General features: G+C 68.8%; 56 protein-coding genes (1 of these 56 cut by a window edge). 19 read left to right on the forward strand and 37 right to left on the reverse strand.

Translation table 11 applies throughout. The features are described from left to right. Positions 1-44: 44 nt before the first annotated feature. On the reverse strand, positions 45-2,279 hold the full coding sequence (locus tag ACWGO0_RS23920; RefSeq protein WP_453538539.1) for a transglycosylase domain-containing protein: 2,235 nt from the start codon (positions 2,277-2,279) through the stop codon (positions 45-47). Between the two features lie 254 nt (positions 2,280-2,533). Between ACWGO0_RS23920 and ACWGO0_RS23925 the strand changes: the two genes are divergently transcribed. From ACWGO0_RS23925 to ACWGO0_RS23935, 3 genes are read left to right on the forward strand one after another with little or no spacing between them, the layout of a single operon-like run. Beyond that, positions 2,534-3,058: a PadR family transcriptional regulator gene (locus ACWGO0_RS23925; RefSeq protein ID WP_453538542.1), complete on the forward strand. Its 525-nt coding sequence runs from the start codon at positions 2,534-2,536 to the stop codon at positions 3,056-3,058. Then, on the forward strand, positions 3,055-3,741 hold the full coding sequence (locus tag ACWGO0_RS23930; RefSeq protein ID WP_453538545.1) for an ABC transporter ATP-binding protein: 687 nt from the start codon (positions 3,055-3,057) through the stop codon (positions 3,739-3,741). Before ACWGO0_RS23925 ends, ACWGO0_RS23930 begins: the two co-directional genes overlap by 4 nt. Further along, complete coding sequence (locus tag ACWGO0_RS23935) at positions 3,738-6,170, forward strand: FtsX-like permease family protein (protein ID WP_453538548.1); 2,433 nt, start codon at positions 3,738-3,740, stop codon at positions 6,168-6,170. The genes ACWGO0_RS23930 and ACWGO0_RS23935 overlap by 4 nt, the downstream gene beginning before the upstream one ends. A gap of 31 nt (positions 6,171-6,201) precedes the next feature. Here ACWGO0_RS23935 and ACWGO0_RS23940 read toward each other — a convergent pair whose 3' ends face one another. After that, the gene (locus ACWGO0_RS23940) at positions 6,202-7,161 is read right to left on the reverse strand and encodes a hydrogen peroxide-inducible genes activator (RefSeq protein WP_453538551.1); all 960 of its coding nucleotides are present in this window, start codon (positions 7,159-7,161) and stop codon (positions 6,202-6,204) included. A 132-nt stretch (positions 7,162-7,293) separates the two neighbouring features. On the opposite strand from ACWGO0_RS23940, the gene ACWGO0_RS23945 reads away from it, so the two are divergent. Both ACWGO0_RS23945 and ACWGO0_RS23950 read left to right on the forward strand, forming a co-directional pair. Then, positions 7,294-7,848, forward strand: coding sequence for a peroxiredoxin (locus ACWGO0_RS23945; RefSeq protein WP_453538554.1), 555 nt, complete (start codon positions 7,294-7,296; stop codon positions 7,846-7,848). A 12-nt stretch (positions 7,849-7,860) separates the two neighbouring features. Continuing rightward, positions 7,861-8,394 carry an alkyl hydroperoxide reductase gene (locus tag ACWGO0_RS23950; RefSeq protein WP_453538557.1) on the forward strand — a complete coding sequence of 178 codons (534 nt, stop codon included), beginning with the start codon at positions 7,861-7,863 and terminating at the stop codon, positions 8,392-8,394. A gap of 84 nt (positions 8,395-8,478) precedes the next feature. On the opposite strand, the gene ACWGO0_RS23955 is transcribed toward ACWGO0_RS23950, so the two are convergent. From ACWGO0_RS23955 to ACWGO0_RS23970, 4 genes are all read right to left on the reverse strand, one after another. Beyond that, a complete protein-coding gene (locus tag ACWGO0_RS23955) occupies positions 8,479-9,846 on the reverse strand; it encodes an AI-2E family transporter (protein WP_453538559.1) in 1,368 nt (455 codons plus the stop codon). A 150-nt stretch (positions 9,847-9,996) separates the two neighbouring features. Then, positions 9,997-10,710, reverse strand: a complete 714-nt coding sequence (locus tag ACWGO0_RS23960; RefSeq protein WP_453538562.1) for an aggregation-promoting factor C-terminal-like domain-containing protein — start codon at positions 10,708-10,710, stop codon at positions 9,997-9,999. A gap of 389 nt (positions 10,711-11,099) precedes the next feature. After that, positions 11,100-12,422: a PhoH family protein gene (locus ACWGO0_RS23965; RefSeq protein ID WP_453538565.1), complete on the reverse strand. Its 1,323-nt coding sequence runs from the start codon at positions 12,420-12,422 to the stop codon at positions 11,100-11,102. Positions 12,423-12,789: 367 nt separating this feature from the next. Next, entirely contained in the window at positions 12,790-13,551 is a 762-nt protein-coding gene (locus ACWGO0_RS23970; protein WP_453538568.1) for an isoprenyl transferase, read from the reverse strand. 218 nt (positions 13,552-13,769) lie between these two features. Here ACWGO0_RS23970 and mgrA point away from each other — a divergent pair, with 218 nt between their 5' ends. Both mgrA and ACWGO0_RS23980 read left to right on the forward strand, forming a co-directional pair. Further along, positions 13,770-14,807 carry an L-glyceraldehyde 3-phosphate reductase gene (gene mgrA, locus ACWGO0_RS23975; protein WP_453538571.1) on the forward strand — a complete coding sequence of 346 codons (1,038 nt, stop codon included), beginning with the start codon at positions 13,770-13,772 and terminating at the stop codon, positions 14,805-14,807. Positions 14,808-15,146: 339 nt separating this feature from the next. Next, positions 15,147-16,322 carry a winged helix DNA-binding domain-containing protein gene (locus ACWGO0_RS23980; protein WP_453538574.1) on the forward strand — a complete coding sequence of 392 codons (1,176 nt, stop codon included), beginning with the start codon at positions 15,147-15,149 and terminating at the stop codon, positions 16,320-16,322. A 15-nt stretch (positions 16,323-16,337) separates the two neighbouring features. Here the strand turns inward: ACWGO0_RS23980 and ACWGO0_RS23985 are convergent, their stop codons facing one another. The 3 genes from ACWGO0_RS23985 to ACWGO0_RS23995 all read right to left on the reverse strand — a co-directional run bounded on the left by ACWGO0_RS23985 (position 16,338) and on the right by ACWGO0_RS23995 (position 18,652). Beyond that, complete coding sequence (locus ACWGO0_RS23985; protein WP_453538577.1) at positions 16,338-16,793, reverse strand: hypothetical protein; 456 nt, start codon at positions 16,791-16,793, stop codon at positions 16,338-16,340. Between the two features lie 144 nt (positions 16,794-16,937). Beyond that, entirely contained in the window at positions 16,938-17,774 is an 837-nt protein-coding gene (locus ACWGO0_RS23990) for a class I SAM-dependent methyltransferase (RefSeq protein WP_453538579.1), read from the reverse strand. Between the two features lie 65 nt (positions 17,775-17,839). Further along, positions 17,840-18,652, reverse strand: a complete 813-nt coding sequence (locus tag ACWGO0_RS23995) for a prepilin peptidase (RefSeq protein WP_453538582.1) — start codon at positions 18,650-18,652, stop codon at positions 17,840-17,842. A gap of 105 nt (positions 18,653-18,757) precedes the next feature. Between ACWGO0_RS23995 and ACWGO0_RS24000 the strand changes: the two genes are divergently transcribed. Then, on the forward strand, positions 18,758-19,129 hold the full coding sequence (locus ACWGO0_RS24000; RefSeq protein WP_453538585.1) for a DUF192 domain-containing protein: 372 nt from the start codon (positions 18,758-18,760) through the stop codon (positions 19,127-19,129). Here the strand turns inward: ACWGO0_RS24000 and ACWGO0_RS24005 are convergent. The 3 genes from ACWGO0_RS24005 to ACWGO0_RS24015 form a co-directional block, all read right to left on the reverse strand. Further along, positions 19,119-19,787, reverse strand: a complete 669-nt coding sequence (locus ACWGO0_RS24005; protein ID WP_453538588.1) for a hypothetical protein — start codon at positions 19,785-19,787, stop codon at positions 19,119-19,121. The genes ACWGO0_RS24000 and ACWGO0_RS24005 overlap by 11 nt on opposite strands. An 80-nt stretch (positions 19,788-19,867) precedes the next feature. Next, positions 19,868-21,067: a hypothetical protein gene (locus ACWGO0_RS24010; RefSeq protein ID WP_453538591.1), complete on the reverse strand. Its 1,200-nt coding sequence runs from the start codon at positions 21,065-21,067 to the stop codon at positions 19,868-19,870. A gap of 189 nt (positions 21,068-21,256) precedes the next feature. Beyond that, the gene (locus ACWGO0_RS24015) at positions 21,257-22,102 is read right to left on the reverse strand and encodes an NAD(P)H-binding protein (RefSeq protein ID WP_453538594.1); all 846 of its coding nucleotides are present in this window, start codon (positions 22,100-22,102) and stop codon (positions 21,257-21,259) included. A gap of 249 nt (positions 22,103-22,351) precedes the next feature. Between ACWGO0_RS24015 and ACWGO0_RS24020 the strand changes: the two genes are divergently transcribed. From ACWGO0_RS24020 to ACWGO0_RS24035, 4 genes are all read left to right on the forward strand, one after another. Beyond that, positions 22,352-22,819 carry an SRPBCC family protein gene (locus tag ACWGO0_RS24020; protein ID WP_453538597.1) on the forward strand — a complete coding sequence of 156 codons (468 nt, stop codon included), beginning with the start codon at positions 22,352-22,354 and terminating at the stop codon, positions 22,817-22,819. A 44-nt stretch (positions 22,820-22,863) separates the two neighbouring features. Further along, on the forward strand, positions 22,864-23,193 hold the full coding sequence (locus ACWGO0_RS24025) for a hypothetical protein (protein WP_453538600.1): 330 nt from the start codon (positions 22,864-22,866) through the stop codon (positions 23,191-23,193). Beyond that, positions 23,169-23,585 carry a type II toxin-antitoxin system VapC family toxin gene (locus ACWGO0_RS24030; RefSeq protein ID WP_453538603.1) on the forward strand — a complete coding sequence of 139 codons (417 nt, stop codon included), beginning with the start codon at positions 23,169-23,171 and terminating at the stop codon, positions 23,583-23,585. Before ACWGO0_RS24025 ends, ACWGO0_RS24030 begins: the two co-directional genes overlap by 25 nt. Before the next feature lie 229 nt (positions 23,586-23,814). Further along, entirely contained in the window at positions 23,815-25,407 is a 1,593-nt protein-coding gene (locus tag ACWGO0_RS24035) for an ABC transporter substrate-binding protein (protein WP_453538606.1), read from the forward strand. An 88-nt stretch (positions 25,408-25,495) separates the two neighbouring features. Here the strand turns inward: ACWGO0_RS24035 and ACWGO0_RS24040 are convergent, their stop codons facing one another. The 3 genes from ACWGO0_RS24040 to ACWGO0_RS24050 all read right to left on the reverse strand — a co-directional run bounded on the left by ACWGO0_RS24040 (position 25,496) and on the right by ACWGO0_RS24050 (position 29,113). Next, a complete protein-coding gene (locus tag ACWGO0_RS24040; protein ID WP_453538609.1) occupies positions 25,496-25,996 on the reverse strand; it encodes a hypothetical protein in 501 nt (166 codons plus the stop codon). Continuing rightward, positions 25,990-26,718, reverse strand: coding sequence for an Imm52 family immunity protein (locus tag ACWGO0_RS24045; protein ID WP_453538612.1), 729 nt, complete (start codon positions 26,716-26,718; stop codon positions 25,990-25,992). Before ACWGO0_RS24045 ends, ACWGO0_RS24040 begins: the two co-directional genes overlap by 7 nt. An 82-nt stretch (positions 26,719-26,800) precedes the next feature. Beyond that, complete coding sequence (locus ACWGO0_RS24050; RefSeq protein WP_453538615.1) at positions 26,801-29,113, reverse strand: Tox-REase-5 domain-containing protein; 2,313 nt, start codon at positions 29,111-29,113, stop codon at positions 26,801-26,803. Between the two features lie 407 nt (positions 29,114-29,520). On the opposite strand from ACWGO0_RS24050, the gene ACWGO0_RS24055 reads away from it, so the two are divergent. After that, complete coding sequence (locus tag ACWGO0_RS24055; RefSeq protein ID WP_453538618.1) at positions 29,521-29,895, forward strand: hypothetical protein; 375 nt, start codon at positions 29,521-29,523, stop codon at positions 29,893-29,895. A 252-nt stretch (positions 29,896-30,147) separates the two neighbouring features. Here ACWGO0_RS24055 and ACWGO0_RS24060 read toward each other — a convergent pair whose 3' ends face one another. From ACWGO0_RS24060 to ACWGO0_RS24070, 3 genes are all read right to left on the reverse strand, one after another. Further along, entirely contained in the window at positions 30,148-30,609 is a 462-nt protein-coding gene (locus ACWGO0_RS24060; RefSeq protein ID WP_453538620.1) for a hypothetical protein, read from the reverse strand. Between the two features lie 156 nt (positions 30,610-30,765). Next, on the reverse strand, positions 30,766-31,467 hold the full coding sequence (locus ACWGO0_RS24065; protein WP_453538623.1) for a hypothetical protein: 702 nt from the start codon (positions 31,465-31,467) through the stop codon (positions 30,766-30,768). A 276-nt stretch (positions 31,468-31,743) separates the two neighbouring features. After that, complete coding sequence (locus ACWGO0_RS24070; RefSeq protein WP_453538626.1) at positions 31,744-32,250, reverse strand: ATP-binding protein; 507 nt, start codon at positions 32,248-32,250, stop codon at positions 31,744-31,746. 309 nt (positions 32,251-32,559) lie between these two features. On the opposite strand from ACWGO0_RS24070, the gene ACWGO0_RS24075 reads away from it, so the two are divergent. Both ACWGO0_RS24075 and ACWGO0_RS24080 read left to right on the forward strand, forming a co-directional pair. Then, complete coding sequence (locus tag ACWGO0_RS24075) at positions 32,560-33,411, forward strand: helix-turn-helix domain-containing protein (RefSeq protein WP_453538629.1); 852 nt, start codon at positions 32,560-32,562, stop codon at positions 33,409-33,411. An 11-nt stretch (positions 33,412-33,422) separates the two neighbouring features. Then, complete coding sequence (locus tag ACWGO0_RS24080) at positions 33,423-33,614, forward strand: hypothetical protein (protein ID WP_453538632.1); 192 nt, start codon at positions 33,423-33,425, stop codon at positions 33,612-33,614. 54 nt (positions 33,615-33,668) lie between these two features. On the opposite strand, the gene ACWGO0_RS24085 is transcribed toward ACWGO0_RS24080, so the two are convergent. The 14 genes from ACWGO0_RS24085 to ACWGO0_RS24150 form a co-directional block, all read right to left on the reverse strand. Beyond that, positions 33,669-34,313 carry an OmpA family protein gene (locus ACWGO0_RS24085; protein WP_453538635.1) on the reverse strand — a complete coding sequence of 215 codons (645 nt, stop codon included), beginning with the start codon at positions 34,311-34,313 and terminating at the stop codon, positions 33,669-33,671. Beyond that, positions 34,313-34,909: a hypothetical protein gene (locus tag ACWGO0_RS24090; protein WP_453538637.1), complete on the reverse strand. Its 597-nt coding sequence runs from the start codon at positions 34,907-34,909 to the stop codon at positions 34,313-34,315. Before ACWGO0_RS24090 ends, ACWGO0_RS24085 begins: the two co-directional genes overlap by 1 nt. 28 nt (positions 34,910-34,937) lie before the next feature. Beyond that, on the reverse strand, positions 34,938-35,540 hold the full coding sequence (locus ACWGO0_RS24095; protein ID WP_453538766.1) for a pilus assembly protein TadG-related protein: 603 nt from the start codon (positions 35,538-35,540) through the stop codon (positions 34,938-34,940). Then, positions 35,540-35,773, reverse strand: a complete 234-nt coding sequence (locus ACWGO0_RS24100) for a hypothetical protein (protein WP_453538640.1) — start codon at positions 35,771-35,773, stop codon at positions 35,540-35,542. Before ACWGO0_RS24100 ends, ACWGO0_RS24095 begins: the two co-directional genes overlap by 1 nt. A gap of 203 nt (positions 35,774-35,976) precedes the next feature. Next, on the reverse strand, positions 35,977-37,056 hold the full coding sequence (locus tag ACWGO0_RS24105) for a response regulator (RefSeq protein WP_453538643.1): 1,080 nt from the start codon (positions 37,054-37,056) through the stop codon (positions 35,977-35,979). 47 nt (positions 37,057-37,103) lie between these two features. Beyond that, a complete protein-coding gene (locus ACWGO0_RS24110; RefSeq protein WP_453538646.1) occupies positions 37,104-38,483 on the reverse strand; it encodes a sensor histidine kinase in 1,380 nt (459 codons plus the stop codon). Positions 38,484-38,535: 52 nt separating this feature from the next. Then, a complete protein-coding gene (locus ACWGO0_RS24115) occupies positions 38,536-39,423 on the reverse strand; it encodes a DUF5936 domain-containing protein (RefSeq protein WP_453538649.1) in 888 nt (295 codons plus the stop codon). Positions 39,424-39,464: 41 nt separating this feature from the next. Continuing rightward, positions 39,465-40,403, reverse strand: coding sequence for a type II secretion system F family protein (locus ACWGO0_RS24120; protein WP_453538651.1), 939 nt, complete (start codon positions 40,401-40,403; stop codon positions 39,465-39,467). A 58-nt stretch (positions 40,404-40,461) separates the two neighbouring features. Beyond that, complete coding sequence (locus ACWGO0_RS24125; RefSeq protein WP_453538654.1) at positions 40,462-41,802, reverse strand: CpaF family protein; 1,341 nt, start codon at positions 41,800-41,802, stop codon at positions 40,462-40,464. A 37-nt stretch (positions 41,803-41,839) separates the two neighbouring features. After that, positions 41,840-42,226, reverse strand: coding sequence for a TadE/TadG family type IV pilus assembly protein (locus ACWGO0_RS24130; RefSeq protein ID WP_453538657.1), 387 nt, complete (start codon positions 42,224-42,226; stop codon positions 41,840-41,842). Further along, positions 42,220-42,654 carry a TadE family protein gene (locus tag ACWGO0_RS24135; RefSeq protein WP_453538660.1) on the reverse strand — a complete coding sequence of 145 codons (435 nt, stop codon included), beginning with the start codon at positions 42,652-42,654 and terminating at the stop codon, positions 42,220-42,222. The genes ACWGO0_RS24130 and ACWGO0_RS24135 overlap by 7 nt, the downstream gene beginning before the upstream one ends. Before the next feature lie 45 nt (positions 42,655-42,699). Then, a complete protein-coding gene (locus ACWGO0_RS24140; protein WP_453538662.1) occupies positions 42,700-43,947 on the reverse strand; it encodes an AAA family ATPase in 1,248 nt (415 codons plus the stop codon). A gap of 7 nt (positions 43,948-43,954) precedes the next feature. After that, positions 43,955-44,668, reverse strand: coding sequence for a Flp pilus assembly protein CpaB (cpaB, locus tag ACWGO0_RS24145; RefSeq protein ID WP_453538665.1), 714 nt, complete (start codon positions 44,666-44,668; stop codon positions 43,955-43,957). Positions 44,669-44,795: 127 nt separating this feature from the next. Further along, a complete protein-coding gene (locus tag ACWGO0_RS24150) occupies positions 44,796-45,656 on the reverse strand; it encodes a hypothetical protein (RefSeq protein WP_453538668.1) in 861 nt (286 codons plus the stop codon). 397 nt (positions 45,657-46,053) lie between these two features. Here ACWGO0_RS24150 and ACWGO0_RS24155 point away from each other — a divergent pair, with 397 nt between their 5' ends. From ACWGO0_RS24155 to ACWGO0_RS24170, 4 genes are all read left to right on the forward strand, one after another. Beyond that, the gene (locus ACWGO0_RS24155) at positions 46,054-47,619 is read left to right on the forward strand and encodes a hypothetical protein (protein WP_453538671.1); all 1,566 of its coding nucleotides are present in this window, start codon (positions 46,054-46,056) and stop codon (positions 47,617-47,619) included. A gap of 21 nt (positions 47,620-47,640) precedes the next feature. Further along, the gene (locus tag ACWGO0_RS24160; RefSeq protein WP_453538674.1) at positions 47,641-48,213 is read left to right on the forward strand and encodes a hypothetical protein; all 573 of its coding nucleotides are present in this window, start codon (positions 47,641-47,643) and stop codon (positions 48,211-48,213) included. A 32-nt stretch (positions 48,214-48,245) separates the two neighbouring features. Then, positions 48,246-48,692 carry a hypothetical protein gene (locus tag ACWGO0_RS24165; RefSeq protein ID WP_453538677.1) on the forward strand — a complete coding sequence of 149 codons (447 nt, stop codon included), beginning with the start codon at positions 48,246-48,248 and terminating at the stop codon, positions 48,690-48,692. A gap of 156 nt (positions 48,693-48,848) precedes the next feature. Further along, positions 48,849-50,573, forward strand: coding sequence for a chitinase (locus tag ACWGO0_RS24170; protein WP_453538680.1), 1,725 nt, complete (start codon positions 48,849-48,851; stop codon positions 50,571-50,573). A gap of 87 nt (positions 50,574-50,660) precedes the next feature. Here ACWGO0_RS24170 and ACWGO0_RS24175 read toward each other — a convergent pair whose 3' ends face one another. The 5 genes from ACWGO0_RS24175 to ACWGO0_RS24195 all read right to left on the reverse strand — a co-directional run. Beyond that, complete coding sequence (locus ACWGO0_RS24175; RefSeq protein ID WP_453538683.1) at positions 50,661-51,977, reverse strand: Nramp family divalent metal transporter; 1,317 nt, start codon at positions 51,975-51,977, stop codon at positions 50,661-50,663. Positions 51,978-52,055: 78 nt separating this feature from the next. Beyond that, positions 52,056-53,531 (reverse strand): GntP family permease, encoded by a 1,476-nt coding sequence (locus tag ACWGO0_RS24180; protein WP_453538686.1) that lies wholly within the window; start codon positions 53,529-53,531, stop codon positions 52,056-52,058. Positions 53,532-53,660: 129 nt separating this feature from the next. Continuing rightward, positions 53,661-54,071 (reverse strand): RidA family protein, encoded by a 411-nt coding sequence (locus ACWGO0_RS24185; protein WP_453538689.1) that lies wholly within the window; start codon positions 54,069-54,071, stop codon positions 53,661-53,663. Between the two features lie 6 nt (positions 54,072-54,077). Continuing rightward, positions 54,078-54,836, reverse strand: a complete 759-nt coding sequence (locus tag ACWGO0_RS24190) for an IclR family transcriptional regulator (RefSeq protein WP_453538692.1) — start codon at positions 54,834-54,836, stop codon at positions 54,078-54,080. Continuing rightward, positions 54,833-55,579 carry the 3' portion of a sugar kinase gene (locus ACWGO0_RS24195; protein ID WP_453538695.1) on the reverse strand. The gene runs 327 nt beyond the window's last position, so only the last 747 of its 1,074 coding nucleotides appear in the window; its start codon lies off the right edge, out of view — the gene reads right to left on this strand; its stop codon occupies positions 54,833-54,835. The genes ACWGO0_RS24190 and ACWGO0_RS24195 overlap by 4 nt, the downstream gene beginning before the upstream one ends.

Below are 55,579 nucleotides of genomic sequence, written 5' to 3' on the forward strand. Positions count from 1 at the left end.
GGCGGTGCCCGCGGGCACCGCCCCTCCTCCCATGCTTCACGCGCTCACTGGCCGAACAGGTTGTTGTCGTCGCGGCCCGGCTTCTCGTCCGGCGGTTCCACCGGGTCGACCGGGTCGGTCGGTACGCTCGCCGACTCGCTGGGCGTGGGGGGCGTCGTCTGCGTGGGCGGCGGCGTCGTCGGGCTCTCCTCGGCCGGAGGGCTGCTCGGCGACTGGGACGGCGACTCCGTCTCCGGCGGCTCCGTCTCCTCCGGCGGCTCGGTCGTGGCCGGCGGAGTCGTGGGGGCCTGCGTCACGCCGGTGTCGCCGCGCTCGACGTCCTCCAGGTCGAAGGTGGTGGCCGAGCCGCCGTTCAGCGCGGCCAGTGTGTAGTCCGCCCAGATCTTCGCCGGGAAGCCGCCGCCGTTGGCCCGGCCCGAGTTGGCCGTACCCGTCAGGGTGACCTGGCCGCCGCCGTCCTTGGCGGACTCGCCGTAGAGCGCGACGACCGTGGTGAGCTCCGGGGTGTACCCGGCGAACCAGGCCGCCTTGTTGTTCTCGGACGTGCCGGTCTTGCCTGCCGCGTCGTAGGCCGGGGTATTGGCCTCGTGCCCGGAACCGTTGTCCACGACGCCGGTCAGCGAACGGGTGACGGTGTCCGCGGTCTTGCGGCTGATCACCTGGGTGCCGGTGCCGTCGACGGGCTCCGCGGTGCGGTCGCGGTGCTCGGCGGACTTGATGATGTGCGGGTTGACCTTCTTGCCGTGGCTGTCGAGAGTGGCGAAGACCCCCGCCATGTCCCAGGTCGAGGCGTTCATGGTGCCCAGGGTGATCGCGGGGACCGCGGGGAATCCCTTGTCCGGCATCCCGAGGTCGAGGGCGGTCTGCTTCACGGCGGCGGGCGTCACGTCGACGACCATCTGCGCGAAGACCGAGTTGACCGACCGGTTCATCGCCGTCTGGACGCTGATGTCGCCGTAGCTCCGGTCGTCCTCGTTCTGCGGCTTGAACGGGATGTCACTGCCGACGACGGGCCGCTTGCTGGTGCCGTCGTAGACGGTGTCGAGGCCGATCCGGCCGCCGTCCTGGGTCTTCGACTCGTTCTCCAGCGCGGAGGCGAGCACCAGCGGCTTGAAGGTGGAGGCGGGCTGGTAGTCCCGGCGGGTGGCGTTGGAGATCCAGTGCTCGGTGGCGCCGACGCCGCCGTACAGCGCGACGACCTCGCCGTTCTTCGGGTTCACGGAGGTGGCACCGGCCTGGACCGTGGCGTCGATCTTGTTGCCGTCACGGTCGAGCTGGGACTCCAGCTGCCGGTCGACGGCCTTCTCCAGCTCCTTCTGCCGCTGCTTGTTTATGTTGAGCGTGATCGTCCAGCCGCCGGCCTCACGGGCCTCCTCGGTGACGCCCTGGCGCTCCAGCTCCTCGTTGGCCGCCTCGACGAGATAGCCGGTCTGGCCCTCCATGCCGGGGGCCGCCTTGGGCTCCTGGGGAATGGTGAACTTCATCCCGGCGCGCTCCGAGGAGTCGAGCCAGCCCTTCTCGACCATGTTGTCGAGCGTGTATCCCCAGCGTTCGGAGACGAGCTTCTTGCCGGTCTTCGATGCGACCGCCCAGTCGTACTGGCTGGGGGCCTGGAGCAGCGAGGCGAGGTAGGCGCCCTGGGAGAGGTCGAGATCCTTGGCGTCGACCCCGTAGTACGCCTGCGCGGCGGCCTGGATGCCGCTCGCGCCCCGGCCGTAGTACGCGGTGTTCATGTACCCGGCGAGGATGTCTTCCTTGCTCATCTTCTGGTCGACCTTGAGCGAGATCACCAGTTCCTTCAGCTTGCGGCTGACGGTCGGGTCCTGCGTCAGGTAGTAGTTCTTCACGTACTGCTGGGTGATCGTCGAGCCACCCTGCTTGCCCTTGCCGGACAGCGTGTTGAACAGACCGCGGGTGGTGCCCTTCAGGTCGACGCCCTGGTCCTGGTAGAAGGTCTTGTTCTCGGCGGCGACGAAGGCGTGCTGGACGTCCTTCGGCACCTCGGCGAGGTCCACGATCTCGCGGTTGACCTTGCCCGTACGGGCAAGGAGTGTGCCGTCGCTGTACTTGTAGACGTTGCTCTGCTTGTTGGCCGTGGCATTGGCCGCGGGTACGTCCACGTAGACGTAGAGCGCCACGAAGGCACCCATGACCAGCAGGCAGAACCCGAAGAACGTGCCCAGGAGTTTCCGCCAGGTGAAGAGTCCGCGTATACCGCCGCTCCTCCCGGCCCGGCGCGTTCCTCGCCCCTGGCCTCGTCGCGCATCGGCTCGACCCATGGCTGTTTTACTCCCGTTCCTCTGTTCGACCAGCTCTGCTCAGCCCAGCCAGCTAACACCGTCGGCCTGTGCGAAATGCAAGCGATCCGGTCTTTTCCGGACGTGACAATCAGCACCCGTTCCCATAGGAACCGACTCATGAAGGGCAAGAAGGGTTGCGAGGACTGGGCAATCCACAGGTTCGGGCCTGATGCCCGCCGGGTGCCCACCTCCCGTATGCACCCCGCGTATACACCGCATGTATAGTCTCTCTCATGTCAATCGGTCACACCCTCCTCGGACTCCTCGAGTCCGGCCCCCGCCACGGCTACGACCTCAAGCGCACCTTCGACGAGAAGTTCGGCCACGACCGCCCCCTGCACTACGGGCAGGTCTACTCGACCATGTCCCGGCTGCTGAAGAACGGGCTGGTCGTCGTCGACGGAGTCGAGAGCGAGGGCGGTCCGGAGCGCAAGCGGTACGCCATCACCGACGCCGGGATCACGGACGTGGCCGCCTGGCTCACCCACCCGGAGAAGCCGGAACCGTACCTCCAGTCGACCCTGTACACGAAGGTCGTCCTGGCCCTGCTCACCGGCCGCAGCGCCGACCGGGTGCTGGACACCCAGCGCGCCGAGCACCTGCGCCTGATGCGCGTCCTCACCGACCGCAAGCGCAAGGGCGACCTCGCCGACCAGCTGATCTGCGACCACGCGCTGTTCCACCTGGAGGCGGACCTGCGCTGGCTGGAACTGACCGCCGCACGCCTGGACCAGCTCGCCACGGAGGTACGTCCATGACTCCCGAAGGTTCCCTGCTCGACGCCCGCGAGCTGCGCAAGGCCTACGGGTCGACGCCCGCACTCGACGGCGCGTCCTTCTCCATCCACCCCGGCGAGGTCGTCGCCGTCATGGGCCCCTCCGGGTCCGGGAAGTCGACGCTGCTGCACTGCCTCGGCGGGATCGTCACCCCGGACAGCGGGACCATCACGTACGACGGACGCGAGCTCTCGGCCATGTCCGACGCAGAGCGCAGCGCTCTGCGCCGCAGCGAGTTCGGGTTCGTCTTCCAGTTCGGCCAGCTCGTGCCGGAGCTGACCTGCACCGAGAACGTCGCCCTCCCCCTCCGCCTCAACGGGGTGAAGAGGAAGGAGGCCGAGCTCAGGGCAGCCGGCTGGATGGAGCGCCTCCAGGTCGACGACCTCAAGGACAAGCGGCCCGGAGAGGTCTCCGGCGGACAGGGGCAGCGCGTCGCCGTCGCCCGCGCACTCGCCGCCAACCCCCGGGTGCTCTTCGCCGACGAGCCGACCGGCGCCCTTGACTCGCTCAACGGCGAGCGCGTGATGGAGCTGCTCACGGACGCGGCGCGGTCCTCCAACACCGCCGTCGTCCTGGTCACCCATGAGGCGCGGGTCGCCGCCTACTCGGACCGCGAGATCGTCGTACGCGACGGAAAGTCCCGGGACCTGGAGTTCACGGGATGACCATGCTGGAAGAACCGAGCGCCACGGAAGCGGCCGGCTCCCCGAAGGCTGCGGAGAAGGGGTCGAGGAAGAGGCCGGGGAGAGGTTCGGGCTGGATGCACGACCTCGGCCTCGGCATCCGCTTCGCGGTCGGCGGCGGGCGCGAGGGCTGGATCCGCACCCTCCTCACCGCCGTCGGCGTGGGCCTCGGCGTCGCCCTGCTCCTCGTCGCCTCCTCCATACCGAACCTCCTGGACAACCGGTCCGACCGCACCGCGGGCCGCGCACCCAACTTCACCAACCACGACGCGCCCCTGGCGCCCGGCGACAACACCCTGGTCTACGACGACGCCTCGTCCGAGTACCGCGGCGACTCGGTCGGCGGCTGGTCGCTGCGCCCCGACGGCGCGCACCCGCCGCTGCCGCCGGGTGTCGACAGGATCCCCGCGCCCGGCGAGATGGTCGTATCGCCCGCGCTGAAGGATCTTCTGGAGTCCTCCGAGGGCCAACTGCTCAAGGAACGGCTGAAGTTCCGGATCGTCGGGACAATCGCCGACGAAGGGCTGAGCGACCCGCACGACCTGTACATGTACGCGGGCAGCGACACCATCACGCAGAAGGGCGGCGGACGGACCGCGCAGTTCGGCGACAACCGGCTGCCCGAGAATCCGCTGGACCCCGTCCTCGTCATCCTCATCGTCCTGATCTGTGTCGTCCTGCTGGTCCCCGTCGCGATCTTCATCGCCACCGCCGTCCGGTTCGGCGGCGAGCGGCGCGACCGCCGGCTCGCCGCGCTGCGTCTCATCGGCGCGGACATCCGGATGACCCGGCGGGCCGCCGCCGGTGAGTCCCTGTTCGGCACCGGGGTCGGACTGCTCTTCGGAGCCCTGTTCTTCCTCGTGGGGCGTCAGTTCATCGGCCTGGTGCAGTTCTGGCGGATCTCGGCGTTCCCCTCCGACCTCGCCCCGATGCCCTCTCTCGCCGTGCTGATCGTGCTGGCCGTACCGGTGTGCGCGGTCCTGGTCACCCTGTTCGCGCTGCGCTCCGTGGCGATCGAGCCGCTCGGTGTCGTACGGCAGGGGAGTTCCCGCAAGCGCCGGCTGATGTGGCGGCTGCCGATGCCGGTCATCGGTGTGGTGCTGCTGCTGTTCTCGGACACCGCGGGCGGTGTCAGCGCGCCGCTCGACGTGGCAGCCGTCGCGGCCGGGATCGTCCTGATCCTGCTCGGCATGGTGACCCTGCTCCCCTGGCTGGTCGAGTCCGTCGTCGCCCGCCTGCGCGGCGGCCCGGTGCCCTGGCAGCTCGCCACCCGCGGGCTCCAGTTGAACAGCACCGCGGCGACGCGCGCGGTGAGCGGCATCGCGGTCGCGGTGGCCGGCGGGATCGCGCTCCAGATGTACTTCGTCGGCATCAACGACGACTTCAACGCGACGACGGGACAGGACCCCAAGCGCGCCCAGATGGGCGTCTCGACGGAGTCCGCCGACGGCGCCCTCGCCGAGCGCATGATCAAGGGGTTCCGTGCCACGGAGGGCGTGAAGGGGGTCATCGGCACCATCGACTCCTACGTGCTCGGCATCGACGCACTCGACCAGTACGGCGACCCGGACGGCGCGCCGGTGACCCACGGCACCTGCGCCACCCTGCGCGAGCTGGCCCATCTGCCCGGCTGCGAGGACGGCGACGTCTTCATCTCGCACACCGAGGAGAACAAGGACGCGAGCTGGGTGACGAACGTGGCCCGCCCCGGCAAGCAGATCAATCTGAACGAGTGGTTCAGGCCCGAGGGCTCGAAGAAGCTCGAACCGCAGCTGTGGGCGATCCCGAAGGACGCCCGCACGGTGAAGCCCAGGAAGGATCCGGCGGGCGAGACGCACAGCGGCATCTTCGTGACGCCCGGCGCCCTGGACGCGGCCAAGCTGCCGAGCGCCTCGACGACGGCGCAGATCCAGACGGACGAGAGCGTCCCCGACGTCCAGGAACACGTCCGCAACACCGCGTATCTGATGGATCCGTCCCTGCGGATCTGGACCTACCAGGATGTCCAGCGGGACAAGCAGTACGACAACATCCGCACCGGTCTGTTCGTGGGCGCGACACTCACCATGATCCTGATCGCGGCCTCCATGCTGGTCTCGCAGATCGAGCAACTGCGGGAACGCAGAAAGCTGTTGTCGGTACTGGTCGCCTTCGGAACCCGCCGCTCGACCCTCGCCTGGTCCATCCTGTGGCAGACCGCGATCCCGGTCGCCCTCGGCACCGCGCTCGCCGTCGTGGGCGGGCTCGGCCTCGGCCGGGTGATGCTCCGCGTGATCGACAAGGAGATCACCGACTGGCTGATCTTCCTGCCCCTGGCGGGGGTGGGGGCGGCGATGATCGCCGTGGTGACGCTGCTCAGCCTGCCGCCGCTGTGGCGCCTGATGCGCGCGGACGGTCTGCGCACCGAGTGACGGGAGCGCGGTGGCCGGCCGGGCCGGGCCTTCAGGCCCGGCCGGCCACCCGCACCGGAAGCGTCTCCATCGCCTCGCGCAGCGCCGCCGCGAACTCCTCGAACTCCTCGTGCCTGGCCGCCCCCGCCCGCATCGCGAGCGCCACCCGCCGCGCGGGCGCCGGGTCCGCGAAGTACCCCGTCGACAGCGCGTCGTTGCGCCCCGTCTCCACCGTCACGGCGGTCCGCGGCAGCAGGGTCACACCGAGCCCGCCGGCGACCAGCTGCACCAGGGTGGAGAGCCCGGCCGCCGTAGTCGTCACCGGTGCGCCCTCCGTACGTCCCGCCTCCCGGCAGATGTCCAGCGCCTGGTCGCGCAGACAGTGCCCCTCGTCCAGAAGCAGCAGCGGCAGCTCACGCAGCGCCTCGCGCGGAATGTCGACGCGCCCGCCGAGCCAGTGGTCCTGCTCCATGACCAGGACGAAGTCCTCGTCGAAGAGCGGGAGTTCGGTCACTCCGGGCACACCGAGCGGCACGGCGAGCAGCAGCAGATCCAGCCGCCCGGCGGCCAGCCCCTCAAGGAGCGAGGAGGTCTGCTCCTCGTGCACCTGGAGATCGAGGTCCGGGTAGCGCTGGTGGACGAGCCGCAGCACGGTCGGCAGGAGGTACGGGGCGACGGTCGGGATCACCCCGAGCCTGAGCACCCCCGTGAAGGGCGCCCGGACCGCCTCCGCCTCCTCCATCAGCGAACCGACGGCGTCCAGGACCACCTGGGTCCGCACCGCCAGCCGCTCCCCGGCGGGCGAGAGCAGTACCTTGCGCGTCGTACGCTCGATGAGCTGGACACCCAGTGCCTCTTCCAGGGCCGATACGGCTCCGGAGAGTGCCGGCTGACTCATCCCGATTGCTGCCGCCGCATCACGAAAGTGCAGATGCTCCGCGACAGCAGCGAAGGCACGCAGCTGCGAGAGGCTGGGTTGCTTGGGCCTGATGCCCTGATTTATCTGGGCCACTGATAGGCACCTCCGATCACCAGGACCAAGTGTAGCTATTTCCGTGATCAATGCACTCTGTGCCATGGTGGAGGCCGTCCAACCCTCAGGAAGTCCCCCAAAAAGGGAATTCCTATGCTTCAAGGAGAGCGCGTGCTCACTGTCGGTGACAAGTTCCCCGAGTTCGACCTGACTGCTTGTGTCTCGCTGGAGGCGGGCAAGGAGTTCGAGCAGATCAACCACAAGACCTACGAGGGTCAGTGGAAGGTCGTCTTCGCGTGGCCGAAGGACTTCACCTTCGTGTGCCCCACCGAGATCGCCGCCTTCGGCAAGCTGAACGAGGAGTTCGCCGACCGCGACGCCCAGGTCCTCGGCTTCTCCGGTGACTCCGAGTTCGTGCACCACGCCTGGCGCAAGGACCACCCGGACCTGACCGACCTGCCCTTCCCGATGCTGGCCGACTCGAAGCACGAGCTCATGCGTGACCTCGGCATCGAGGGCGAGGACGGCTTCGCGCAGCGCGCCGTCTTCATCGTCGACCAGAACAACGAGATCCAGTTCACGATGGTGACCGCCGGTTCCGTGGGCCGTAACCCCAAGGAGGTCCTGCGGGTCCTCGACGCCCTGCAGACCGACGAGCTGTGCCCCTGCAACTGGACCAAGGGCGAGAACACTCTCGACCCGGTCGCGCTCCTCTCGGGCGAGTGAGCTGACACGATCATGGCTCTCGACGAACTGAAGTCCGCCATACCGGACTTCGCCAAGGACCTGAAGCTGAACCTCGGCTCGGTCATCGGCAACAGCGAACTTCCTCAGCAGCAGCTCTGGGGCACCGTTCTCGCCTGCGCGATCGCCTCGCGCTCGCCGATCGTGCTCCGCGAACTGGAGCCCGAGGCCAAGGCCAACCTCTCCGCCGAGGCGTACACCGCGGCGAAGTCGGCCGCGGCGGTCATGGCGATGAACAACGTCTTCTACCGGACCCGGCACCTGCTGTCGGACCCGGAGTACGGGAACCTCCGTGCGGGCCTGCGGATGAACGTCATCGGCAAGCCGGGCGTGGAGAAGGTCGACTTCGAGCTGTGGTCGCTCGCCGTTTCCGCGATCAACGGCTGCGGCCAGTGCCTCGACTCCCACGAGCAGGTGCTGCGCAAGGCCGGCGTGGACCGTGAGACCATTCAGGAAGCCGTCAAGATCGCCTCTGTGATCCAGGCGGTCGGCGTGACCCTCGATTCCGAAGCGGTTCTCGCCGAGTAACACAGCAGTACCCTTGTACGAGAAGGGCCCCGCGGACGACCGACCGTCCGCGGGGCCCTTCTTACGTCTCCAGGCACCTGCCGCCTACTGCCCCGGCGCCTCCGCCACGACAGCGGCGGGCAGGTCCGGTTCCTTCGGGGGCGCCCCGGGCGCCCGGGTCGGCGCCAGCTCGTGCGCCGTGGCGCCGCGCGGCGGCGGCGAGTGCCGCCGGGACTCCTCCTGACCGTAGGCCCGCAGATAGCCGACCACGGTGTTGGTCACGGCGACCAGGGGTACGGCGACCACCGCGCCGCCGATGCCCGCGATCATCCCGCCGGCGGCGACCGAGAGGACGACGGCCAGCGGATGGACCCGCACGGCGCGTCCGAGGATGAACGGCTGCAGGATGTGGCCCTCGATCTGCTGCACGGCGAGCACCACGAGGAGCACCATCAGCGCGGTGAACACGCCCTGCGTGACCAGCGAGACGACCACGGCGAGCGCACCGGAGACCACGGCCCCGACCAGCGGGATGAAGGCGAAGAGGAAGATGAACACCGCGAGCGGCACCGCCATCGGCACATCGAGGAAGTAGATCCCGAGCCCGATGAAGATGGCGTCGATCAGCGCGACTATGACCGTGCCCCGCACATAGGCGGTGAGCGTGCGCCAGGCACGCGGCCCGGCGCCCGCGACGCCCGGCCTGGCCTGGGTGGGCACGAGCTTCAGCGCCCAGTGCCAGATGCGCTTCCCGTCGTACAGCAGAAAGAGCGTCGAGAACATCGCAAGCAGCAGCCCGGTGAGGAACTCCACCATCACGGTGACGCCCTGCAGCCCGGCGGAGGTGATCTCCTCCGTGTTGGTGCCGATGGTGTCGCTGAGGTTCTTCGCGATGTCGTTGATCTGCGACTCGGTGACGTGGAAGGGGCTGTCGAGGAGCCAGCGCTTCAGCTCGTCGATGCCGTCGCGCACCCGGTCGGAGAGCGTGTCGAGGTTGTCCATCACCTGCCACACCACGAACCAGCCGACCAGGCCCATGATGACGAAGCCCAGGATCGCGGTGACCGCGGTCGCCAGACCGCGCGGCAGACCGAGCCGCTTCAGGCGGACCACGGTCGGCTGAAGCATCGCGGTGACGAGCAGCGCGGCGACGAACGCCAGGACCACCAGCTGTACGGCGCTGATGATCCGCATCAGCACCCAGAGGGTGCCCGCCAGGACCAGCAGCCGCCAGCCGGCCTCTGCGGCGACCCGCATGCCCCACGGGATCGCCGCGACAGGATCGGGCCTGGCCGCGACGGACGGGGCGTACGCGGGCGGCGGAGGCACATGCTCCGCCGCTGCCGCCGCTTCCTCACGGCCGGCGCCCGGATCGCCATCCGCGTCCGCCTCGGCACGGCGCTGGTCCAGGCGCGTCCCTATGTCGGTGAGTTCGGCGCCGAGCCGGCCGAGCCACCCTGGCAGTTTCGACATGATTGTTCCCTCTCCCCCATGCTGTCTCCCCACCGCTCCCCCCGGAGTCGTCCGGAATGTGACCGTACACGCGCGAAGCCCTCCACCGTAGGACGGTGAAGGGCTTCACAAGGTTGAGAACGGACCCTCATGAGGGGCCGTCGGCTCTCCCTAGTACCAGTTGTTGGCCTGCCAGAAGGACCAGGCGCCACACGGGCCGCCGTAGCGGTCCTCCATGTAGTTGAGGCCCCACTTGATCTGGGTGGCCGGGTTGGTCTGCCAGTCGGAACCGGCGGAGGCCATCTTGTGGCCCGGCAGCGCCTGCATGAGGCCGTAGGCGCCGGAGGACGGGTTGGTCGCCCGGTAGTTCCACGTCGACTCGTGGTCCACGATGTTGCTGAAGCACTGGAACTGGTCGGCGGGGACCATCTGGCGGGCCATCGCCTGCACTTCGGCCACGCTGTACGAGCCCTGCGCGGAGAAGGAGGAGGCGTCGCGTACCGACGAGCGGCTTGCGCGCTCGGCGGCTTCCTTCTTCTCTGCCGCGGCCTCGCGTTCGGCCTCCAGCTTGTCCTCGGCCGCCTGCTTCTTGGACTTGGCGTCCTTGGCGGCCTGGATACGGGCTGATTCCTCTGCGGACTTCTTCGCTGCCGCGTCGGCTGCGGATGCCTGGGCGTCGGCCTGCTGTGTCAGCGAGGCGGTCTGCACCTGGGCCTGCTGGCCCGCGGGAATGTCTGCGAGCAGCGTGGTGTCGGCTGCGGTCGCCTCGAAGTTGTTGTCGTCGGCAGCAGGAGTGCTGCCCGAAGCAACGCCTACGACGGCGCCTACGGTGGTTACCGCTGTGGCTGATGCCACGGCGAACCCCCGGACCGAGATCCGGCTCACACGGTGTCCTTCCAGCATCGCCCGCTTAGGTGACCTCGCGGGCGCAATCGTGCCCTTGACACTGGCCTCCCTAAAGCTTGGGTCACGGGAGGCACGGGCCCGGTGGGCAACTCCCTTGCGGAAGTGCCGCGTGGTACTCGCGGGCGGCATACGGACGGCAAGTGTTGAGTTGTGTGGTGCTGTGCGCCTCTGGAGGTGCACGAGTGCCGTATGCGGGGCCTGACGGAAGCAAGACTCTGCCGGACGGGGACGCCGCGAGGCAATTCTGTGTTGCGTGTGAAAGCTCACACCCCGTTTGGGCCCGCTCATTTACGGAAACGGCACACAGCGCAATGCCGCCCGGCTAAGCTCTTCGGCTCGCCGGGCGGCATCAACTGTCCTATCCCGTATCAGATCTGGCCTTCCTCCAGCATTTCGGTCACCAGTGCGGCGATCTGCGAACGCTCGGACCGGGTCAGCGTGACGTGGGCGAAGAGCGGATGACCCTTCAGCTTCTCGACCACGGCGACGACTCCGTCGTGCCTGCCGACCCGGAGGTTGTCCCGCTGCGCCACGTCATGCGTGAGCACGACTCGGGAATTCGACCCGATTCGGGACAACACGGTCAGCAGGACGTTGCGTTCGAGCGACTGCGCCTCGTCGACGATCACGAACGCGTCGTGGAGGGAGCGGCCCCGGATGTGGGTGAGCGGCAGAACCTCCAGCATGCCGCGCCCCAGCACCTCCTCGATCACCTCGCGCCCGGCGACCGCCGAGAGGGTGTCGAAGACGGCCTGCGCCCAGGGGCTCATCTTCTCGGCCTCGGAGCCGGGGAGATAGCCGAGCTCCTGCCCGCCGACCGCGTACAGCGGCCTGAAGACCATCACCTTCTGGTGCTGCCTGCGCTCCAGTACGGCCTCCAGGCCCGCGCAGAGCGCCAGCGCCGACTTACCGGTGCCGGCCCTTCCGCCCAGCGACACGATGCCTACGTCCGCGTCGAGGAGCAGATCGAGCGCGATGCGCTGCTCGGCACTGCGGCCGTGGATCCCGAAGGCCTCCCGGTCGCCGCGCACCAGCCGCACATTGCCCTCGGCGGTGACCCGGCCCAGCGCCTTGCCGCGCTCGGACTGGAGGACGAGACCGGTGTGCACGGGCAGCTCGGCCGCTTCGGGGACGTACAGCGTCTCCTCGGTGAACAGCAGATCGACCTGTTCACCGGCGAGCGCCAGCTCCGTCATTCCCGTCCAGCCGGAATCGACGATGGCGAGCTCGGCGCGGTACTCCTCGGCGAGGAGACCGACCGAGGACGCCTTGATCCGCAACGGGAGGTCCTTGGAGACGACCGTGACGTCGTACCCCTCGGCCTGGAGGTTGCGCGCGACCGCGAGAATCCGTGAGTCGTTGTCCCCCAACCGGTAGCCGGCGGGAAGTACGCCGGGATCGGAGTGGTTGAGTTCGACACGGAGCGTCCCGCCCAGATCCCCGAGGGGGATCGGGGCATCCAGCCGGCCGTACCGGACGCGGAAGTCGTCCAGCAGGCGCAGTGCCTGCCGGGCGAAGTACCCGAGCTCCGGATGGTGCCGTTTGGCCTCCAGCTCCGTGACCACGACGATCGGCAGCACGACTTCGTGCTCGTCGAATCGGGACATGGCGTTGGGGTCGGCCAGCAGGACGCTGGTGTCGAGAACATAGGTGCGCCTGTCGGGCATGCGGCGCTTTGTGCTGGTCACCACGGAAGGACGTACCCCCTCGGACGAGGTCGGGGAGTGCGACGGACGTCGCGGAACTTCCCAAGGGAACGGAACTTCCCAGGGGAAGGGGACGGACCGGGTTCGGAACCCCTTGCGAGGGCCGAACGCCGGCCCTCCGCGTCGGCCGCACGATGTGTACGGTCCTTCGTGTGCAAAGGGCCTCCCGGGCGAGCGGACTGGGTGCCACTCACTTGGACACGACATCCGCCCGGCTCCTGACCGGATGTCGACCTGTCAGGGGTATTCCCTCGAACACGCCCAGCCATGCCGATGCAGGTGACACGGTACGGAAGAGTCCTGGTGACCGCCGGGTGACGACGGGGGTACGCCCCCGTGCGGGGGCGGGGCGTCAGGCGCCGTAGCGCCGGTGCCGGGCCGCGTAGTCGCGCAGGGCCCGGAGGAAGTCGACCTTGCGGAAGGCCGGCCAGAACACCTCGCAGAAGTAGTACTCGGAGTGCGCGCTCTGCCAGAGCATGAACCCGGACAGCCGCTGCTCACCACTCGTACGGATCACCAGGTCCGGGTCCGGCTGCCCCCGTGTGTACAGGTGCTCGGAGATCAGGTCCGTGGAGACCACCTCCGCCAGCTCCTCGAAGCTGGTGCCCTTCGACGCGTGGTCCAGCAGCAGCGACCGCACGGCGTCGGCGATCTCCTGCCGCCCGCCGTAGCCGACCGCGACATTCACGATTATTCCTTCGATACCGGCCGTAGCCTCTTCCGCCTCCTTGAGGACGGTCTGCGTACGGGCGGGCAGCAGGTCGAGCGTCCCGACGTGATGCACACGCCACCGCCCGTCCGCCGCGAGGTTGCGCACGGTGTTCTCGATGATGCCGAGCAGCGGAATCAGTTCCGCCTCGGGCCGGTCGAAGTTGTCCGTGGAGAGCAGCCACAGGGTGACGACCTCCACATCGGTCTCGCTGCACCAGCCCAGCAGCTCGGAGATCTTGTCCGCACCGGCCTGGTGCCCCTGCACCGCCGAACCGCCGGACGCCTTCGCCCACCGCCGGTTGCCGTCGAGGATGACACCGATGTGCTTGGGCACCTGATCGTGATCCAGGCGCCCTTCCACCCGGCGTGCGTAGAGCCCGTACACCAGGTCGCGCAAGTTCACTGAGTTCACCCTCTCGGTTCCGTACGGGCCGCAGACCCGTCTTCCCCGTCGCCGGGGGTCCGGGGTCGTCCCCCGTGGGGGATAGCCGCATGGTTCGCACGGTCCGCGCAGACAGTCGTCGCGCCGCGCATCGGCATTCCCCGAAGCCGCCACATTACTGCGGCGAGGTCGCACGGGCCCAACCCGGTCTGTCACAACTCCGTGATAAGCAGAGAAACGTGACTGATTCCCTTTCCTACCGCGCCGCCGAGTCGCGCTACGACTCCATGGAGTACCGCCGCACCGGCCGCAGCGGGCTCAAGCTCCCCGCCGTCTCCCTGGGCCTGTGGCACAACTTCGGCGACGACCGCACGCTGGACTCCCAGCGGGCGATCCTGCGCCGCGCCTTCGATCTCGGTGTGACCCACTTCGATCTGGCCAATAACTACGGTCCGCCGCCCGGCTCCGCCGAGCTCAATTTCGGAAAGCTCTTCCAGCAGGACTTCGCCCCGTACCGGGACGAGCTGATCATCTCCACCAAGGCCGGCTACGAGATGCACCCCGGCCCGTACGGCGAGTGGGGCTCCCGCAAGTACCTGCTCTCCTCGCTCGACGCCTCGCTCGAGCGGATGGGGCTCGACTACGTCGACATCTTCTACTCCCACCGCTTCGACCCGGAGACTCCTCTCGAGGAGACCATGGGCGCGCTGGCCTCCGCCGTACGGCAGGGCAAGGCGCTGTACGCGGGTTTGTCCTCGTACAACGCGGAGCAGACCGCGGAGGCGGCCGGCCTGCTCAAGGAGATGGGTGTACCCGCCCTCATCCACCAGCCGTCCTACTCGATGATCAACCGCTGGCTGGAGGACGACGAGCTGCTCGACACGCTGGAGACGGCGGGCATGGGCTGCATCTCCTTCGTGCCGCTCGCGCAGGGCCTGCTCACCGACAAGTACCTCAAGGGCATCCCGGCGGGCTCACGCGCCACGCAGGGCAAGTCCCTCGACCCGGACCTGCTCTCCGACGAGGTCGTCCGGCGCCTCAACGGGCTGAACGGCATCGCGCAGAACCGCGGCCAGTCCCTGGCGCAGCTCGCGCTCACCTGGGTGCTGCGCGACAGCCGTATGACGTCGGCTCTGATCGGCGCCTCAAGTGTGAAGCAGCTCGAGGAGAACGTGGCCGCGCTGGCCGCACCGGCGCTGTCCGCCGAGGAGTTGAAGGAGATCGACACCTTCGCCGTGGACACCGCGGGCACCAACATCTGGGCCGGCCGCAGCTGACACCGGCTGTCCGGCACGGGGCCCTCACAGGGGCCGCACAGGGGCCTCACAACCCCGGGCACAAAAAATCGGGCCGGTCCGTGGGGGGGGTTACGGACCGGCCCGAGGGGGGGTTTCCACCATAACCCTTCGTAAGTGATGGTGGGTGCCACGCCACTGGATAACTACTCTCCGAATTCGCCGGACTGCGCTGCGGAGACGGATTCGGGCACTACGGAGGCCCCTGGGGAGGGTGGGAAAAGGAGGCGGACGGCGGTGTGCGCCGCCTTGACGCGGGGATGTCCCTCGCACATGTATATGGGACAGGTTCCGGCCTGATGGCGTTCTAGATTCACAGGCATGACGACACGAGCCCGCGTGACAGTGACCTGGCCCGAGGCGAACGCCCGCCGGATCGACCGCCAGGGACTGTCCGCCACCCCCGCGCCCTCGCTCTCCCCTTCCCTCCGCACGCCGGCCGACGTGGCGGGCGCGATGCTCGGGACACACGCGCAGGTGCTGTCGGCGGCGGAGCTGTCCATCGCGGTACGCCTGCCCGGGACCACCCGTACCGACGTACGCGAAGCCCTGTGGACGGACCGGACGCTGGTGAAGACCTTCGGCCCGCGCGGCACCGTTCATCTGCTGCCCGCGGAGGAGCTCCCGCTCTGGACCGGTGCGCTGTCCGCCCTGCCCGCCGGCCAGGCCCGGCTCGGCAAGGACGCCCGGATGACGCCCGGTCAGACCGGGGAGGTCCTCGCGGCCGTGGCCGACGCCCTCACCGGCGCCGAACTCACCATCGACGAGCTGTCGGACGCCGTCATCGCCCGCACGGGGCCGTGGGCGGCCGACCCGGTGATGCCCGCGTTCCAGGGGATGTGGCCGCGCTGGCGCCAGGTGCTGCATCTGGCCGGTCACCGGGGCGTCCTCTGCTACGCCCCCGACAGGGGCCGCAAGGCCACCTACACCAACCCCGGCCACACTCCGCTGCCCGGGCCCGAGGCGCTGGCCGCGCTCGTCGGGCGCTATCTGCGTGCGTACGGCCCCGCGACCCCGGCGCATTTCGCGAAGTGGCTCGCCACGGCCACCGGCTGGGCGAACGGCCTGTTCGCGGAACTGGCCGCGAGCGGGGCGATCGAGGAGGTGACGTATGACGGGGCACCGGCCTGGGTCGAGGCGGGCGACACCGTCTTCCCGGCCGCCCCCGCCCGGGGCATGCGCCTGCTCCCCTACTTCGACGCCTTCACCATCGCCTCCCAGCCGCGCGAGCGGCTGTTCCCCGGCCCCGCGTACGAACGCGCGCTCGGGCGCGGCCAGGCGGGGAACTATCCGGTCCTGCTGGTGGACGGCACGGTCGCCGGAGTCTGGCACCAGCGCCGCTCGGGCCGCCGGATCGCGGTGACGGTGGAACCGCTGGCGCCGCTCACCGCCGTACGGCTGAGGGAGCTGGAGGACCAGGCGGAACGGCTGGCCGGGGCGCTGGAGGGGAAGGCCGAGCTGACCGTGGGAAAGGTGACGGTGGGCGCGCACGCCTAGGACCGTCCGGCGGGGTCACGCCCGTACGAAGCGGATCGCCATCGTGTCCCCGGCCGCGACCACGAAGTCACCGTTCTCGCAGCGGATGACCACCTCGCGCACCTTCCCGTTCCCGTCGCTGCGCTCCTCCGTGCCGGTGACCGTCCAGGCTCCGCCGTACGGCGGGACCGGCAGGCCGGTCAGCGGGGAGAACTCCCACTGGCCCGCCGGTACGCACCAGTCGGGGAGCTCCGGCCAGCCGCCGGGTGTGATCCGCAGGGTCCAGTCCGAGGCGCAGGTCAGGAGTACCGAATCTCCTCCGGAGAGGACGAACTCGATGGCCTCGGGTTCGCCGGTGATCCCCTCGGGGCGGTAGAAGAGGCCGTGGACGGCGGTGATCCAGGCGCCCTTGAGCCAGTCGGAGTCCCCGCCGCGCGGCCGGCCCACCGGTTCCCGGACGTCGTCGCCGGGCTGTTCCCTTCCCACCGTCATGACCAGCTCCCTCACCGTGCGCTCGCCCCACCGGTTCGCCCTGCCTACCGTTAGGACGGTGGAACGGACGTAGTCGTTGCAGTTCGAGACAGTCTCAAGTGCCTTGTGGCATACGTCCGTTGACAACGTCGGCAACGGCCGTCGCTACCCCGGCTTACGGGCCTCGATCAGGAACCGGGTGGTGTGCGCGACGAACGGTCCCTCGTTCTCGATCCTCCGGTGCAACGCCTTCAGTTGCGGACGGTACGCCTCCACGGTGAAGCCCGGGACCATCCAGATCACCTTGCGCAGGAAGTAGACGACGGCTCCGATGTCGAAGAACTCGGTACGCAGCCGTTCGGGCCGCAGATCGACCACGTCGAGACCGGCAGCCACGGCATCGGCGCGCGCCTGCTCGGGGTCGCGTGCGCCGCGTACCTCGGGCGGCTGCGGGCCGAGGAAGAACTCGACGAGTTCGAAGACGCTCGCCGGGCCGACCTGTTGCGAGAAGTACGTGCCACCGGGCGCCAGCACCCGGGCGATCTCCGTCCACCACGTGGTCACCGGGTGCCGGCTGACGACCAGGTCGAAGGCCGCGTCGCCGAACGGCAGCGGCGGCAGGTCCTCGTCCGCGACGACGACGGCTCCGAGCGGGTGCAGCAGCGCGGTGGCACGGGCGATGTTCGGCGGCCAGGACTCGGTGGCCACGGTCAGCGGCGGCAGCTTCGGTACGGAGGCGAGGACCTCGCCGCCGCCGGTCTGGATGTCGAGGGCGCAGCGGGCGCGGGCCATCCGGTCCGCCATGGAGCGGGCGTACCCCCAGGAGGGGCGCTGTTCGGTGGCCCGGCCGTCGAGCCAGGAGAAGTCCCAGCCGTCGACGGAGACCGCATCGGCTTCGGCGACGAGCGCTTCGAAGCGTGCGTCGGACGACGCGGTGACCGGAGACGACGGGTCGGCCGGAGTGTCGGCAGGAGTATCGGCCGGCGTGGATGAATCGGACATGAGCCGATCGTTTCAGCCGGACGGTGGCCGGCGCGACCGCATTCCCGGCGACGCGGGGCGGCATCTCAGGCGGCCAGGGCGCCGAACAGCACTCCGAGAAGCGCCCCCGCGATCATGAACGGCCCGAACGGGATGCCGGTCTTGCGCCCGGCCCTGCGCATCAGCATCAGGCCCAGCCCGTACACCGCACCCAGCAGGAAGCCCGCGAACCCGCCGGCGAACAGCACCGCCCAGCCGTACCAGCCGAGCGCCACCCCGAGGGACAGGGCGAGCTTCACGTCGCCGAAGCCCATGCCGTTCGGGTTGATCAGGAAGAGCAGGAAGTAGAAGCCGCCCAGTGCGAGCCCGCCGAGCAGGGCCGCGGCCCAGGACCCGGCGTGTTCGGGAGCCAGGGACACCGCGCCGAGCAGCAGCGCGGCGGCGGCGGCCAGCGGCAGCGTGAGGCGGTCGGGCAGCCGGTGGACGCGGCGGTCGATGACGGCGAGGAGTACGGCCACGGGCGCGAGCAGCAGCCAGACGGCGAGCTCGGGCCGGGCTCCGGTGGCCGCCGCCAGGGCCGTACAGGCGAGTGCGGTGACCACGGGCGCGAGGACGGCCGGGGCGTACCGGGACGTGGCGGGCGCCGGTTCCGGCTCCGCCGCCTCGCCCTCGCCGCCCGGGGCCGTACGCCCGGGAAGGGACGGGACGGACACGGCGCAGCTCGCGCACCGGGCCGGGCCGAGCCAGCCGCGGGCCGGGCCGGTGAGTGCGTGCCCTGCGGGGCAGGCGTCCCGCCAGTCCTCGTCCGGCTGGACGGAGAACCGGTACGCGGCACGCGGGAGCAGGAGCCCCGTTGCGACGCCCCAGAGAGCGGCGACTGCGATGAGTGTGGCGTCCACACCGGCGACCCTAATCCGGTTTCGGGGTACGGGTCTTGGGCCCTGGGACCCATTGCGCGGCGTTCCGGACCCAGCGGCGGGGATCAAGGACTACGGTCGGTGCCCATGGGGAAATGGCGCAACGGCAGCGGAACGCTCACGGTGGGAACGGACGGCCCGGACGCGGCGCCCCGGGAGGTGCCGCTGCGGATCGCGGCCTCCTACCGGGCGCGGACGCGCGGCCTGCTCGGTCAGGAGGGCGTGGACGGGGCGCTGCTGATCACCCCGTGCGCGAGCGTGCACACGTTCCGCATGCGGTTCACGATCGATGTCGCGTACCTGGACCGACACTTCAACGTTCTCGCGGTCCGCACGATGAAACCGGGCCGCCTCGGTCTGCCCCGGCTGCGCGCCCGCCACGTCGTGGAGTCCGAGGCCGGGGCGATGGCCGAGTGGGGAGTGCGGCCGGGGACGCGCGTACGGATAGCTAGCGCTTGACCGGAGTGAACGGGCCGGTCTCGGGAGCTACGAAGAGTTCGATGCCGGTCTGCGTACCGGCCGCCGACCCCTCCAGGGCGAGCCGGCTTCCCTTGACCCGCAGGTCGAGGAAGAACCGTGTGGTCGCGCCGGACTGCTTGAGGTCGTGGATGCGCTCGTCGAGGTAGCCGAGGTCGTTCAGGATCTTCCGGACCTGGGCGGGGGTGGGATCTGCCACATTCCAGAGCGCCTGGGCGACGCGCTCGATGTGGAGGTGGCCCGCGCACCAGTCGTGAGCGTTCAGCTCCAGTCCCGGCTGCGGCGAGGGGTCCGGCCCCGGGCGGGTGCCGTCGGGCGCGGTCTCGCCGACCGGCAGCGTATGCGTCGGGCGGGTCGGCGGCCCGTCGTCGACGATCGCCTCCTTCCCGGCACACGGCTGCGCAACGGTGTTCAGCATCTCCACGAAAGCCACCTGCGGACCGGAGCTGGGCGACACGGCGGCGGGCCGCGCTCCGACGGCGTCGGCGCGATTGGCCTGCGAGCCGCCGGCACCTGCCTTCTCCGTGCCGCAGGAGGCAAGCGTCAGAACGGCGAGGGCTGTTACCGCGAGTGCGAGCCGCGGGCGGCGCCGGCTGTGCGGGCGGACGATCGCGCTGTTCGAGGCAGGAGTTCGTGTCATGTGCACAGCCTCCGATCAGCCCGCCCGCCGGACATGAGTACGCGCACTCAGAAAAGATCGGAAAAGAGCGGTCCCCGACCTCAGGGCGGACCCGCCCCCAGCAGCGTCCACGCCCCGTACGCGGCGGAGGCGACGGCGAGCGCGCCCACGACACCGGCGATGCGGGCAGTCGACCGCAGCCGGAGCAGTGCCACGGCGGGCGGCAGGAGCAGCGGGAACGCGGGCATCATCAGCCGCGGCCTGGAGCCGAAGTAGCCGGAGCCGATCAGCGAGATGACGACGATCGCGATGCCGTAGACCAGTACGGGAAGCGGCTGCCTCTGCCGTACACACAGGTACACCAGCCATCCCAGCAGCCCCAGCGCCGCGCACAGCCCGAGCGCGGCGGGCAGCGGCAGGCCCACGATGAACGCGGCCAGGGCCCGTCCGCCGTCGATGCTGTTGCCCCACTGCGCCTGGATCTCGAAGTAGGCGAGCGGGCTGTCCTGGCGTACGGCGACGAACACCACGTACGCCAGCCAGCCCAGCGGCGCGAGGACGACACCGAGCAGCATGCGGGCGTTCCGGCGCAGCAGCCCTTCCCGGTCCCCCGCCCGGTACTCCTTCACGAGGGTGACCGCGGCGGTGATCGCCAGGGCGGCGACGAGCGCCGCGGCCGAGGGGCGCGTCAGCCCCGCCAGTACGCAGAGCGCGCCCGCCACGATCCAGCGCCCGGTGAGCACCGCGTACAGGGCCCAGGCCGCCAGGGCGGTGAACAGGGTCTCGGTGTACGCCATCGACTGCACGAACGCCGTCGGGTAGACCCCCCACAGCGCCGCCAGCACCACCCCTACCCGTCGGCCGTACAACCGCGCGCCGACGGCGAAGATCCCCCAGGCCGCGAGGAGCCCGGCCAGCCAGGCGACGAGCAGCCCAGCGCCGCCGACGGTGAGCGGGGTCACGTCGGCGATGCCGCGTTCCAGGGCGGGCAGCAGGGGGAAGAAGGCCAGGTCGGAGTGGACACTGCCGTCGGGGAGCGTGACGGAGTAGCGGTATCCGTTCTCGGCGATCCGCTGGTACCAGACGGAGTCCCAGCGCCCGCTCAGCAGATGCAGGGCGTCCTTCCCGGCGAAGGAGGCCCAGCCCCAGAAACCGAGGAGCCCGATGACCCGGACGGCCGCGTAGACCCCCAGTGCGGGGGCGGCTGCCGTGAGCGCCACGGCGGCGCGGCCCCGGAGGTCGCGGCGGCGCGGCGGCGACGCCGGGGCGGGCGTCAGCGTGGGCGTCTGGTTGTCGGGCATGCGGCCGATTATGACCACATGGATACGCCTTGTTCCCCATCGCGGCCTCTGGTGGGGACGTCCGGCCCGGCGCCATGGGGGAGCGCCGGGGCGGGCTCTGTTCCCCTACGGCGCCGACGCTAACGGTCACGGACCCGACCGTCTTGGGCCCCAGGACCCAAGCGGTGACCGGCCGTACCGACCCTCCTCCTACGCGAACGCGGCAACGTGACGCCGGGCCCAGTCCGCGAACGGGCGGGGCGGGCGGCCGAGGATCCGCTCGACGGCGGGGCTGATGCGCAGCTCGGCCTCGTTGGGTTCGCCGAGGATGGTCAGGGTGGTCTCGACGACGGGCTCGGGCATGAACGCGAGCATGTGCCCCCGGGCCTCCTCGCGGGTCAGCTCGATGAACCGGACGGGTTCACCCAGCGCCTCGCCGAGCGCGTCGGCCTGCTGCCTCGGTGTGGTGAGGGCGGGCCCCGACAGCTCGTACACCTGCCCGGCGTGACCGTCCTCGCGCAGGGTCGCGGCGGCGACATCGGCGATGTCGGCCGGGTCGAGGACCGGCAGCCCGATGTCGGCGAACGGTGCGGCGACGGTCCGCCGCGTACGGACCGACTCGGCCCAGGCGTACGCGTTGGAGGCGAAACCGCCGGCGCGCAGGACCGTCCAGTCCATGCCCGACTGCCGGACGGCCCGGTCCAGCGCCAGACCCGTACCGCCGTGCGACTGCGAATCCGCTCGGCTCGCGACCCCGATGGAGGAGAGGAGCACGACCCTCCGGACTCCCCCGGCCTTCGCCGCGTCGAGGATGTCCTGCGGATTCAGCAGGTGCGCACCGGCTCCGGTGTCGTGGAAGAACAGCGCATCGGCGCCGTCGAACACCGGCCGCAGACTCTCCGGGTCGCCCAGGTCCGCCCGGATGGACCGGACACCTTCCGGGACATCGGCAGCCGTGATCCCCCGGGACACCGCCGCGACCTGTTCACCGGCCGCCGCGAGCGCCCGCACCAGCGGACGGCCGACGTTACCGGTTGCCCCCGTCACTACGATCATGAGTAACTCCCGTATCAGTACAACGTGTTGAGACTGTCCAAACCGACAGAGACATCACCCGGGCCGGTCCGGCCCGCTGCGACTCGCTGAAGCTAACACCGGCGGGATAGTAGGTACCTAGAGGAAAGTGGCTATGCCCGGCGGCCCTGAACACGGCCCCGAACACGGCCGGGAGCGACCGCCGACGACCGGCGGCGGCCTGCGACGCCGTGCACGATGGGTGAACCGCACAGACCAGGAGGCGCCACCATGAGTGATCCGAAAGTCGTCGTCGTCGAGCGCCGCATCGCCGCGCCCGCCGGAAAGGTCTGGGAGGCACTCACGGACCTCAAGGGCATGCCGGCGGTGCTGAGTGGCGTGGAGGCGGTCGAGGTCCTCACCGAGGGCCCGTTCACCGTGGGTACCCGCTGGGTCGAGACGCGCCGGATGTTCGGCAAGCAGGCAACCGAGGAGATGCGCATCACGGCGTGCGAGCCGTCCACCCGCTACGTGGCCGAGGCCGATTCGCACGGCGCGCATTACGTATCGGAGTTCGCCCTGTCCGACGGCGGGCCGGGAGTCACCACCGTACGCATGACGTTCTCCGCCACCCCTCCCGGCGGCTTCGCCGGCCTCGTCTCCAAGCTGCTCGGCGGCCTGGGCGCGAAGGCGGTGGCCAAGGCGGTGGCCAAGGACCTCGAAGACGTCGCGTCAGCCGTGGAGCGATCGACGGGCTGAACACGCGCACGGCCAATTGCTACACACCTTGCTACCATCGCTTCATGGACACTCCAGCGGACTACGCCCCCGACGAGGGGCCCGCCCAGAAGGTCAGCGTCTCCATGCCGGCCGGCCGGATCGCCGCCGTGAAAGCGCGCGTCGGCGCGCGGGGCTTCTCGGCGTACATCAGCGCGGCCGTCGAGCGGCAGATACAGCGTGATCTGCTGGAAGAGCTGTTGCAGGCCAGCGAGAAAGAAACCGGCCCGGTTCCTCAAGCGATGCTGGATCGCGCGACCGATGCAATCCTCGCGGCCGAAGGCCTCGCCGTGTCGGAGAGCAGCGTCGAAGGCGACGAGGAGAACCGGACATGGCACGACCGCGCGGCAGGCTGAGCCACGGCGTACTGCTCCTCGACAGCGAAGGCCTCTCCAAGGCCGTGCAGGCCGACCCACAAGTCACCGCCTTCATCAGGGCGGCTCAGTCCAAGGATCTACTGGTCGCGGTGAGCGATCTGACCCTCATCGAGGCGTGGCACACCGGAGTCCGCATGGACCGATTCCGCTGGTACGTGTCACGGCTCGAAGTCCTGCCGGTCACCGAGCCGATCACCTGGAGCGCGATCGACCTCTTGCGCAACGCGAATCTGCACGGACACAAGTACGCCATCGACGCGGTCGTAGCCGCCACAGCCTTGAGCTGCCAGGGGCCTCGGATCATTCTCACCTCGGACGCCGACGACATGATCAAGCTCTGCGGCAACAGAGCACATGTGGAGTCCGTCTGACGGACTTGGTCGATCAAGGGGGGCCCGCACCGGCGCGCCCCCCTTGATCGATTCGACCCCCACACTTGTCCGATCCGCGGGCATATGCCACCCCTCGTACCGCACCAGCCGCAGGCGGCGCCAGGAGAGGCCGCCAGCTCGCCCTATGATCTGCCCATGGGCGCTCGCTTCCACGGTCCGGCCGCGCGGGAACCCTCGCATCGGCCGACAGGAAGCACGGGGCAGTTCTGTGAACATACGTAGACGCCGGGTAAGCACTCCCATAGGAGCCGGTCTCGCGGTGGCTCTGCTGAGCAGCTGCGGTGGCCTCCAGGGCGGAGGAGACTCCGGCAGTTCCGGCGACTCGATCGTCGTGGGCATGTCGGATGACGACGCCATGGCCTCGGATCCGGCCTCGGGCTACGACCCGGGGTCCTGGCTGCTCTTCAACAACGTCTTCCAGTCCCTCCTCAGCTTCCCCCGAGGCGGCTCGACACCGGAGCCGGAAGCGGCGAAGTCCTGCGCGTTCGAGAACGACAACAGGACCTACCGGTGCACGCTCCGGGACGGCCTGAAGTTCAGCAGCGGCGACAGCCTCACCTCGAAGGACGTCAAGTTCTCCTTCGACCGGGCGATCAGGATCAACGACCCCGCCGGTCCCGCGCCGCTGCTCTCCACGATCGCGGAGATCACCACTCCGGACGAGCGCACTGTCGTCTTCCAGCTCAAGGTTCCCGACGCCACCTTCCCCAGCAAGATCGCCTCGGGCGCCGGCTCCATCGTGGACCACCGCTCGTACCCGGCGAACAGCCTGCGCAGGGACGGCAAGGCCGTCGGGTCGGGGCCGTACCAGCTGAAGTCCCTCGACAAGTCGAAGGCCGTCTTCTCGGTCAACTCCGGCTACCGGGGCACAGCCCAGGTGAAGAACTCGGGCGTCACCCTCAACTTCTTCCGGGACGACCAGGAGAAGCTGGCGTCCGCGCTGCAGAAGGGCGAGATCGATGTCGCCTACCGCGGTCTGGCCGCGAAGGACATCGCCCAGCTGGAGGAATCGTCCGCCGCGGCCGACAAGGGCATCGCCGTCGTCGAAGGCAGCAGCGCCGAGGTGCAGCACCTGGTCTTCAACATGAAGGACCCGGTCGTCGGAAAGCTCCCCGTACGCAAGGCGATCGCGTACCTGGTGGATCGTGACGCCCTCGTCAGCGAGGTCTACCACTCCACGGCCACCCCGCTGTACTCGATCGTCCCGGCCGGCATCACGGCCCACAACACCGCGTTCTTCGACCTGTACGGCGGGACCCCGCAGCCGGACAAGGCCGAGCAGACGCTGCGTACCGCGGGCATCACCGACAAGGTGAAGCTCACGCTGTGGTCCACGCCGAGCCGCTACGGCCCCTCCACCGACAACGCGTTCCGCGCGATCGCCAAGCAGCTCAACAAGAGCGGGCTGTTCGACGCGCAGGTCAAGTCGATGCCCTTCGAGGAGTACGAGCAGCGGATCGCTGCCGGCGAGCTCGGCGTGTACGTGAAGGGCTGGGTCCCGGACTACCCCGACCCGGACAACTTCACCCAGCCGTTCTTCGGCGAGGACAACGTCCTGCAGAACGGCTACGTGAACGACGACATCACCGGCCGGATCATCCCCGCCACCGCCGCCCTGGCCGAACGGGCCGCCACCGAGAGCGCCTTCGACGAACTCCAGCAGGACGTGGCCGAGGACCTGCCGATCCTGCCTCTGTGGCAGGGCAAGCAGTACGCGGTGGCGTACGACAACATCTCCGGCCTCCAGTGGACCCTGGACGCCTCGACCGTCTTCCGCTTCTGGGAGCTCAGCAAGTTCTAGACGGTCCTCCGTCCCGAGAATGCCGCCTTGCGGAGTCTGCGTTGCGTTTGCCGCAACGCAGACTCCGCAGGGCGGTCGCAGCCGCCACCTACGGCCGCTTGCCCAGGCAGGCCCCGGCCCCCGTCACCGCGGCGAAGAGCACGAACGGCTCGTCCCCGGACGCCTGAGCGACACCGACCGCGATCTTGCGCGCGTCCACTTCCCAGACCTGCAGGTCATCGAACCCGTCTCCGCAGAGCACCTCCAGGAGCGGCGGCAGGGCCCGGCCCTCCTGGTCCTGCTCGACGTACGCATCCATGGCCGACACGGTGGCGTACGCACCCCAGCGCTTCTCCAGCGCGAGCACCACACCCCAGTGCTCGGTCTCGAACTCGTCGTGCAGCGCCTCCCGGATCGAGCCGTCGTCCCCGGGGTCGTAGAAGTCCCGGCTGACGCGCAGGGCGACCACGGCGAAGTCCTCGCCGGAGGTCGAGTACCCGGGGTCCGCGCATCCCGTCCAGGGAGGGGTGTACGGCGCCGTCCGCAGGGCCTCGACCGCCACGACGTACCGGTCCACCGCGGCCTTGAACTCCAGAGGATCTCTCACCATGTCGCCCGGTCGAACGGGACTGCCAGCGGCTCCAGCGCCCCGGCCGCCCGCAGGTCCTTGTTGACCTCGATGATCGTCTCGTCCGACGGGGACTCGGTGCCACCCCGCGTGAGGTCGATGATCAGCCCACCCGCGTCGGTACGGTTGTACGTCCCCGGCAGCCCCTCGGGCGCGAGTTCCGCACGCCGGGTGGAGAGGTAGACGGCCCTGCCGCAGCGGGGGTCGGAATTCTTCAGGGAGAAGTGACTCGACACAGCCCGGAACTGGGACCTGCTGTACACCTGGCCGGCATCGACGTCCCACGCGTCCGCGATGACGTCCAGAATCTCAGGGGCACGCCGGATCACTTCCGCAGTTTCGTCCAAGGTACGTGACACAAGCGAAATCGCGACCGAGTTGGTGACGTACGGGGACAAGCCACCCGCGTGAATCGCTGAACTCACATGCGGCATAACGGAATTGCGTGCCCACAGAGACGTCGTGTAACCGACCACCTCAAGATCCGGCCCGGTGTTCTTCCGCTCGATGTACTCGGTCAGCGCGGGAACGGAAGGAATCAGCAGGGGATCGGACGGCAGGTCCTTACCCGCCTCGTGCCAATCATGGAAGATCGCGGCATCAATACGCTTCAGTCCCGCGAGCGTGGCAAACCATCTTTCGGCGATCTCCTGCGGTCCCTCTTCCCGCGTACCCCAAAGACCGTTGACACCGACATCCAGCACGAGATTCTCCTCAGGCTTCGACGCCACACTCTCAGCGCCCTAGCTGCTCAGCGATCAGTATTCTGCGTTCAGGGCCCGGGGGTCAGCCGATGACATCCGCCGGAGTGTCGATCACCGTGACCTCGATACCCCTTTCCTCGAACATGATCCTCGCCGCCTCGGCGACTTCCGGATCGGACAGGTGCCATTCGACGGGCTTGCCACGAGCGGCGTCGACCTGGCGGGTTGCCTGCGTGGCCCATCGGTCGGCGATATCAGAGGTGAGCCGACCGGTGTCCGCATTGTAGTAATCCGGCCCGCGATAGCCGTACTTGGCTTCCAGGTAGGTGCCGCGACTCGAATCCCAGCCGTCGAAGTCCACCGGTTTGCCGGTCAGTTTGTCGAGCTCGACCCGGTACTCCTTGCCGCGGCCCACCATCGAGACCTGCTCCTGGTATCTGGCACCCATTTCGCTCTGATAGCTCCAGTTACCGGGCTTGACCGACGTCCACTTCCCGTCGCTGCCGTCCTTGGTGCCGGCCCGCGGGTTCTTGAGGTCCTTGTACCAGGCGGGCTTCGGCTGGTTCTGGGCCCGCTCCAGGCCCGCCTTCCGCTTGGCCGCGGCGGCAGCCTTCTTCGCCTCGTCGGCCTGCCTCTGCGCCTCCTCGGCCGCGGCCTTCTTCTCGGGGTCGACCTCGTCGCAGTCCTTGGCCAGCAGCCGGACCGGTACGGCCGTGGGCGCCGCCGCCAGCGTGCCGGTACCGGAGCCGGCCACCCCCAGGCCCGCGCTGCCGCCACCGCCGTCACCGCCGTACGGGACTCGGAGGTGGCCGCCGAGGCCGACGGTGCAGCCGGTGAGCCCCGCCTCTTCCGCCGCGTCGTCCGCGTGCTGCTGGGCCTCCTCGGCGGCCTTCTGCGCACCGTCGACGTCTCCGGCCTTGGCGGCCTTCCTCGCCTTCGCGGCGGCGTCCGTGGCCGCCTGCGTGAACTCGCCCAGCTTGCCGAGTTTCCCGAGCTTGCCCAGCTTTCCGAACTTGCCGATGAGCTTGGCTTCGCCGTAACCGGGAATGAAGAGCGACCCGATGTTCCAGAGGCCGGTGCCGATCGCCTGGCCCTCGTTGCCGTTCTTCCACATGTCGCGGACTTCGTCGCCGATGAACACGTCGTCCAGGACCGTCAGCCCCGTACTGCCGGACGCCTTGGTCCAGTCCCAGACCGCCCCCAGGTAGTCGCCGTCGGACCACTTGCCGGCCGCGTCCTTGGAGTCCTCGACCCACTGGTCGCCGAGCCCCTCGCCGTACTCCTTGATGCCCTCCCACGCCTTGATGGGGTGCAGGATCGTGTCGACGGTGCCGGTGACATCGCCCCAGAGGCCGTCGGCGAACACGCCCTTGAAGAAGCCGCCCGTCTGATCCGCGGCGCAGGACACGAACGCTCCGAAGCCGGACGTGCAGCTCTCGCCGTCGTCGTCCCCGCCACCGTCGCCGTCCCCGTCCTCGCCCGGATCTGCCTCCGCACCCCCGGAGTCGTCCACGTCGTCGCCACCGTCGTCGACCTGGATAACGGTGTCGCCACCGGAGGAACCATCGGAGGAGCCACCAGAGGACCCACCCGAGGATCCATCGGAACCGGATGCCTCTCCGGTCCCACCCGAAGCGGTCGGCTCACCCCCCGTTCCGCCGGCCGTCGCCGAGCCCCCCGCGCCGCTCCCGCCGGTCACGGTCGCCCCGCCGGCATCCGCACCACCGCCGGAGTCCGCCCCGCCGGTCTCTCCCCCGTCACCGGCCACCACGTCCCCGCTGTCGGGAGCGGGGCACGCGCTGCCGGTCACTTCGCAGATAGCGCTGCGGAACCCACCGGCGATCTGGCCGCCGATCCCGAGCGCCACCAGACCCACCACGATCGCCACGACGACCAGCACCAGACCCACGTACTCGGCCGCGGCCTGCCCGCCGTCCCGGCGCCACTTGATCATCCGCGAGATACTGAACGGCCGTCGCGGCACGCGCAGTTCGGGCCGAAGCCCGAACCACGCACGCGAACCGGCCCGGAGCAGCAACACCACCACGGCCACGGGTATCACCAACTGCGTGAGCCCGCGCCCGCTCCCGGAGCCCCCGAGCGTCGCCAGCGCACCGAGGGCGAACCACAGGTGTACGGCGAGGAGCCCGCGCCAGACCCAGAGGCCGCCCGTCCGGACGTACATCGACAGTACGAACCCGATGACACCCGGCAACGCCGCGTACAACAGCAGCCCGAGCAGCTCACCGTCGACGGCGTCGACCGACGACGCGAGCGTCAGAACGCCGATGCCGCCGAGGGCCGTGACCACGAACAGTGCCCGGACGAGGAACAGAACCGCGTACAGAGGCCACGGCAGCGGCTGCCTGCCAGGAGCGGGGGCAGGGACAGGCACGGTGCCTCCGCCCGCGCCCGCGCCCGCACTGCCCGGAACTATGAATCCCCCTGTGCCAGCCACGGCAGGTCCCCCACCCGGTCGACGTGCAGCGGCAGGTCAGCCACTCCACTCATCCGAACACGCGGATGCCGTCCGGGGCATGGGCCCCAGGGCCCCATCCGAGACCCAATCACCCCCGTTACGCCTCGATGTCAGTCCTGTCCGCTTCAATGCCTGCCATGCACGTCTGCCTAGCCGCCGACAGTGGGCGAGATCAGCTTCTCCGCGCTCCAGATGGCACTCAGCGGCCGGTACGGGCAGCCGCGCAAACTCGCCAAGGACGGATGCGCCGATCCGACCCTGACCGACCGGACCGGGCTCCCGCTCCTGACGCCGTTCGGCGAGCGGATCGTGGAGATGCGCGGATGGGCGCACGGCGACCGGTGGATCGGCTGCGGCACGGCCCGATTCGACGACGGCGTACGGATCGTGGCGCCGGTCGCGGAGCGGGAGGACCGGCGGCGGGCCTGGCGGAGGAGACGTCCTGGGTCGCCGGGGTCGTCGCCGTCACGGGATGGGGCACCGCGCGTGCGCGTACGTTCGACTGGGCGGCGGTCGAGGCACGGATCGGGACCGCGCTGCCCACCGACTACAAGCAGCTCACCGGGATACTCAGGCGCGGCGCGTTCGACGGTTTCCTCGAACTCCACCTGCCCGACGCCGGTTTCGAGAGCGGGGACATCGTCCTGCACACCGAGTGGCTGAGCGAATGGGCCAGGACCAACGGCAGCCGCCTGTAGGAGCCGTACGAGCTGTACCCGGCCCCCGGCGGGCTGCTGGAGTGGGCGGGCTGCGAGCCGGGCCACCAGTTCTACTGGCTCACCGAAGGCGCGGACCCCGACAGATGGCCCATCCTCGGGCGGGACAACACGTTCGGCTCGTGGGAGCGCACTGGTTCGCCGACTACGAGAGCGAGGGCTAAAGCCGGGGCTAGGGCTGGGACTGAGGCTGGGGCGCGCCCGGCCCATGGGCCGGGGCGCTGCGGGTTCGCCTCACCACTCCTTTGCCACCTTGTACGACCACTCGAAGTCGGCGAAGACCGTGCCGTCGTCATCGGTGAGGCGCGACCTGACGGAGTAGTTCCCCGCGCGGGCCACCGCTCCCGACGGCGACTCCTCGGTTTCGAGCTGTTTCATGTACGAGTCGGCCGACGGTCCGTAGGAACCGAACATCGCCTCCAGCTTGTCCACCTTGACCCCGGCCCGCTTCACCACGTGCACGTACCGCAGGCCCGACACAATGGCCTCGTCCACGCGGAAGGTGGCTACGACGTTCCACTCCACGCCTTCCTTGATGGTGACCGGCTGGCTCTTGACGAAGGTGGCGGGGTCCAGAGTGATCGTCTTGCCCTCGGGCAGCGACTCGGAGTTCACGCTCAGGGAGAGCAGCGTGACCTTGCCCCCGCCGGCGGGTTCGGTCGGGAGAACGTCGCCTTCGTTGTGAGGAGTGCTCATCGGGTGCCTCTCGTTGGTGCGCCGAAAATACTCCGACACCCTACCCAGCCTGATCACGCTCAGCCGACCACTCATCACGGAAGGTGATGCTCGTCAGGCGCCGCATCACCCGCGCGGTCTTCCAGTCGTGCGCAGTTGGCCGCGCCCATCCACCGACTACGGCTTCTTCGGCGCCGGACAGTCCTTCCGAGCCTTCGCAGAGTCATGCTCGCTCAGGTACAAGCACAAGGCGACACGCTCATCCCGCTCACGGCGAACGTCAGCCTCCTGAGCCTTGTCCAGCTGCAACGAGACGACCAACCCGGCAGCGGAGAGGACAGCAGGGAGAACGTACGTCGCACGGTTCCATGCCCGCGCGGCCGGTGAGCGGAAGCTCATCCCACCGCTCGGCTTGGACGGCACCTTCACGTTGAGCAACCCCGCCGCGTGGCACGCCACTTCCCCCTCGGGGCCGTCGACAAGGGCCACAATCTTGATCCGCTGATCCTTGGCGATCAAGCTCCTATGCAGGTGAACCTTGCTTCCGGCGTAGGAGACAGCAGGCGTGATCGTAGAGCTGGGAACCGTCGAGACGTCGACCAGATCGACGATGGAGGTTCCGAGATCGAAGATCAAGGCATCGGTGTCGTGACTGAACCACGCCGGTTCTATGTCACGCCGCCCGTTGTTCTTGACCTGAAGATCCACGAGGCGTGGGTCACTCACGGGCGTCGCCGCGTGCAGCACCGACAGCGTGCTCACGCCGTCGGGGATGATGGCCTCGTTGACGTCATTGCGCCAAATCAACCGCTTCTTGGGGTTGACGGCGTAGAGGGTCGCCCAGATCGCTCCGCCACCCAACAGGACTGCGGCAAGCACAGTGAGAAACGTGTTCCAAAAGTCGTTGGACCACAGGTAGCCCGCCGCCAATATCAACCCAGCCCCCACAACATCGACCAGTCGTGGGCGGATGCTACAAGCACGGGCTCACACGGCGCACCCCTCGCAGGTGACGCACTTGACGGGTGATCAGGGGAGGGCCGTTCGGTGCGCTCGAATGCCCCCTGCCCCTGACCGGCCTTGCGCCCGGCGGCAGCGCACCTGCCGGTCGGGGGTTCTGCCATCCGATCCGAGGATCGGATCTGCCCGTACACCTCAACGGGGCATGACCACCCAGGTCTTGGTTCCCCGATGGGGCGGCAGCGCCCTGCACGCGCCCCACTCCCCGCCCCAGTCGTCCACGACCGCCGTCAGCAACCACAGCGCCCGGCGGCGGCGCCGCGCACAGAGGACGGCGACATCGGGGTCGGCGTGCTCGGGGTGCTGATCCCAGACGAGCAGCCGCAACGCGTCGCCGCGGTGGCGGAGGGAGAGGTAGAGGTCCTTTTGCGGAGTGAGTGTTGCGTTGACGGCTACGAGTTCGGACACGACGTGGGCCGCCGGCCAGGTGTAGGCGGCAAGGCCGTGCGCCCGAAGGGCGGTCGTGACGACGCCGCGTGCGATGGCCGCGCTGCGGGGGTCTCCGGGGAGAGTGACGCTGACGGTCAGGTTGCTGCCCGAACGGCGCTCGGGGTACGGGGCGGGGTGCGGGTCCGTGTCGGGATCGGGTACGGGCTCCTCGGGGGTTACGGGACAGAGTGCGGCGCGCGGAGATGGAGGCATGGTCGACTCCCCTTGAACGGATGGTCTGCTGGCGGGGTTCTCTTTCGCGTCGAGGCGCACGAGGTGCTCGCGGCTTACCGGATGAGTAGTGGCCTGTCTCCCTGACGCGGGCCTGCCCCTCCCAGGGCAGGAGGGTGCGGGCAGGACCGCGTGATGCACTTCAGACTCATCGCTGCGTGAGCGGTGCGTTACTGAATGTAGCTCAGCGAGGGTAAATTAGCCCTATCTTCAGGGGAAGTGAGCCCTTTCGTGGTCGAGTCGCACGCTCAGGCGGCAGACTGCCCTTGACCGCATGCGGAAAGGAACGGCATGGCAGCGAGGACGTCTCCTACCGACCGTCAACGGCGACTTGGCGCCGAGGTGCGGAGAATGCGCATGTCGGCAGGAATGTCGGCCGAGTCGGCGGCCAAGCTTCTCGGCGTCGACCGCGGCAAGATCTCGAACATCGAGGGCGGTACGCGGGCGATCAGCCCCGACCGCCTCCGCACCCTGGCACGCGCCTGTGAATGCGCCGACGACAGGTTCGTTGACGCCTTGGTCGACATGACCCAGCCCGGCACCCGTGGCTGGTGGGAGCACTACCGCACCACGCTGCCCGACAAGTTGGGCGATATCGCAGAACTGGAGTCGCATGCGGTCCGGATGAGAGCTGCCTACTCCGTCCACATTCCCGGACTACTACAGACCTCGGACCACGCACTGGCCGTGTTCCGGGTGGTGATTCCAGCGCTGCCCGACCACGAGATCGCCCTACGGCTGGCCCACCGCCTGGAACGACAGTCGATCCTGGATGGCCCTGCCCCCACCCCGTACACGGGCATCGTTCACGAAGCTGCGCTCCGCATGCAGTTCGGCGGGCCGATCGTCGCACGGGCCCAACTGCTGCACCTGCTCGCGAAGTCGGAGCAGCCACACATCCGTCTGCTGGTCATCCCCTTCGCGGCAGGCGCGTTCCCGGGAGCCGGGCAGACCATCCTGTACGCCGAGGGCGCCGTCCCCGAGCTGGACACCGTGCAGATCGACAACTCGCACGGTCCCGACTTTCTCCACTCGGAGCCTCAACTCACCAAGTACCGGGCCCACCTGGACTGGATGGAGGACATCGCGCTGCAACCCGAGGCCGCGCGGGACTTCATCCGCAACATCGCACGTCAACTCTGAGGAGACGATCCATGCGAGCAATCAACTGGGAAGACTCGTTCTGCGGTGAGGGAAACTCCTGCTACCGCCTCGGTACCGACGAACAGGGCAACAGCTACATCGCCAAGCAGGGCGAGGAGGACACTTACCTCACCGACAGCCGCGAGGCCCTCCAGCAGATGATCCGCGACATCAAGGCCGGCAAGGCCGACCACCTGCTGTAACGGCAAAGCGCCCGGTACCGCGAGGCGATCGCGGTACCGGGCGCTGCACGTGGATCAGCTCTGGGAGCCCTCCGCGCGGGGGAAGGAGACCTCCACCCGGCGGTTCTTCTTGCGGTTCTCCTCCGTGGAGTTGCTGGCGATCGGGAACTGCTCGCCGTAGCCACGGATCTCGAACGTGATGCTGGTACCGGTCAGCGCCTTCTGCAGAACACCGTGCACGGCTTCCGCACGCTGCTTGGAGAGGACGTCGCCGTGGGCGGACGAACCAAGGTTGTCGGTGAAGCCGAACACCCGGACCTTCTTGGCGTCCTGCTTCTTGATCTCCTCGGCGATCGCGTTGATACGGCCGTTGGCCGCGGAGCTCAACTTGGCGCTGTCCTTACCGAAGAGGACTTCGGCCTGGAGCGCGAACTTGATGTCCGCGTTCGTGTCCTCACGGCGTTCCTCGCCGCCCATGTCTTCCACGACGGACTTGATGTCGAGGACCTTGGGGGCGGCGAGGGTTGCGCCGTCGGGGAGCTTGAGGTCGGTGTCATTGGCGTCGATCTGGACCGGCGCCTCGGCGGAAGCCGACGGGTAAGGGCTGTCATCGGCGACGGCTTGGGTAATGCCCATGACTCCGAACGCAAGCGCTCCCGCGAGGGCTGTGACAGCGAAACGCACCGCGGCCCGCTCGGTGGTGTTGGTGGCGGCGGTCATCAAGAAAGCTCGATCGGTGCGTTGGCGAATCCGGGGAACTGAAGGTCGACCTTCGTTGTCGTGGCCGGAGGAGCCGGGAACTGGGCAAAGAAGCTGAGGGTCTTGCCTGCTTCGAGCCGTGAGTAGTAATCAGTCGTGGTCAGAGGACGGTTGTCCGTGTCGCGGAGTACGTAGTACCGCTTCTTCCCCTGGGAGTCCACCAACGTCATACCGGCAAGTGACCTCCCCTTCAGAGCGACTGCCACTTCCGGACCATTCCAAGCGATGGGAACAGTGAAGGCGCTGCCTGATGAATTCTTGAACTGTCCGCTGACCGTGAGGAAGCCGCCACTGTCACGCGTGGCGGTGTTGATGGCCATCTCGACACCAGCGTCGTTCTTGGTGGTCACCAGAACGCTGCTCGTGTCCGGAACGGTCTCCCCGCCTCCGCTGCCCTTGTCCTCGGACTTCGAAGGCGCCGCAGATGCCGTGGACGCACCTTCCTTCGGCTGCTTGCCTTCTTCACTACCGCAAGCAGTCGCCGACAGGGCGAGCGTCGCCACCATCAAGGCGGCAACGCCCGCGCGGCGCATGGTCCTCACGTGCGGATTACTCATCGGTCCAGTTCCTTTGCGTCGATCGTGGTCAGTCTTCGGCCAGTCGTACGGTGAAGAGATCAGTCATGTCCGGCAGGAGCGCCAGGTCCTTGGGATCGATCACCCAGGGCGGCATGGAGTCGCAGGCGAGCATGCCGGGGGACGGCGACGTCAGGTCCGGGTTCGGGATGAACTTGCAGCGAGGCTCGACGACGGCCACTGACGTGGCCGTCGCACGCTTCCCCTCCGTCCCCGGAACCAGGTTCGCGCTCATCCCCTTGTTCGACCTGACATCAACCGTGAAGCCCCAGCGGCCGTCGAAGAGCCTGCGGCACCCCTCGCGAGTGGCGTCGTTCTGCGCGGCCAACCCGTACGCCCTCGCGCACCCGTTGTGGGTACCGGGATACGGCGAGTTGAACACGAGGCTGAGGTAGACCCGGTCAAGGATGTGGGCCCGCAGGTCCACACCTTCCAGGCGGCGAGACTCCTGGGCTGCCGCCAGCGCTGCGGCATCTGCCGCGCTCTGGGCACCATTGCGTCTGACATCTGCTTCACCGAACGCAAAGAAGATCAACGCGAGAAAGAGCAGGCCCACCACCGCTGTGATGTACAGCGGTGCGGCCTGCCCTGACTCACGGCGCAGTGAGAGCATCACCCGCCGAGAACCTCGCCGATCTTCTCGGTGAACTTGCCGGCGATCTCGGCGCCCATGTTCGTCTGAAGCAGCGCCACGACGATCGCCACCACCAGGATGGTGATGCCCACGTACTCGATGGCGCCCTGGCCCTTGTCGCTCCGGCGCTTCATGGCCTCGACGGCCGTGTTCTTCCAGCCGTTGATGTAGGTCTGCGTGGCGGTGGCGGCCTTCAGGGTGATGTTCGACATGGTGTTCCCCTCCGAGTTCGGCCGACCGGGGATCGGCCGACACTGCTTCGTATGTCTTCGTGTCGTCCGCGCTTCCGGCTTCCTCCTGGCCGGTCTCGCTTTCGACATGAGAAACGTACGTCGGGGACGCACCCAGTCGCATGGGCCTGCGGGCCCAACTCCGGGCCCAAGCATCCAGTTGGGCCTTCAGGCCCATCGTTGTGTCAGCCATGCCTCGTCGACCCCCCGGACGACATGCGGTGCCAGACGGCGATGGCCTCGCCCCGGCTGCCGGCATTCAACTTGGCGAAGATGCGGTTGATGTGGTTCTTGACGGTCTTCTGGCTGATGAAGCAGGTGGCAGCGATCTGCTGATTGGTCATGCCCGACGCGATCAGGTCCATCACTTCCACCTCCCGTTCACTCAGCTCGGCGATCATTCCCTGGGCCGCAGGCGCGGGAACCCCTGTGGACGAATGTGCCACAGATGGTTGCGTAAGCGAAGCCTTTTGCGGAAATCGCGGAGCACCCAACTCGCCCTGAACTGCCCCCACCTGCGGATTCTGTGCCGGGTTGGGCATCGGACGATTGTGCGTGTCGTGTGCGGTTGCAGATACTGGCCCGGGTGGCGCGGCGGGTCGGTAGCCGGGTCCGCTGAACGCCGTGCCCAGTCCTTCCGGCAGCGGCTGACCGCCCTGGCCCGGGGCGCCCCCTCCCCGTAGCGACTCTCGGAGAGCGCTGGAGGCGGAGTACGTGAAGTGGGCCCGGCCCTCTTTCGTGTCCCGGACAGCGGCCACCAGCTGATCCGCGGTGAACTCGCCGTGCACCAGGTATCCGCCCGCGCCCAGCCGCAACGCCTCGTGGACGATCTCGCTCTCGCGGCTGTACGTCATCATCAGGACCGGCGCCAGGCGCACGAGGTGCGGCAGGGCGGAGATGCCGTCGACGCCGGGCATGCGGACGTCCAGCAGGACGACATCGGGGCGGTGCTGAACAGCCATTTCGTATGCCTGACGGCCGTCGTTCGCCTCCGCCACCACGTCGATGTCGTCGCGGCCCTGAAGCAGGACCGTGAGTCCGGCGCGTACGACGGGGTTGTCATCGGCGACGACGACTCTCAGGGGCCGCGGTGGGGGCATGGCCATGGGACCCGGGAACCCCGGGAACTCGGTGGATGCCGTCGGTGTGGGGGGACCGGAGGTGGGGGTGGAGCTGAGCGAGCTCGGGTGCGAGGACGTGTGCTGCGAGACATGCGGGTGCTGTGTCCACTGCTCTCCGGAGCTGCGGGAGATCTCGTCCGGCATCGTGCGGCCTCCTCTCTCAGGTGGGGACTGTGGTGGAGCTGGGTGGGTCAGTTGTTGTCAGGACGTGTGCGTTGGACGGGTATCTGCGGGAGCGATGGCGGATACCCGGGTGGTGGGGCGGGAATCGAGGTCGGTGGCGCCAGGTCCATTGCTGCCAGCGACAGGTCGAGACGGACCTCCGTGCCCCGGGCCGCATGGCCCCGGCCGATACGGATGCGGGCGCCGATGGACGCGGCGCGCTCGACCATGCCGACCAGGCCGAAGTGCCCGGCCTTGCGGAGGTCGGCCAGTGAGGTTCCCGGGGGCAGGCCGTCCCCGTCGTCGTACACGCTGATCCGTACGGTGTCGCGGACCAGGCCCGCGGAGACGTCCAGATAGCTGGGGTTGGCGTGGCGCTGCGCGTTCTCCATGGCCTCGGTCGCGATCGTGAGCGCGTGCCGGGCCACGGCGTGCGGGATGGGCGGTACGGGGGCGTCACCGAGCCGGCGGAAGACGGCCTTGACTCCGTGACGTCGTTCGAAGTCCGTTGTCCGAGCCCGGAGTTCGTCGATGACGTCCACGCCGCCGTCCAGGCCGGATTCCCGGCGCAGGTCGGAGAGGAGTTCGCGGGACTCGGCGGCAGCGCGGCGGGCTGCGCGGGCGACCAGTTCCGCCTGGTGCTTGACGGTCAGCGGGTCCATCCGGTCCACCGTGCTCGCCAGACCATCGGCGGCGAGGGCGAGGCCGTGCAGGGTCTTCGCCACGGAGTCGTGCATCTCGCGGGCCAGGCGTGCCCGCTCCTCCTCCACAGCACCGTTCACTGCGAGGCGGGCCCGGGTGTCCGTCAGCGCCTGGGATGCGGCGCCGAAACGGAGGAGCAGACCCCGCAACGTACTGCCGACCGCTCCGGCCATGATGCAGAGCCCGACCACGAGTAGCGCCGAGGCATCTGCCTCGACTTTCTGGCTGACTCCGTAGGCGGTGGCCAGGAGCAGAGACTGGAGTACGGCGAAGATCGCGCCGCCCCGCCAGCCATAGACCAGACCCGCCAGGAGGGGGGTACAGACCGTCACGTACGTGAGGGTGGAACCCGGAGTGGCCGCGAAGAGCAGGAGCGCGCCGAACACCATGTCCGCGGCGAGCAGGGACGGGTGGCGCAGGAGGATCGGGCCGAAGCGCTCCCAGTCCCGCATCAGCGCGTACGACACCATGACGGTGACGAGGACGGCCGCGCCCACCAGCCAGCTGCCGAGCTTGTCGTCGACCTTGTCGAGCGCGAAAGGTGCGGCGAGTGCGGTCATCGCGAGGCGGAAGCCGAACAGCTGACGGCACAGGGCCTGGAGGGCGTTCACCTGGATGGGCAGCGCCGGTACGTGGCCGGGCGTGCTCTCGGCCGTCGTCGCGTCGGGTCCGCCGGTGAGTGCCGGTCCGGTCTGTCGTGGGCCCATGGGGCCTTTCACCTCCTCGTCAGCTGGTCGGGTGGGGTCGCGTCCTGCGGTGTCACGTCCCGAAGACGTCTCCGATGCTGACGTCGGCGGCGTAGTAGAAGCCCACGGCGATCAGAATCATCGTTCCGGGGAGCATGAAGCTGGTGATGATCAGCGTTGCCTTGGGAACGGCCTTCGACGCCTTGCGGCGGGCGTTCTGGGCGTCGGTGCGGCGCATGTCGTTGGCGATCTGGATGAGCGTGTCGACGATCGGGGCGCCGAGCTCCTCGCCCTGCTGAAGGGCCGAGACGAACATCGAGACCTGCTCGGACTCGTTGCGCTTGCGGAGCTGGTCGAAGGCCTCGCGACGGCTGACGCCCATGTCCATCTGGCGCAGGGTGATGCGCAGTTCGTCGGCCCAGGGGCCCGCGTACTTCTCCGCCACACGTTCCAGCGCCTGCCGGAAGCCGAGTCCGGCCGACACGACGACTGCGAGGACGTCGAGGAAGTCGGGGAGGGTGCGGTCGATGTCGTCCTTGCGACGGCTGATGGCGGACCGGATGATCACGTCGGTCCAGAAGAAGCCGTAGACGAGCAGGAGGATGGCGAGGACCATCTGTCCGTTCATGAGCATTGCCAGCGAGGCCAGCGTCCCCAGCCCCGTGTAGACCGCCCGCCGCGCCGCGTAGCGGTCGATCGTCATGCCGCCCGGGTTACCCGCCATGTCCAGCTTCTTGCGGACCTTGTCGACCCGCTTGGGGCCCATCATCCGCAACACCCGGGGTGCGTATCGCATGCCCATGCGGTCGACGGCGGAACCGGTGGCCGTCGTGCGGCTGGCACCGACCTCCAGGGCGATGGCCAGGTCGCCGGGGAGCTTGGCGTCGGCGCGGTACATGCGGATGCCCTGGAAGGCTCCGTATACGGCGAGTCCGAAGACGGCCGCGATCAGAAGGTCCATGGTGTGTCCTCTCTCTCCAAAATCCTGAAGGGCCGTCTGATTCAGATACGTACTTTGGTGAGTCGGTTGATCAGGAAGAAGCCCAGGCCGTAGAGGCCCGCGGCGATCACGACGGCGATCCGGCCCGGTGTGGCGGCCGTCATGTCGTCGAGCGCTCCGGCGCGCATGCCGTTGATGATCAGCAGGAACCCCATGCCGAGGATCGGGACGGCGACAGCCGTCACCTTCACCTGGGCCAGCAGTGTCGTCACTTCTCGCCGGGTCTCCTTGCGCTCCTCCAGCGTCTCCGTGAGGTTGCGCAGCGAGGAGACGATCGTGCCGCCCGCCCGGTTGGAGAGGATCAGGGTCGAGACCAGCACGGTCAGCTCGCGGGACGGCAGCCGTTCGACCAGTTCGTTGAGCGCGTCGTCGAGCGAGTGGCCGACGGACAGCCGGTCGGCGACGCGGCGCAGCTCCTCGTGGGCCGGGTCGTCCAGCTCCTCCACGGCCATGGCGATCGCCGTACGCAGGGCGAGGCCCGCCTGCGTGGCGTTGGCGAGGACGCGGGTGAGCTCGGGGAGCTGGTTGATGAACGCCTCGGTGCGCTTGGCCCGCTGGTAGTTGAGGAAGGCGTTCCCGCCCCAGAGCCCGATGAGGGCTGCGAGCAGGCCGAAGAACGGGGCGAAGATCGAGCCGATGACGAAGTAGAGACCGAGCAGTGCGGCCACGACGTAGACGGCGTACTCGCCGGGTGTGAGGTCCAGGCCCGTCGCCGAGATCTTTCGCTCGATCTTCTTGCCGAAGCCTGTCCCGCGCAGCCGCCGGTCGATCCCGCGGAATCGCCGGTTGCGCCCGCCGATGGTGATCTGTCCCGTCTGGGACATGCGGTCGAACAGGATCTGCCGCTGTGCCTTGCCCGATGAGTAGATGTGCACGCCGAGGACGGCGAACAGGCCGGCGAGCAGCGTGACGCCGATCGTCAGGAGCGGGAGATTATCCATGGCGGGCGGGGACCTTCTCGGTGGCGGCGGGCAGGGGACGGGATGAGCGGAGCCGGGGTCAGGCTGCGGATCGGCGCATGATCAGCTGGTCCTCCGACTGGGCGACGCCGAAGGCGGCGGGGATCGCCTCGCTCGTCATGTAGAGGCGTTCGGCGACCCGGCGGGGCAGCGGGTAGTACTCGAAGTTGCCGTAGACGCGTCCGTCGGCGGCGACCGGGTGGGACTTGAAGCGGCAGACGGAGACGATGCGGTAGTCCTCGCGGCCGTGGGAGTCGACGACGGCGATCTCGGTGATCCGGCGGGAACCGTCGGCGTGACGGGTGAGCTGCACGATCACGTCGACGGCGCTGTTGATCTGGTCGTGGATCGCCACGAAGGGGATCTCCACCTCGGACATGGAGCTCAGCGTCTGCAGACGCATCAGGGCGTCCTCGGCGTTGTTCGCGTGGACGGTGGCGAGCGAGCCGTCGTGACCGGTGGACATGGCCTGGAGCATGTCGAGGGTCTCTCCGCCACGGACCTCACCGACGATGATGCGGTCGGGGCGCATACGCAGGGAGTTGCGGACGAGGTCGCGGATGGTGATCTGGCCCTTGCCCTCGACGTTCGACGGGCGGCTCTCCAGCGTGATCACGTGGGACTGCTGGAGCTGGAGCTCGGCGGAGTCCTCGATGGTGACGATGCGCTCGCCGTTCGGGATCAGCCCGGACAGCGCGTTGAGCAGCGTCGTCTTGCCGGTGCCGGTGGCCCCGGAGACGATCACGTTGAACTTGGCGCGGACCAGTCCCGCGAGCAGCATCAGCATGTGTTCGTCGAGCGAGCCGAGGCCGATCATCTCCTGGAGCGTGAAGGCCCGGGGGAAGCGGCGGATGGTGAGGATCGGGCCCTTGAGGGAGAGCGGCGGGATGATCACGTTGACACGCTCGCCGGACGGCAGGCGGGCATCGACCATCGGATTCGCCTCGTCCACGCGGCGGTTGACCGTGGAGACGATGCGCTCGATGGTCTGCATCAGCTGTTCGTTGGACGAGAAGCGCATGGGGAGGAGTTCGAGACGGCCGCCTCGCTCCACGTACACCTGCTCCGGTCCGTTGACCATGATTTCGCTGATGGACGCGTCTTCGAGGAGCGGTTCGAGGATGCCGAGTCCGAGGGCCTCGTCGACGACCCGGCGGATGAGCTGCGAGCGCTCCATGGAGGAGAGGACGGGCCCCTCGCGGCTGATGATGTGGCCCAGGACGCGCTCCAGGCGCGCCCTGCGCTCGGCCGCCGCGAGGGCGGACATCTCGGCGAGGTCGATCTCCTCCAGGAGCTTGGCGCGGTAGACCCCGACGAGGCGGCTCTCTTCGCTGAGCCCGTTCGTCGGCTCGGGGCTCGTGATGCGCGCCCGCAGGCTCATGTCCTCAACTCCCTTTGGTGGTGCGGTGGTACGGGGTTCAGCCGCGCGGCATGGTGGCGCGCTTGGAGACGTTCCCGAAGTCGAACATCGGGATGACGGAAGGGATGTCGATGTCCACGGTCACGGTCACCTCGTCGAAGCCGTGCGCCGCCCGGACGTCGGCGTCGTCGGCCAGCCAGCCGCTCATGGATGCGTACGCCGCCTGCTCGGCCTGCATGTTGGCGCGGTCGTACGAGCCCACGCGGGCGCCCGACCGTGCGGCCGTGCCCGCCTGCTGGGCCGCGTACACAGCGATGCCGAGCTGGACGACGGCCATGGCGACGACGAGAAGGAGGGTGAGGACGCCTACGAACTCGATGGCGGCCTGACCCTTCTGGGAGGCCCGACGGATGCGGGAACGGAGGCGCAGTGCGTGGGTCACCATGGCAAGCTCTTCTCCAGGTTGGCCGATGCCTCGCCGGTCAGCGTCAACGGCGTGTTGAAGGCTCCGGGGAACAGCAGCGGCACCTGGACGTCCACCCGGGCCGTCATCAGGTCGCCCTCGGCCTGGCAGATGAACTGCGCGTCCCAGGCGCCCGGCAGGTCTTCCCGCCCCGCTTGTTCGCAGGCGGCCTGCGCGCTGACCCGCGACGTCGTGGCGGCCGTGACCGCCTTGTCCGCCGCGTTGCCCGCGAGCATGAACGTGTAGGCGACCATGGCGGCCTGCCAGAGCAGGGCCAGGGTGATCAGGATCAGCGGGAGTGTGCCCGTGAACTCGATGGCCGCCTGGCCGCGGTCACTCCGGAACGGGGTAGCCGTCTCTCCAGCATTCGCCGGACGAGATTGATCTGGTCGCGCTTGACTTCGTTTCACCTGTCCCCCTCGGTCGTATCGCTTCGATCGTCGTCGCTTCGGTCGTCACTTCGTACGTCCCCGCCTGCCGCCGATCGAGCCGCGGTCTCCCTTGAACTTGCCCTGTTTCTCCGCGCCTTCCGTGTGCTTGACCAGCCCCAGGTCGCCGGCCAGGCCCCACAGGGCCTGCTTCACCGTCGACTTGGCCTCCAGGTCCTGCATGCGGCCCGCGTCGACCACCGCCTGGAGTTCCTTGAAGTTGGCGGGGATCACGATCCTGGCGACCTTCGTCGCGGTGATCCGTTCGATCAGCGGCGGCTGGATCTCCGTGTTGCGCGTGTGGCGGTTGACGACCGTGATCGTCTCCTCCGCCTTGCGGATCTGGAGGCGGTCCCAGAGCCGGACCATGCGCTTGGCGGCCCGCACCGTGACCACGTCCGGGGTGGTCACCAGGAGCGTGCGGTCGGCCATCTCGATCGCGGCGGCGTTGGCCGTGTTCATATGCGTACCGCAGTCGATGATCACGATCTCGAAGCGGTGGCGCAGGGCGCTGATGATCTGGCGTACGACCCGGTCGCTGACCTCCTCGGCCCGCTCCCCCTCGCCCGGCGCAAGTAGCAGCCCCAGGCCGGTGTCGTGGTTGTACAGGGCGTCCTGGAGGACGCGTGGCGAGATGTCCTGGATGGTCGACAGGTCGACGATCGACCTGCGGAACTGCACGTCGAGGTACGAGGCGACGTCCCCGGACTGGAGGTCCAGGTCGGCGAGCGCGACCGTGTGGCCCGAAGCCTTCGCGGCCAGCGCCAGCTGGACGGCGGTGACGGTGGTGCCGACTCCACCCTTCGCGCCGCTGACCGTGACGACGGTGCCGCCGGGGCCGGTGAAGACGTCGGCGCCCGCGCCCAGGTGGCGTCGTACCCCGACGGACCAGCCCGCCGCTGCCTGCACGCGCTGGGCCAGTTCCTCGTACGAGAGGGGCAGGCCGACCAGGCCGCGGGCGCCGGAGTCCATGGCCGCCGAGTAGAGCCCGGGGCTCGCGTCGGCGGTGACCAGTACGACCCCGACCGCCGGAAAGCGCAGGGCCACCTCCCGGATCAGCTCCAGGGCCGGAACCGGACCGATCCGCTCGTGCACGAGCACGACCTCGGGCAGCTCGTCCAGCGACTCGCCCGCGAGGCGGGCCAGGGTGTCGAGCAGTGAGGTCGAGTCACCCAGTGGCCCGGCCGGCTCCGCGTCGGGGAGCTGGCTGAGCAGTGTGGTGATGGATCGGGCGGCGTCGGCATCGCCGACAGCCGGGAGGATTCTTGTGCTCATCCGGCCCTCACTTGTTCTTGTCTTCGTCGAGGTTGTAGCTGCCCTCACCGGGACGGAGCGTGGTCGGACTGTTGTCGGGCAGCAGGGCGAGCCGGACGTGCTCGGCGAAGGACTCGGCGTAGGCGACGCGCTGGGCGTCGGTGGTGTTGAGGGCGAAGGTGATCGGCACGGCCTCGGTCGGGCCGGTGCCGCGTTCGTCGCGCTTCGGTTCGAGCGGGGTCAGCTCGCCCACGTCGAGCACCTTGGCGTTGGCCACGATGACGCGTGAGGTGGACTTCTCGCCCTCGTTCTCACCGGCGAAGGTCGCGAAGATGTTGACGAGGTTGCCGGGGTTGATCTTGCCCGCGACTCCGGTCGCGGCGTCGATCATGATCGCGATCTCCTGCTCACCGCTCTGGAGCGCGGGACGCTTGACGATCATGTCGACCTGGAGCAGGGAGCCCGCTTGCAGTTCGGTGACGGCGATCTTGCCGCTGACCGCCGCGAGGTCGGTGACCGCGTTGTCGGACAGCCACCGCTTGGGCATCTCTATTTTCTCGAACTGCCCCGGTTCCAGGGACGTGTAGGGCGCGATGTCTGACTTGACCCGGTACGCGGTCACCTCCGGTCCGACCTTCGAATTCACATCGCTGATCACCGAGAGCACACCGGCGAACGCGCCGAAGGCACAGAGGACCGAGAGGAGCAGAAGGATGACGCCGCGGCGTTGCCGTGAATTCATGAGCGGAGCAACCTCGTTGGGAGACGTGGGCCGATGGTCGGACGGAGTGGGTCGGACGGAGCGGGTCGGGCAAAGGAGTCGGGCAGAGAGGAGCTGAGCAGTGCCGCGCAGGGCCGGGCGGGCGGATTCACGACCCTTGGTGCATGGCAGTTCCTTGGGTGAGGACACCGGAACCGTTGGTTTGGTTCTGCTGGGACTTCAGCGGAGCCGAACACAACCCGCAGCGGTCGCCGATGAGTTCATTGCCGCACCAGGCGCACACCTCCCTGCGGACCGAGGAAACCAGCTGGTAGACGACCGAGATATCGGGCAGGAAGGCAGCGAATTCGATCATCTTCGAGGTGCCCCACCAGCCCGGGGAATCCGCGGGCAGCGCGACCTCGTGCACGGCCTGGACCTGCCAGGCGGGCGCGATCGTGCCCGTCACCCACTCCGACTGGAGTTGTCCTCTCGCGACCAGCAGATGGGTCCCGAACTCGGGGCCGGTCAGCTCTCCCGAACCGATCTTGATCAATTGGGGATTCGGGTTGGCGAGTACGCCGAACTGCGAGCCCGGCACCCATGACTTGGCGTGCGCCTTGAGGCTGACGGGCACCCGGTCGAGCTTGGTGACCGTACTGAGCAGCGCTCCGGCGTGGATGTAGTGGGAGAGCAGCCGGGCCGCCGACGCGACGACGCCCGCGCTGAAGTCGCAGATGGACAACTGCCGCAGCTGGCGCACCAGCACGGCGACGCCCAGCGGCGGGAGGTCCACCTTGAGGAGCGCGATCCGGTCGCTCTCCAGCATCGAGCGGATCATGTGCAGCCGTCGCTCGTGGGCCTTGGCGATGTTGGACGGGTAGACGGCGATGACGTAGCCGTGCTGCTCGAGGAGCACGTTCATATCGTTGAGCGCGAGTTCCAGGGGCTGCGCGTCCGGGGCATGCAACAGCGCCGCGGTGGGCGTCTGCTGGTCCGTGGGCGGAAGCACCAGGTCAGCACTGGTCACTGCTATTGCGGTCGGCACGCATTTCCCCGTTCGGCTCCGGCCGCCGCGTACCGCCGGCCGCAATCGCTCTCCTGCTCCGTGCTCCTGCCTCAGCACTTTAACGACGTAGGCGGAGGCAGAGAACACCTTTCAGTGCCCAGTAACGCAGGACACTGCCCGTACGCACAGGGTGTTCACACCCCAAATCGGGCTAACTGGTTGGTAGTTAAATTCCGTACCAGATAGGCGTTCAATCACGTCGCACCAGGAGAATGCCTGATCCTTTTCGGGTTTACGGGCCCAGAGCACCAACATGGGCCCGGATTGGGGTCCCAGGACCCACGCCCACGAACCGTTCACTTCCGTAATCTCCGGATCCGGCCGGCCGCCGCAGCCGGAGGCGAAGGAGGCTCCTCGAATGGATCAGATCGGGCGAATACCGTCGGTCGGCAGACGCCGGACCGGCACGAGCTGGTACGGGCTGCCGCTCGACGACCGGGGCGCCACCGCCACGGAGTACGTCGGCATGGTGGTGGTCGTGACCTCGATCGTCGGCGCGCTGACGGCCACCGGTCTCGGCGGGCGTATCGCCGAACGGTTCAAGTGCGCCGTCTCCTTCGGTGAGTGCGGCGACGGCGGCGGTAACGAGGCGGCGCCCAGGACGGACGCCGACTTCGAGCCGCCGCTCTGTCAGCTCTCCTCGATCTCCGACAAGGCCGGGGCCAAGGCCAAGGTCCTGTTCATCGAGTGGGGCGAGGAGTACGGCTTCCAGCAGCAGACGTTCCAGTCGAAGACCGACATGAACGGTGACGGCAAGGTCGACGAGAACGACCAGCAGGTCACCATGACGTTCACGGACGCCGCTTCGATCGCTGCCAAGAAGGACTTCAAGCCGGGGCTGAAGGTCGGTTCGTTCGGCTCGGACAAGGTGGAGCTGGGCGCCGGCATCAAGGTCACCAACGGTGACACCTGGGTGTTCAAGAGCGAGGAGGAGGCCAAGTCCTTCCGCGACGACATCGAGATGCTCAAGACGTACGAGCTCAGCAACCGGCACGCCAACGCGCAGGGGGCCGGGCTCGGCAACAGCATTCTGTACATGTTCGGCAAGGGGCCCATCGCCGAGGAGGAGAAGCTCCGCAAGAGCATCGACGAGAAGCTCGGCAACCGCCACATCAGCTACGGCAAGGTCGGCCTGGAGGCCAGCGCGTCCGCCGGTATCAAGATCGGCGCCGGGGACGACAAGAAGCTGAGCGCGGCTCTCGGCGGCAACTTCAAGTTCTCGCCCGAAGTCACCTGGACGGACAACGACTTCAAGGGCACCAAGGCGTACACGTACTCCGCGGCGATCGAGTACGGCACCAAGGCGAGTTACGAGGCAGGGCCGATCAGCGGGGACGCCTCCGCTTCGACCACCCAGACCGGGTCCATCACCGTCACGCACGACAAGAAGACCGGTGAGCTGCTGCGGATCGACATGACCCGCACGGTGGAGAAGGGCACGACCAAGGACGGCGTCAAGGTCGGCGGCGACAACGGGAAATCCGACGGCGACAAGCGCGGCGGCAGCGGCGGCGTCAAGGGAGGCGGAGAGGACTCGGGGATCGAGGTCGTCACCAACTCCGTCGTACTGAAGCCCGGCGCCGAGGGGGACGCCGACCGGAAGATCGCACAGGAATGGCTCAACGGGTACGGGCAGTACGGCCAGCCGTTCAGCTACATGTTCGACGACCACGCGCCGACGAAGCGGCCCGCGGCCGACGACACGTTCGGGCAGCTGCTCTTCGACAAGGGGCTGTCCAGCCGGACGACGTACACCGGCCAGACCAATGCGGCGGAGTACGGGTTCGAGCTGAATCTGGGGCTGAGCCTCGGCTTCTCGGTGTCCACCGAGAAGAAGGAGGAAACGCTGAACGACGCGGAGTTCCTCGGGGCGCCCAACGGAGGCAGTCGAAGCTATGTCCCGTACAGCTACTGTGCGAACTGATCACGGCGACAGGAGCCAGCCATGAACACACTTACGAACCGGCTGATCGCCGGGACCGCCGTCCTCGCCCTGGGCCTGCTGACCGCGGGGTGCGGGAACGAGTCCGCCACCGGCAAGGTGCCCGAGGGCTGGGGCAAGCTCACCACCCCTGCCGTCTCGGTCGCCCGCCCTCCCGCGTTCAAGGAACAGAGCGGCGCCGAGCGCGGCAAGCACAACGCGGCAGCCGCACGGCTCACCGAGGGCGGCAGGACGGTCGGCACCCTCACCGTGCAGCTGGACTTCACCAATGCAGACACGGTGGAGGAGGCGGCGATCGGGGCCGAAGCCGGGATCGCGCTCGGCGCCACGCTGAAGAAGCAGTCGGACGTCGAGGTCAAGGGCCCCGAGGAGGTACGGGACGCCAAGCGCGTCGATTTCGAGTTCACCTCCGGCGGGGACGCCGGGACCCCGGCGAAGGGCACCGAGGTCAAGGGCGTGATCATCACCGGCCTCGACTCGCAGAAGAAGAGTTACGCGGTCCGGATCGACGCGGCCGAAGGCAGTCTTTCCGCGTCCGACCTGGACCGGATCATCGAAAGCATCACGGTGAAGTAGCCCGTGATACGCCGACACGGAGGCGGACGAGCATGACGCGGTACAGCTACCCCGGGGCCCCCACCCGCCGGGACGACGGGCCGGGGGCGATGATCTTCGCCCTGGCCCGCGCGTGGGCCGCCGGCATCATCGTCCTGATCGTCACGGAGTACGTGCAGGCCACCGTCGTCCACGAGCATGTGGCGACCCCTGAGCGCATGGAGACGTTCGGCGGGCGCATGCTGCTCATCCACATACCCAATGTGATCTGCCTGGCCCTCGCGGCGTGGGCGGCTGCCCGGCTGCACCGCGAGCCGTTCCGCCACTCGGTGCCGCAGCATCTGGCCGCGGCGATCTGTGTGCCGATCGTCGCGCAGCTGCTGAACATGGCGGTGCAGTGGGAGGAGATGGCCGCCGAGGGGCTGTTCATGTCGAACGTGGTGGCCGCGGTGGCGTGCGTGGCGGGGTACGCGGCGGACAGGTTGCAGGACGACGCCTGACCCGAGGGCCTGGGATCCGAGGCTGGGCGTTTGGGGTGGAAGCGGACGAGTCACCGTCAGAGGTCTTGACAACTCAATTGGTCTGGACCAGCTTATGGGCCAATGGTGGCCACCGCACACTCCGCCAGCACCCCCCAACTCCCCACGGAGGCACCAGTGGAACGCTCCGCAGGCAGCAGACGCCGCAGGCGTCGCACCCGGCCCGTCCTCGGCACCCTCACAGCTGTCCTCGCGGCCGGGGCCCTGACCGTGACCGGCCTCGTCAGCACCGCGGAAGCGGCCGACGTCAACGTCGCCAAAAACGCCGGTTTCGAATCCGGGCTCGCCAACTGGACCTGCTCCGGCGGCAGCGGCACCACCGTCTCCTCCCCCGTGCACGGCGGCACCTCCGCCCTCAAGGCCACCCCGGCCGGCCAGGACAACGCCAGGTGTACGCAGACCGTGGCCGTGCAGCCCAACTCGACGTACGCGCTCAGCTCCTGGGTGCAGGGCGGGTACGCCTACCTCGGCGCCACCGGGACCGGCACCACGGACGTCTCCACCTGGACGCCCGACAGCGGCACCTGGAAGCAGCTGACGACCAGCTTCCGCACCGGCCCCAGCACCACGTCGGTCACCGTCTACACGCACGGCTGGTACGGCCAGGCCGCCTACTTCGCCGACGACGTCTCCGTGACCGGCCCCGACGGCGGAGGCGGCACCGACCCCGAGCCGCAGATCCCCGCCACGCCCGCCGGGCTCACCGCCGGCACCACGACGACCTCCTCCGTACCCCTGACCTGGAACGCCGTCTCCGGAGCGACCGGCTACACCGTCTACCGGGACGGCGTGAAGGCCACCACATCCACCGGCACATCGGCGACGGTCACCGGGCTTGCCGCCGACACGGCGTACCAGTTCGCCGTGAGCGCCACCAACGCCGCCGGTGAGTCCGCCAAGTCCGGCGCGATCAGCGCCCGTACGGCGAAGACGGGCGGCCCTGGGCCGGTGACGACGGTTCCCAAGCACGCGGTGACCGGGTACTGGCAGAACTTCAACAACGGCGCTGCCGTCCAGAAGCTCAGCGACGTGCCCGCGAACTACGACATCATCGCGGTCTCCTTCGCCGACGCCACGGCGACACCGGGCGCCGTCACCTTCAACCTCGACACGGCCGGTCTCAACGGCTACTCCGTCGACCAGTTCAAGGCCGACATCAAGGCCAAGCAGGCGGCCGGCAAGAACGTCATCATCTCCGTCGGCGGCGAGAAGGGCACCGTCGCGGTCAACAGCGACGCCTCCGCCACGGCCTTCTCGAACTCCCTCTACACGCTCATCCAGGAGTACGGCTTCAACGGGGTCGATATCGACCTGGAGAACGGCCTCAACTCCACGTACATGACGAAGGCCCTGCGCGCCCTGTCCGCGAAGGCCGGCACCGGTCTCGTCATCACCATGGCGCCGCAGACCATCGACATGCAGTCGACGTCCGGTGAGTACTTCAGGACGGCGCTCAACATCAAGGACATCCTGACGGTCGTCAACATGCAGTACTACAACAGCGGTTCGATGCTCGGCTGCGACGGCAAGGTCTACTCGCAGGGCTCGGTGGACTTCCTCACGGCGCTCGCCTGCATCCAGCTGGAGGGCGGCCTCGACCCCTCGCAGGTCGGCATCGGAGTCCCGGCGTCCACCCGGGGCGCGGGCAGCGGCTACGTCTCGCCGTCCATCGTGAACGCCGCCCTGGACTGCCTGGCCAAGGGCACCAACTGCGGTTCGTTCAAGCCGTCGAGGACCTACCCGACGCTGCGCGGCGCGATGACCTGGTCCACGAACTGGGACGCCACGGCGGGCAACGCCTGGTCGAACGCGGTCGGACCGCACGTACACGGCCTGCCGTAACCCCGAAGGGCCACCACCGACCAGCAGCGCCGCCGCTCCCCCGGCGGCGCTGCTGCGTCCGTTCAGCCGGTCACGAGAGCAGGCCGCTCACCACGGCAGGTCGCGCACCTGCTGCACGCACAGCACGAGGAACAGCAGCCCGGACACCGCCAGCATCCCGTTGCTGAGCCAGCCGTTGCGCCATTCCGTGGGCGTGCGCGAGGAGTTGAGAAGCCAGATCAGGGTCAGGGCGAGGAACGGCATGAAGAAGGCGCCCAGCACCCCGTAGACGATGACCAGGCCGAACGGCTCGTCCAGCCACAGCAGCGTCATCGGCGGGAAGGTCAGCCACAGGACGTACGCGCGGAAGGGCACCGACTTCTCCTGCCGGGCGACCTGCGAACCGCCTCCGGCCTCGACCGGCGCACCGGCACCGCCCGCGGCCCGCTCCGCGCGGATGCGCTCGACGAAGTCGGCGAACATCAGGCTCACGCCGTGCCACACGCCGATGAGCGACGAGAACGACGTGGCGAAGAATCCGACCAGGAACAGCTTCGCGGTGACCGCGCCGAAGCGCTCCTCCAGGATCACCCCGAGGTCGATCAGACCGCGGTCGCCCTTGGTCAGCGCCAGCTGGGAGGAGTGCAGCAGTTCGGCGCCGACGATCAGCATGGCGACGACGAAGATCCCGGTGGTGATGTAGGCGACCCGGTTGTCGAGCCGCATCACCTTCATCCAGGAGGAGTTGTTCCAGCCCTTGGCGTTCACCCAGTACCCGTACGCGGCCATGGTGATCGTGCCGCCGACGCCGCCGATCAGCCCGAGCGTGTAGATCAGCGAGCCGTCCGGGAGTACGGGGGCGAGCCCCGCGATGGACGCGCCGACGTCCGGACCGACGCGCAGGGCGACGTAGACGACGACCACGAACATGACGCCGACCAGGACCGTCATGACCTTCTCGAAGACGGCGTACTGGTTGAACCAGACGAAGACCAGCCCGATCAGACCCGTGATGATCGCCCAGGTCTTCAGCCCCGGGCCGTCCGGGAAGAGCGCCACGATGGGCAGGGCGCTGGAGGACATGGCCGTCGCGCCGTAGATGAAGCCCCAGATGACGACGTACACCGCGAAGTAGACGGTGGTCCACGATCCCAGGGTGCGCCAGCCCTCGAAGAGGGTCCGGCCGGTGGCGAGGTGCCACCGGCCGGCCGCTTCCGCGAGGGAGATCTTGACGAGGCAGCCGATCACGGCCGCCCACATGAGGGTGTATCCGAACTTGCTGCCCGCGATCAGCGTCGCGACCAGGTCCCCGGCTCCGACGCCGGTGGCCGCGACGACGATGCCCGGTCCGATGTACTTCCAGCTCGACTTGCGTGGTCGGGAGTCGATCTCCCCTGTCCCTTTGGTTCCGCTGATCTCCGCCATGTCGATCAAAGAAGCGTAAAGAGATCGATCGCACAAGGGGATGGGCACCGACCGTGCCGGATCTCCAGGCAGTCCGCCCTAGATCACCAGACTGAGCAGCGCCGCGACCACGAACCCGGCTACCGACAGGACCGTCTCCAGGACCGTCCACGACTTCAGGGTGTCGCGCTCCGAGATGCCGAAGTACTTCGCGACCATCCAGAAGCCGCCGTCGTTGACGTGCGAGGCGAAGATCGAGCCCGCCGAGATCGCCATGATGATCAGCGCGAGGTGCGCCTGCGACATGTCCTGGCCCTCGACCAGCGGGACGACGATGCCGGCGGTGGTGACGATCGCGACCGTCGCCGAACCCTGCGCCACGCGCAGCACCACGGAGATCAGCCAGGCGAGCAGGATGACCGGCAGACCCACGTCGTTGAAGGTGTCGGCGAGCGCGTCCGCGATGCCGCTGCCCTTCAGTACGGCGCCGAAGATCCCGCCCGCGCCGACGACCAGCAGGATGTTGCCGACCGGCTTGAGCGAGGAGGTGGAGACCGACTCCAGGGACTTGCGGGACCAGCCGCGCCGGATGCCCAGCACGTAGTACGCGAGGAGCAGCGCGATCGTCAGGGCGACGAACGGGTTACCGAAGAACTCGATGACCGAGCGGAGGGTGGAGGGGTCCAGCGCGATGGAGGAGAACGTCGCGGCGAGGATCAGCACGAGCGGGGTGCCGATGATCGCGAGTACGGTCCCGAGCCCGACCGGGTCCTCGCGCGGGGTGACCCCGGCGGCCCGCTGCTCGGCGGCGACGGCGGCCTTGGCCTCCTCGGCGGCCTCGACCATGTCCTGCGGCACCTCGACGAAGATCCGCTTGCCGATCCAGGCGGCGTAGACCCAGGCGGCGAGCAGGGACGGGATGCCGACGACGGCGCCCATCAGGATGACCCAGCCGAGCGAGACGTTGAACAGTCCGGCGGCGGCGACGGGTCCGGGGTGCGGCGGCAGGAACGCGTGGGTCATCGAGAGACCGGCCAGCAGCGGCATCGCGTACAGCAGGATCGACTTGCCTGAGCGCTTGGCCGCGGCGTACACGATCGGCGCGAGGACGAAGATGCCGACGTCGAAGAAGACCGGGATACCGAAGATCGTGCCGGTGAGGCCCATGGCGAGCGGGGCGCGCTTCTCGCCGAAGAGGTTCAGCAGGCGGGTGCTCAACACCGCCGCCCCGCCGGAGACTTCGAGGATCGCGCCGAGCATCGTGCCGAGGCCGATGATGATCGCGACATGGCCGAGGATGCCGCCCATGCCCGATTCGATGACGGAGACTGCGGCGGATTTCTGCACCGTACCGAAGAGTTCGGTGACGGAGAGGCCCGCGCCGAGGCCGACGGCTATGGAGACCGCGAGCAGCGCGACGAACGGCTGGAGCCTGGCCTTGATGATCAGGAAGAGGAGGAGCGCGATACCGAGGGCTGCGACGGTCAGCAGTCCGGCGGTGCCGTCGATCAGCAGGAGGAGTCCACCGGTGTGGGGTGGCGTCTCGACCGGCGGTGGGGTGGCGGCGAGCAGCATGGGTAACTCCGGGGGGAGCGGGGGATTTCGGGCAGGGTGGGGCGCGGCACGGCGCTCCCGTGGTGCGGAGCGCCGCGCCGTGATGCGTGATGGTTCGGTGGGACAACTGCGTCGGCAGGATCGGCAGGATCAGCTGAGGACCGCGAGCGCGTCGATCTCGATGAGCAGGCCCTTGGGGAGGCCGACGTAGACCGTCGTACGGGCGGAGGGGGCCTCCTTCAGGTTCTGCTCGCCGAAGTAGGTGTTGTAGATCTCGTTCATCTCCGCGAAGTGGTCCACGTCGGTGAGGTAGACGCGCATCATCATCACGTCGTCCCAGCTCGCGCCGCCCTCCTCCAGGATCGCCTTGACGTTCGCGAAGGTCTGGAGGGTCTGCTCGCGCAGGGTGGGACCCGCGGGGGTGGGCGCCTGGCCCTCCACGGCGGGCAGGAACCCGACCTGGCCTGCGACCTGGAGGATGTTCCCCTTCCTCACGCCGTGCGAGAACTTCGCGGGCGGGGCGGTGTGGGTGCTCGGGGTGAGCGCGGTCTTCTCGGTCATGGTGGTTCAGGCTTTCTTCGTGGGGGCGTTGCCGGAGTACTCCCGGCTGATGGTGTCGGCGGTGCGACGCACCAGCGGGAGCAGGGTGAGGAGTTCCTCGCGTGTGACGACGACGTTGGGCGCGGACACCGACATGGCGGCGACGACCCGGCCGTCCGCGCCTCGGATGGGGGCGCCGACACAGTTGATGGACTCCTCGTGGCCACCGAGGTCGGTGGCCCAGCCCTGTTCGCGTACGACGGTGAGTTCCTTGAGGAACGCCACCGCGTTCGGGGTCGAACGGGACGTGTACATGGGGTAGTCGAGCTTGTCGGCGATCACTCGCCGGTCCGGCTCGGGGAGGTCGGCGAGCAGCAGCTTGGCGACCGCGGCGACGGTGATCGCGACGGGCTTGCCGATCCGCGAGTACATCCGGACCGGGTAGCGGCTCTCGACCTTGTCGATGTAGAGGACCTCGTTCTCCTCGTACACCGCGAGGTGCACGGTGTGCCCGCACTGCTCGTTCAGTTCGACGAGGTGGGGGTGGGCGATCTCCCGTACGTCGAGGTTCTCGACGGCTTCCTGCGCGAGCGCGAAGAGACGGGCCCCGAGGCGGTAGCGCTGGTCGCTCTGGCGGTAGACGAGTCCGTGCTCGTGGAGCGTACGGAGCAGACGCAGCGCCGTGGACTTGTGGACGCCGAGCCGCTCGGCGACCTGTCCGAGGTCGGCGGGCCCCTGGGCGAGCAGGGGCAGGATGCTCAGCGCCCGGTCGACAGTCTGACTCATGTCGCACGTACCTCCTGGTGGTCCCCGGTCCACCCGGGGCCGAGACGAAGTCTCCCCCAGGCGTCGTCGTCGAGACCCGCAAGGTGGTCGGCGTGGGCGCGGGCCGGGGGGTCGGTGAGGTCGCCGGGGACGGTGAGGACGGCGGCGGCCATCAGGTGCCCGTGCCGGGCGCGGTCGCGTACGGGGAGTCCGCGCAGGGTGGCGGAGAGGAACCCGGCGGCGAACGCGTCGCCAGCGCCGACGGGGGCGACGACATCCACACGGAGGGCGGGGACGTCGGTGGCGGCGTTCTCGGCCCCTCCGGCGTTCGAGGAGCGGGGCTGCGAGAAGACGGTCACCCCGTCCGCGCCCCGCTTCACGACCAGCACCGCCGGCTCCGGCAGCGCCTCCCGGATCGCGTAGACCCCACTCACACCCCACGCCTCCTCCGCCTCGTCCTCGCCGACGAACACGAGGTCCGAGCGGCGCGCGAGGTCGAGCAGGACATCCGGACCCGCGGCGGCGTCCCGCCACAGCCCGGGCCGGTGGTTCACGTCGAACGAGACCAGCGGACGGTCCTCCCGCGGTGCGGTCAGGTCCTGGAGCAGGTCCAGGCACTCAGCGGACAGCGCGGCCGTGATGCCGGACAGATGCAGGACCCGGCCGGAGAGCACGTCCTCGTACGGCACGTTCCGTACGGACATCGCGGACGCGGCCGACCCGGCGCGGTAGTACGCGACCTCGTGGACGTCCGTCGCCCGGTC

Source organism: Streptomyces sp. NPDC055749, assembly GCF_053617235.1.

Bases quoted from the DNA above. Each gene is read 5' to 3' on its own strand.
- ACWGO0_RS23920 (WP_453538539.1), bottom strand. From the start codon at position 2,279: ATGGGTCGAGCCGATGCGCGACGAGGCCAGGGGCGAGGAACGCGCCGG.
- ACWGO0_RS23925 (WP_453538542.1), top strand. From the start codon at position 2,534: ATGTCAATCGGTCACACCCTCCTCGGACTCCTCGAGTCCGGCCCCCGC.
- ACWGO0_RS23930 (WP_453538545.1), top strand. From the start codon at position 3,055: ATGACTCCCGAAGGTTCCCTGCTCGACGCCCGCGAGCTGCGCAAGGCC.
- ACWGO0_RS23935 (WP_453538548.1), top strand. From the start codon at position 3,738: ATGACCATGCTGGAAGAACCGAGCGCCACGGAAGCGGCCGGCTCCCCG.
- ACWGO0_RS23950 (WP_453538557.1), top strand. From the start codon at position 7,861: ATGGCTCTCGACGAACTGAAGTCCGCCATACCGGACTTCGCCAAGGAC.
- ACWGO0_RS23955 (WP_453538559.1), bottom strand. From the start codon at position 9,846: ATGTCGAAACTGCCAGGGTGGCTCGGCCGGCTCGGCGCCGAACTCACC.
- ACWGO0_RS23980 (WP_453538574.1), top strand. From the start codon at position 15,147: ATGACGACACGAGCCCGCGTGACAGTGACCTGGCCCGAGGCGAACGCC.
- ACWGO0_RS23985 (WP_453538577.1), bottom strand. From the start codon at position 16,793: ATGACGGTGGGAAGGGAACAGCCCGGCGACGACGTCCGGGAACCGGTG.
- ACWGO0_RS23990 (WP_453538579.1), bottom strand. From the start codon at position 17,774: ATGTCCGATTCATCCACGCCGGCCGATACTCCTGCCGACACTCCGGCC.
- ACWGO0_RS24000 (WP_453538585.1), top strand. From the start codon at position 18,758: ATGGGGAAATGGCGCAACGGCAGCGGAACGCTCACGGTGGGAACGGAC.
- ACWGO0_RS24005 (WP_453538588.1), bottom strand. From the start codon at position 19,787: ATGACACGAACTCCTGCCTCGAACAGCGCGATCGTCCGCCCGCACAGC.
- ACWGO0_RS24010 (WP_453538591.1), bottom strand. From the start codon at position 21,067: ATGCCCGACAACCAGACGCCCACGCTGACGCCCGCCCCGGCGTCGCCG.
- ACWGO0_RS24015 (WP_453538594.1), bottom strand. From the start codon at position 22,102: ATGATCGTAGTGACGGGGGCAACCGGTAACGTCGGCCGTCCGCTGGTG.
- ACWGO0_RS24020 (WP_453538597.1), top strand. From the start codon at position 22,352: ATGAGTGATCCGAAAGTCGTCGTCGTCGAGCGCCGCATCGCCGCGCCC.
- ACWGO0_RS24025 (WP_453538600.1), top strand. From the start codon at position 22,864: ATGGACACTCCAGCGGACTACGCCCCCGACGAGGGGCCCGCCCAGAAG.
- ACWGO0_RS24030 (WP_453538603.1), top strand. From the start codon at position 23,169: ATGGCACGACCGCGCGGCAGGCTGAGCCACGGCGTACTGCTCCTCGAC.
- ACWGO0_RS24040 (WP_453538609.1), bottom strand. From the start codon at position 25,996: ATGGTGAGAGATCCTCTGGAGTTCAAGGCCGCGGTGGACCGGTACGTC.
- ACWGO0_RS24055 (WP_453538618.1), top strand. From the start codon at position 29,521: ATGGGCGCACGGCGACCGGTGGATCGGCTGCGGCACGGCCCGATTCGA.
- ACWGO0_RS24060 (WP_453538620.1), bottom strand. From the start codon at position 30,609: ATGAGCACTCCTCACAACGAAGGCGACGTTCTCCCGACCGAACCCGCC.
- ACWGO0_RS24070 (WP_453538626.1), bottom strand. From the start codon at position 32,250: ATGCCTCCATCTCCGCGCGCCGCACTCTGTCCCGTAACCCCCGAGGAG.
- ACWGO0_RS24075 (WP_453538629.1), top strand. From the start codon at position 32,560: ATGGCAGCGAGGACGTCTCCTACCGACCGTCAACGGCGACTTGGCGCC.
- ACWGO0_RS24080 (WP_453538632.1), top strand. From the start codon at position 33,423: ATGCGAGCAATCAACTGGGAAGACTCGTTCTGCGGTGAGGGAAACTCC.
- ACWGO0_RS24085 (WP_453538635.1), bottom strand. From the start codon at position 34,313: ATGACCGCCGCCACCAACACCACCGAGCGGGCCGCGGTGCGTTTCGCT.
- ACWGO0_RS24090 (WP_453538637.1), bottom strand. From the start codon at position 34,909: ATGAGTAATCCGCACGTGAGGACCATGCGCCGCGCGGGCGTTGCCGCC.
- ACWGO0_RS24095 (WP_453538766.1), bottom strand. From the start codon at position 35,540: ATGCTCTCACTGCGCCGTGAGTCAGGGCAGGCCGCACCGCTGTACATC.
- ACWGO0_RS24100 (WP_453538640.1), bottom strand. From the start codon at position 35,773: ATGTCGAACATCACCCTGAAGGCCGCCACCGCCACGCAGACCTACATC.
- ACWGO0_RS24105 (WP_453538643.1), bottom strand. From the start codon at position 37,056: ATGCCGGACGAGATCTCCCGCAGCTCCGGAGAGCAGTGGACACAGCAC.
- ACWGO0_RS24110 (WP_453538646.1), bottom strand. From the start codon at position 38,483: ATGGGCCCACGACAGACCGGACCGGCACTCACCGGCGGACCCGACGCG.
- ACWGO0_RS24115 (WP_453538649.1), bottom strand. From the start codon at position 39,423: ATGGACCTTCTGATCGCGGCCGTCTTCGGACTCGCCGTATACGGAGCC.
- ACWGO0_RS24120 (WP_453538651.1), bottom strand. From the start codon at position 40,403: ATGGATAATCTCCCGCTCCTGACGATCGGCGTCACGCTGCTCGCCGGC.
- ACWGO0_RS24125 (WP_453538654.1), bottom strand. From the start codon at position 41,802: ATGAGCCTGCGGGCGCGCATCACGAGCCCCGAGCCGACGAACGGGCTC.
- ACWGO0_RS24130 (WP_453538657.1), bottom strand. From the start codon at position 42,226: ATGGTGACCCACGCACTGCGCCTCCGTTCCCGCATCCGTCGGGCCTCC.
- ACWGO0_RS24140 (WP_453538662.1), bottom strand. From the start codon at position 43,947: ATGAGCACAAGAATCCTCCCGGCTGTCGGCGATGCCGACGCCGCCCGA.
- cpaB (WP_453538665.1), bottom strand. From the start codon at position 44,668: ATGAATTCACGGCAACGCCGCGGCGTCATCCTTCTGCTCCTCTCGGTC.
- ACWGO0_RS24155 (WP_453538671.1), top strand. From the start codon at position 46,054: ATGGATCAGATCGGGCGAATACCGTCGGTCGGCAGACGCCGGACCGGC.
- ACWGO0_RS24160 (WP_453538674.1), top strand. From the start codon at position 47,641: ATGAACACACTTACGAACCGGCTGATCGCCGGGACCGCCGTCCTCGCC.
- ACWGO0_RS24165 (WP_453538677.1), top strand. From the start codon at position 48,246: ATGACGCGGTACAGCTACCCCGGGGCCCCCACCCGCCGGGACGACGGG.
- ACWGO0_RS24175 (WP_453538683.1), bottom strand. From the start codon at position 51,977: ATGGCGGAGATCAGCGGAACCAAAGGGACAGGGGAGATCGACTCCCGA.
- ACWGO0_RS24180 (WP_453538686.1), bottom strand. From the start codon at position 53,531: ATGCTGCTCGCCGCCACCCCACCGCCGGTCGAGACGCCACCCCACACC.
- ACWGO0_RS24185 (WP_453538689.1), bottom strand. From the start codon at position 54,071: ATGACCGAGAAGACCGCGCTCACCCCGAGCACCCACACCGCCCCGCCC.
- ACWGO0_RS24190 (WP_453538692.1), bottom strand. From the start codon at position 54,836: ATGAGTCAGACTGTCGACCGGGCGCTGAGCATCCTGCCCCTGCTCGCC.